Here is a 46065-nt window from a genome sequence, read left to right as displayed (position 1 = left end):
CTGTGAGCGCTTCCTGCGGCTATTTGTTCAACATTATTATCAATGCGTACCGGTTTATTCTTATTGATAAATGTGCCGTCTCCGAGCTGGCCGTCCTCATTCCAGCCCATTCCCCAAAGGGTTCCATCCTTCTTTATAAAAAGGCTGTGAAAAACACCGGCTGTAACCTTTATTACATCGGATGCAATTTTTACGGGTTTATTTCTGCTTGTATTTGTGCCATCGCCAAGCTGACCATATTTATTGTATCCCATGGCCCAGAGGGTGCCGTCGCTTTTTATAAACAGGCTGTGGGCATTGCCGGAAGCCACCTGTGCTACATCGGAAGCCACCTCCATCGGTGTGCTTCGTGTATCTGTTGTACCGTCGCCAAGCTGACCATTATTGTTATAGCCCACACTCCATAACGTTCCATCTTTTTTAATATAAAGGGTGTGATACAGGCCTGCATCTATCCCGGTGGGCAAAGCTTTAAGCATGTTTTGATCAACAGGCTGTATTTTTGAACCGGTATTTTTGCCTGATTCCGCGGCAAGTGCTGTAATATCAACCGGGAGCAAAGAGAAAATCAAAAGGATTAATATTAAAGCAGCATGTCTCCTCAAAAGAAATCTTACGATACATTGTCTGTCTATCATTCCGTTGTTCCTCTTAATGTTTTCTACGGGTTTAACATAAATTGCCTTCTACCTGATTCTGACCGCTGATCTCTTAAAGCTGTAAGCCCCATCCGGAATTTGACTCTTTCCGGATGGACACTATTTAAGTATAAAAGGGATCTCCACTGAATGACGACCCCGTATTTTAATACCCTGTTTTATTCCTGGGACCCAGAGGGGCATGATCTTAACTAGCCTCATTGCCTCTAAATCGCACAGCCTGTGAAGGCTTTCCAGTATGGTGACATCATATATCCTGCCGTTTTCATCGATCATAAACCCGACAATAACTGTGCCCTCTATCCCCATTCTCTTTGCTGCAACCGGGTATCTGAGATTCTGCGCGATCCAGTCATATAATGATCCGCTTCCGCCCGGGAATCCTGGATTGACATCAAATTCAGATTCAACAGGGCTGTCTGTTCCAATACCCTCTGAATTTTCTGTATCATCCGCGTATTCAGAGCTTTCCACAGGGTCATCAACTTCCTTTATCTCATCCTCCTTTTCTATTATTTCCGGTTCTACGATCTCTTCCTTTACTACCTCCGGCTCCACATATTTTTCAATCTCCGGCTGTTTAACCGCAACCTTTTTGGGCGGCGCATATGCCTTTTCAATGGATGGGGGTTCCGTCAGTTCATTGTAATTTATAATCTTGATTTCCCTTGTCCTGTGCACCTGCTTTTTATTAATACTTGAGTAATTTAAAATTACCATAAAGATCAGGAATAGCAGGATTACTGTCAGCGCAGCGATGGTAAGATACCGGTTGTAAATGCCTCTTAAAACATAGGCCCCGTAACTTTTATTCCTCTGCTCAAAGACGATTTCATCCCAGTTTTTTTGCTCGGATTCCATTTTATATCTCTGCCCCGCCCGCATATTTGCTCAGGATATTTTTATCCTCTTCTTCAATCTCAACAAGCGCATATCTTTTTATATCCGTAATCTCAAGTTCATCAAGTACATTAACCAGGTTTTCATATGTTGATTTTTCTCCGGGTTTGATAAGCACAACCATTTTATCAATAACCCTGTTTTGCTCAAGAAGCATCATCCTCAGACCTTCATGGGAATAATCGGTCTCCTGCACAGATGGTTCAGTAAGGCCAATGTACCAGTATATCCTGTTTGATCCACCCAGCACTAAACTTAGTACATGTTTTTCATTGATCTTTGGCTGAACAGAATCTGCATCTCTTTTTTCGGGTATTTTTATTTCCATGACCTGGGGCTTGTTGAATGTAGTGGTAAGCATAAAAAATGTCAGCAGCAGAAAGGCAAGGTCCACCAGGGGTGTCATATCAACCCCTGGCCTCACTTTTCTATTCTTCCTTAATATCCCGTCGCTGCTTTTTTGTCCTGTTTTGAATTCACCCAAAATAATTTCCTTTTTGACTTAATCTGTTTTGCTTTTCGTATCTGTTATTAGTGAAAAGGTGTTTACATCTATATCCTTAAGCGTATCCATTATCTGTTTTATAACAGGATAGGGGGTAAGCCTGTCACCCTTAATCACTACACTGGCCACGGGGTTTGATAATCTTGCATATGATATCCAATCACCCAGTTCATTATGATCTTTGCCTGCAGGTATGCCTGTCATGATAATTCCTTTACGTTCTGAATCAGACAGCCTGAGATACTCTTTTAAACCGAAAACAGGGATGCCAATCCCGGGCAGATTTGAAAAGGCATCAATCTCATCTGCTGTAAGTCCCAGGCCCCATCCGCTGTTTATTACCTGCCCCAGCGCCTTCAGGTTTCTCTTCCCATCTATCTTGATATAGATAATACCCTCTTTTGAAACCATGATGTAGATCAGATTTGCTTCAGGGAGTTTGGCCATGGCGGTAGAGGCAGGCACGGTAATCTGAACAGGATCAGGGGGTGCAAACTGGGTTATGATCATGAAAAAAGCGACAAGAAGAAACCCCATATCAACCATAGGGGTCATATCGATTCCAGGCCTGCCTTTTCTGATCTTTTTTATTGCCATGTGGAACCCCGGTTATTCAACACTGCTGTTGAAGGTGCGGACAATCATCTGCCCGGCCTCGGCTGTATGGTACATTATATGATCTATCCGTGTAGTGACATAACTGTAGAAGATTATGGCCAGCATGGAGGTGATCATGCCCAGTGCCGTGCTCATTAATGCCTCTGATATGCCTGTTGCAAGACCAAGGGCATCGGGTGCGCCTGAATGGGCAAGTGCGGCAAAGGCCTTGACCATACCTATAACAGTCCCAAGAAGCCCGGTGAGGGTTGAAAGTGAGGCAATGGTAGAAAGTATAATGATATTTTTTTCAAGCATGGGGAGTTCCATATCAGCCGCATCTTCAAGCTCTTTCTGGAGAGAAAGGTTTTTTTTGTCAAAGTCGAGTTCTTTGCGGTTTTCAAGTTCCTGAAATTTATCAAGCCCTGCCCTTAATACACTTGCTATTGACCCCTGCTGCAGGTCACACTCTTTTTTTGCAGCATCAATATCATGGGCGGATATAAGCCTCTTCACCCTCGCTACAAATTGTGCAGGGTTCCCATTCCCCCTGGCCTTTTTAAGGGTCCATATCCTCTCAATCAAAAAGGTCAGCACCACCATAAAATAGGTTATAATGACTGGCACTGTGTCTCCGCCTTTATACATCATCCCCAGTATATCACCTGAAAGGGGGTGATTTAACGGGTTATTATCCACAAAATGGGAAGGGTCACCAAGGATATATTTATAGACTATAATGCCAACGACAAGCTCAACAGGGATCACAATTGTCGCAAAAAATGTGCTGGTTTTTTGAAAAGAGGGCATTGATTTTTCCAGTGTATTTAGAAGTCCCATTTTGATTGTCTCTCCTTCTCCATGTTATTTGATTAATTTCTGTTATCACCTGCGATTGAAAGTAAATAAATGTTCTTCTCCATCAATTGAAACGCTGATCTTAAAATCCCCTTTTATCCCACGAGGAATTTCATTTGTTCGGCAGGATATTAATGCGGCTATACTTTCACGGGGCATTATGGTCTTTTGGTTTAAAATGAGGTCGGGTAAAGTTTCTCTCAGTGTTTTCAATTTTCTAGAAGTTTCCTTTAACGTCAAATATCGAGACATAGAATAGCCATTAGGAACATTAGCAAAAATGACATTAAAAAGACCACTATCCGCGTAAATATAATCATTATCCCGAGTGAAATAAACCATATCATTTATCATTCTTTTCTGGTATTTATACAAAACATCGTTCATGAATTCCCTTGCAGACAGCACATCCAGTTTTTTAACCGTCCGCTTTTTATCATGCCCTTCAAATATCATGGAGATGTTTTCATTGCCTATTGTTATTGGCTCCTCTCCGCCATTTTCAACGATAACATTAAATATGGCGTTGTCATTCATATAGGATAATTTCTTATAGGGTGCGATTGAAACCATGTGCCATTTTTCCGAGACTACCGCGCCATAGGGGTCTGTCTTCTGATCCGGCAATGCAACGGCAGTTAATTCCATCTTATGGGTTGTGGCACATCCATGTAAAAACAATATTGACAATATCAGTAAAAACATAAAATTGATTTTCATAATTAACCCCTGTTATTCCTTCGCCCCAACACTCTCAAGAACACCTGATGCCTCTTTCCATCTGTTTCTTTCAGCCAGCATAAGTGCTGAATACTCTTTTCCTCCTATAGCCACCATGAGATTTGTATCAGACCCCCATTCACAGAGAAGCCTTACTATCTCAGTGTGTCCATTCTGGGATGCAATCATAAGTGCGGTTGACCCGTCAGATGCCCTTATATCTGTGATTGCTCCGTTTTCAACAAGGGCTTTTACAACATCGGTGTGTCCGTTCTGGGATGCCATCCACAATGCTGTCCTGTTGTCACCTCTTCTTGCAACACCTATTTCAGCATTTTTTCTTACAAGCATCCTTACAATATCTGCGTTCCCCTCCTGGGCCGCTATCCAGAGGGCCGTCACCCCTTCTCTTGTCTTCTGGTTAACCTCTGCTCCTTTAAGTATGAGTAGTTCTGCTATGTCCCTTAACCCGACCTCAGACGCTATCATTAATACAGAGGCATCATTGTCCCTGTTTATAATGTTTACCTGCGCGCCATTTTCAATAAGGAGTCTCGCAACAGGGCTGTGTCTTCTTGTAACTGCCATCCAGAGGGCGGTTGTGCCATTTCGCGCCTTCTCATTTATCCTTGCCCCATTTTCCAGAAGAAATTTCACCAGTTCAAAATCACCCATGTTCGCCGCAATCATAAGGGGTGTTGTTCCGTCGCGAAGCCTTGCATTCACATCAGCGCCATATTCTATGAACAGTTTTATTATTTCGGTATGCCTGTTTTCCAGAGCCAGTATAAATGCGGTTATACCGTGGATTGTTTTTTGATTTATTCTTGCGCCTCTTTCCAGAAGAACCCTGACAATATCTGTCATGCCCTGCTTTGTTGCGACTATCAGGGCCGATTCACGCAATATATTGCCTACCCCCTCCACCCTAGCGCCTTTTTCAAGAAGGAGCCTTGCCGAATCCGAATGGCCGTTTTCCAGTGCAATCCAGAAGGGTGTTTTTGTGTCAGTGGAGCGTGGCGGGATAAAATCAACGTTTGCACCGTTCTCTATAAGGAGCCTGACAACATCTGCATAACCCTTTTCTGATGCAAGAAAAAGGGCGGTTTTTTTATCTGTTTTTGTATAAACATCCACATTGGCGCCTTTTTCAATAAGAAGCCTTACCACCTCAGGGTGCCCGTTTTTTGATGCTATCCAGAGGGGGGTTGTCAAATCGAAGCTGGTTTCATTCACTTCAGCACCATTTAAAATTAGGATCTCCGCAATATCCCTGTGACCCTTTTCTGATGCGGCATAGAGAGGGGTTGTACCTTTGCCGGTTATGTTTATGACATTGACTCTTGCGCCCTTTTCAATAAGAAGCTCAACCACATCCCTGTGTCCCATCCGCGAGGCTATCCAGAGTGGCGAACCTCCTTTTTCAGTTCTTAAAGAGTCATCAATTAATTCATCTACAATTATCCCAGCTTCCGGAGCTGATTTTATTATTTTATCCCCATGCATAGTTAAAAACCGACCCGTGCTTTTTCTCTGGCGCTTCAGCCTTTCATCCTCCCTGTCATCTTCATTCTCTTTTTCAGGCACCAGATCATCAATATCCTTTGACACCTTTGCGTTTACACGGGCCCCTTTATCAATAAGCAGCCTCGCGACATCAGTATGACCGTTCCGTGACGCGGCCCAGAGGGCCGTTATATTGCTGTCTCCATACTTTGTGTTGACATTGACTCCATAATCAATAAGACTTGCTGCCACATCAGTATACCCGCTCCATGCCGCCCACATAAGGGCTGCTTTCCTGTCTATATTTCCCTGATCAACATTCACGCTCTTTTCCAGAAAGATCTTTCTGAACAGGGCATCGTCCTTCATAAAATCCGGCATGGCCTCCTCTTCATTCTTTTCAGCCTCTGCATGAGAACTGCTTATAGTATCCCGCTTGCGGGCTTTCTCAGGGGGCTGATAGAGCGGCATGTCCCTGAAGGTAAAACCGGTCATCTGTAAGACCTCGCGGGCTAGCCTGTTTTCTATCTGTTTTAGTGTCTTAAAGTCCGTGGTTGTACTGTCTCCAAGCTGGCCCAGGTAGTTTGACCCTGCTGCCCATAGTGTGCCGTTTTTTTTCACAAAAAGGCTGTGTGCGCCGCCTGCCGCTATTCTAACCGCCTCCTCTGAAACCTGAACCGGATGGGAAATCCGACTGCCTTTATCACTTCCCAACTGATACGAGTAATTAGCGCCCATGCCCCATACGCTGTTATCTTTCTTGATAAACAGGCTGTGGCTCATCCCCCCGGAAACATCAATAACCCCATTTGCGATCCTTGCAGGCATTCCGATATTATCAATATTCTTAACACCAAGCTGTCCATATTTGTTGTTTCCCATAACCCATAGACCGCCGTCTTTACCCACGAACAGGCTGAAGGTGCCTCCTGCCGAAATCCTCGCAACATCCCCTGTAATAGGAAACGGCGAAGGGTTGATCTTATCCCTTCTCGCACCAAGCCTGCCTTCCGCATTAAGGCCCATACCCCATAAGCTGTCATCATTTTTTAAAAACAGGGTGTGGACAACGCCTGCTGAGACCTGCTTCACATCCGTAGCAACCATTATTGGTCTGTTTCTAGTAAACCTGGAGCCATCACCCAGTTGTCCATCTTCATTTCTGCCCATTGCCCAGAGTGTGTTGTCATTTTTTATAAAAAGGCTGTGAAAGGCGCCCGCTGCTATTTGAGAAACACCTTCCGCAACAAGAACAGGCCTTAACCTTGTTTCGCTGGTTCCATCACCCAGTTGTCCATACCTGTTATTACCCATGGCCCACAAGGTGCCATCCTGCTTTAAAAACAGGCTGTGGACATTACCTGCTGCTGCCTGTTTTACATCACCGGCAATATACACCGGTGTGCTGCGTGAATCCGTGGCGCCATCGCCGAGCTGACCGTTATTATTGTATCCAACAGCCCAGAGTGTGCCATCGGTTTTAATATACAGGCTGTGATAAAGACCGGCAGCCAGTGATATTGAGGCGATCTTTGTTGTTGTATCTTTCGCTTTAACACTGGTTTCCTGCCTGATTTCCGCGCCAGCTTCAACTGTTTCAGCGAATATTTGACAAAAAGGTGTAGTTACAGAGCAAAGGTTATAAAGAATCATGGCAAGCAGAGAGATCCTGAGTATTTGAACTATAAGTGTCCTCATATTATTTCCCATAATTAAGTTTCATGTTGTCCTTACAACAGACTTATTGTCAGGAAACCTCACCTGGGAGGTTGCCAGTGAAAACATTTTTACACTTTTTTTGCCATTCCTGCGAACAGGCTGTTTCATAATCCCTAAATCACTAAAGATATACATATCGTTAATGAGTTTTTAGTAGGGTCGGGATTTACTCCCGACCGATATTTTTGTAGAGACAAGGTATGCCTTGTCTATTTTCGTGCAAAAGTAAATCCATGTTCTTCACCGTCAATTGAAACCTTAATCTTGAGATCCCCTGTTACAGGTTCAAAACACATAGTTAATACAAAAGATAATTAAGGCTTTGCTTTATTCTACATACAATCGGGTTAAACGATGCCGCCCGGGTTGGTACTATGGGGATATAATCAAGCGGCACAATGGTTATGCACTATAATATGGATATATTTTATTAGCAAAAAATATTTTAAGGCATAACCAAAGCATATTTACCCCTGTAAAGTACAGGGGGATCCCCCAGGATTTAATATTACTTTAATGCAGAAAACTATATCTGTATACATCATAAAATATACAGGTTAATTACAGTAGAAAACTGCACTTTATATTAGCCGGGCTGCATTTTATCTTACCTTGCTTCTTTAATATGACCCCCGTGTTATTTCCGCCCATGAACTATCACAATTGCTACATTCAGTATGGCTGCTTCTATCTACACGATGCCCTAATGTCTCCCTTAAGTACATTAAAGCTCTGGATTCCACTTGTGCATTATGTATGGATAGATTCAACTTCTCGGCCATAATCCTATCGTTTTTATATTCAACCATATTGCCCATCATGGAATATAGATCAGATCTATAATTATATGCTGCATAGTAATCAGGGTTTATTTCCAGCGCCTTATTATAGTCATTAATTGCCTGCCTGTATTCGCGTTTACTGTAATATGCATTGCCGCGAAGCAGGTAAACCCCTGGTTCTCTGTTATCCAGTTCAATCGTCTTTGAAAAGTCGTTAATAGCATTGCTGAAGCTGCTTCTCTGATAATAGGCAATGCCCCTGTTTACGTATGCCAATGAGAATTCGGAGTTTATTTTAATAGCCCTGGAATAATCGGAAATGGCCTTCGATACGATTGTCTTGAGTAATAGGCATTGCCCCGGTTAATGTACGCACTGATCTTTTCAGGAGCTCTCTTTATAGCCACATTATAGTCCTTTATAGCCTGTTCATGTTCTCCCATATTCGCATATGCCAGCCCACGGTTATTGTAGGCTGTAACATCATCAGGGTTTATCTCTATCGCCTTCGTGTAATCATTTATTGCCTCTCCATATGCCTTTTATCCATATGGAGATTACCGCGAAGAAAATACAGCCCAGCATCATCATTTTTCGCCGCACTACTACGGGCATGAATCCCGGCAATGCCAAATACAAGAACAAGAGATATTGAAGAGCCTATTACCTTAAGATGCAGTTTTGTCCCCATGGCAATACTCCTTTTTTTTGAAAGAATCTTCTCTACACTTTTTCTTAAATTAAAATGGCTGCCAGCCAAATCAACAGCAGTTGGATAACTGCTGATCAAACACACCTTTTTTGTAAGATAGCAGTATTTTGATCTGGAGGCAGTAAAATGCTGTTTTTTGTGTGATGCTCATTAATAAATGGAAGAGTTGCCTGAGACCATGAAATGCCTTTCATATAAAATCCAATGGAGATCACGAGTGTCAAGCCAAGCGCAATCATTGTAGGGCTGCATACGAGACTGCGCACAGGGGCAGAGCTTCTGGATAATACCTTAAGGACTGTAAGCCCGATAAGAGAAATCAGGATTGATTGACCTGCCAGGGTGATCAGCAGGCCTGCCATATCATTGTTCAGCATAAAAGAGGGAATATGCATTTACTCACTCCTTATATTTATCGATAAGTTCCTGTAACTGTCTTAGCTCATCCGGTGTAACAGTAGAATGATTAAAAAAGGCTTTTACCATTTCAACACAGGAGCCCCCAAAAATCCGATCTCCAATATCGAAAACAAGGGCGCCAGCAGCGTGGCTGCGCGGTTTTGTCGGTTTGTAGAAAAATTTGTTTCCTTCCTGCCTCTTTGCCAGTTAATAAGTGTGTGCTTCTTGGTCTATGTGTGGATCTGAAACAGGAATATTTAAAGAGTGCTGCATGGTCAATTAAGTATCAGGGCGGAATATCACTGTCTGATTAATAGAGGCAAAAATCATTATAGATTTTTTGTTTCAAAAATTTATGGAGATAAATACTTTAAAAAGAGGCAAAGATATTAAAGAGGAGGTTACCGCCTTTATATTCAGGGCCGCCTATGTTTATACTGCTGTTGTTTCTGAGCTTGATTACTGTCTGTATAATCCGGCTCCCGCCCCTTAATATCTCTATGTCAAGAACAGCCCTGTCCCCCTCAATACCCATAGAGGAGATATTCATGGTGACCTGCTCAGGGAGCGAAACAACCCCTTTGCTGTTCAATGAAAGAGAAAGCCCCTTTTCACCTAAAAACTTATAGGAAGAGTACCTGAAAAGGGATTGCAGCTCACGCACAATATCATTAAGACCAGGGTCTACAGAATTGCCTTTCTCTGACGCCAGTATGGTCTTTACAGTAATCCTGATATTGGTGCCCGACCATGCAGGTGAAGAAGGCAGTAACAGGAGTGAAATAACAAAGAATAAGAAGGTTATAAGCAGAGGAGCCCGATATTTAGTTTTCATTTTATCCATTTTCATTAACCCATAAGATGGTTTGTCTTGTTTCAGGTGTCACAACTATCGTTAAAGAACCTGTCCCTGAAAGGGATGATATTATAGCGCTTGGTCCGGCAGGTGCAGGGTTGTTAAGAAATATCAATGATGCCAGTGCAATAGACAAAGCGACTCCTGCAGGTATAAAGGTCCTTCTTGAAAGAACCAGTTCCTTGAAACCCTGTAACCAGTTGCCCTTCTGCCTGATCCTGCTGATAACCCCTTCTACAATCTCCTGACCTTGCAGCGAAGCTTCAGCGTTTATAAAAGAATTCAGGCCCGAACCGATCTTGCTGTAAATATCAAGCCGTTTCCTGCATGATTCACAGGAATCAATGTGTTTCTCCACTGTAATAAGATCATCCCCGTGGAGCTCATTATCCATGAACCGGCTTATTATTTCGGTGCCGCATATTATTTCATTGTTGGCCTTCACTTTCAACACCTTTAAGAGATTCCCTTAATTTTTCACGCGCATAAAATATCCTTGAACTTACAGTCCCCTTGTTGATCCCCATGAGCTCGCCTATCTCATCATAGGATAACCCTTCAACCTCCTTTAAGATCAGGATCGTCCTCGCCTTTTCAGGAAGACTCTCAAGTGCCTTTTTTACCATCCCGGAGAGCTGCCTGTTGTCCAGGCTCTCTTCAGGGTCGGGCCTGTCCGAGACCAGATCAGGGGCGTTTCCCTCCTCCTGATCAATGGACTGATGCTGCCACCTGAAACGCCTTTTCCATTTCCTTACCCAGTTAAGGCTCTCATTTATCGTAATACGCCTCAACCAGGTATAAAGGGATGATTCGCCCTTGAATCTTTCTATTCCAGTATAGGCCTTAAGAAAAACATCCTGAATAATATCAGCGCTTTCCTCTGCATCAAGGGTTATCCCGTAGGCGACATTCCTAAGTTTCGCCTGATACTGGGAGACAAGCATTCCATAGGCCTTTTCATCCCGGTTTTTAAGGTCCAATACCAGCCTATCTTCATCTGAATCGGCCATATTTGATCTATTAGACACCGCTTATAGCGAAAAAATTCAATAATTTATAATTAAGATCTATAATCCGCATTTATTGACACATAATCATGGGTCAGGTCGCATGTGGTTATCCAGTCGTTAGACACCCCCACATTCAACTCAACAGTAAGAAAAATCTCAGGATTTTTCATAATAACAGCAGCCTCTTTTTCTCTTTCAACACCCTGCCCCAGGCCACCCTTTACTATTTTTATATCATCAATGAGGATATCAACCATATTTTCCTTCATCTCTATACCTGACCTCCCAAGTGCGGCCATGATCCTGCCCCAGTTAGGATCTTCTCCGTAAAATGCAGTCTTTACAAGGCTTGAATTGGCTATTGTACTTGCAGCATTCTTTGCATCTTGAGGAGAGGCTGCCCCTTTGACACTTATGTGTATCACCTTGGTTGCCCCCTCGCCATCTTTCACGATCATCTTTGCAAGGTCATACATTATATGGGTCAACCCCTTTTTAAACTCGTTAAAGGATGCCTCATCAGGCTCTTCATTGCCGGCTAGCCCGTTTGCCATTACAAAAACAGTATCGTTTGTGCTGGTATCACCGTCAACGGTTATCTTATTAAAAGAATCATTTACCCCCTGAGCAAGTGCCTTTTTTAAAAGCGGTCTGCTGATGTTTATGTCAGTCATGATAAAACAGAGCATGGTTGCCATGTTGGGCATTATCATGCCTGCACCCTTGGCTAACCCCATAATATGGTATTCCACGCCCTTAACCTTTGCGCTGAATGTGCTGACCTTGGGAAATGAGTCTGTCGTCATAATGGCCTTTACCACGCCATTTATCCCCTCAGGGTTAAGGTTTTTTACCAGTTCTGGTATGGCCTTTTCTATCTTTTTCATGTCCAACTGGGCGCCTATCACACCGGTTGAAGCTATCAAGACCTCATCAGGTGATATGCCAAGGCGCTCTGCAACCAAAAATGTGGTCTCCTTTGCATTCTTGAGCCCCTCTTCCCCGGTGCAGGCATTTGCATTCCCTGAATTTACAATAATCGCCCTGGCACTGCCATTTGCTATATTCTCCATGCTAACGATAACAGGCGCCGCCTTGACCCTGTTTGTTGTGAAGACAGCGGCTGAGGCCGCTGGTGCTTCGGAATATATCAGCGCAATATCATGTGCGTTGTTCTTTTTCAGGCCACAGGCAGTATAAGCAGCCTTAAACCCTTTTATACTGGTATTGGTTTCCATCTCTAAATAACCCCGGATACTTTGTTAATCCTGCATCTTTTGCAACTGTTACTACAGTTACTCATTAATCCCGCAGCACTTTTTGTATTTTTTGCCGCTGCCACAGGGGCATGGATCATTTCTCCCTATTTTCTGGCTCTCTCTTTTTATCGGTTCCGTCCTGACCGCTGCATCACCATGGCTTAGCTGCATAGCCCTCCTCTTCTGGCGCGGAAGCTCTTCAGGCCTCTCCTTTATGAGCTGTATCCTTGAAAAGGTCATTAGCGCCTCTTCGCTTATCCTTGCATCAAGCCCCTGGAACAGCTCAAAGGCATCTTTTTTGTACTCCTTTAAAGGATCCTGCTGTGCGTATCCCCTTAAGCCGATCCCCTCTTTGAGGTGATCCATGTCCTGGAGATGCCTGAGCCACTCTTTATCCAGTATCTGGAGCATTATAATCCTCTGGACTGACTGGAGCTGGTCAATTTTTATGCCTGCCATCCTGGCCTCATGGGCATCCTTAACCTGTTTCATGATCAGCCCTGTAAGGGATTGTGGAGTGAGTGCATCAAACTCTTCTTTACCAATATCATCAACACTGATCCTTGGCCGCACACCAAAAAACCTTATAGCGCCCTCTATCAGGCCCTGGATATTCCAGTCTTCAGGATAGGCTTTAGGATCGCTATGTTCAGCTACCAAGGTTTCTATCTTTCCTTCAATCATATCATTAATAAGTTCATCAATGCCTTCTCCCTTTAATATGTTGCGTCTCTGGGAGTAGATTATCTCTCTGTGTTTATTCATCACATCATCATATTCAAGGAGATGTTTTCTCATATCAAAATTATGGGCCTCAACCTTTTTCTGTGCATTCTCTATGGCCCTTGATATCAGGTTTGCTTCTATTGGTTCTCCCTCTTCCATGCCGAGTCGCTCCATGATGGAAGAAATTCTGTCAGAGCCGAATATCCTTAAAAGATCATCCTCAAGTGAAAGATAGAATCTTGAAGAGCCCGGGTCTCCCTGGCGGCCTGCGCGGCCTCTCAACTGGTTATCAATGCGCCTGCTCTCGTGCCTTTCGGTTCCTAGGATATGAAGCCCACCGAGCTCCTTGACCCCTTCCCCAAGCACTATATCTGTTCCACGCCCGGCCATATTGGTCGATATGGTAACAGTCTTATACTGTCCGGCCTTGGCGATAATTTCCGCCTCTTTCTGGTGATGCTTGGCATTCAGAACTTCATGGGGTACGCCCGCTCTTTTAAGCATTTTTGAGAGAACCTCGGATTTTTCTATGGAGATTGTACCCACCAGCACGGGCTGACCTTTTTCGTATAGCTCTTTGATTTCCTCGACAACCGCATTATATTTCTCACGTTCGGTCTTGTATATGACATCAGGAAAATCCTTGCGGATCATCCCCTTATTGGTCGGGATAACCATAACACCCAGTTTATAGATGTTATGAAATTCACCGGCCTCGGTATCAGCTGTGCCTGTCATACCTGCCAGCTTTTCATACATCCTGAAAAAATTCTGAAAGGTAATCGTGGCAAGGGTCTGGTTTTCTTCTGCAACCTTTACGCCCTCCTTGGCCTCAACCGCCTGGTGCAGACCGTCACTCCACCTTCTGCCCGGCATCATACGGCCTGTAAACTCATCAACGATGACCACCTCATCATCCTTTATCACATACTGGACATCCTTTTCGAAAAGCCAGTATGCCTTGATAAGCTGCTGGGTGGCGTGCAGAAGCTCCGATGTACGCATGAAATTCGCTTCAAGCTCCCTGAGCCTTTCCGCCTTCTCCAGGTCAGACAGCTCTTTATTTTCACGGACATTGTAACTTTCTTCCTCTATATCAGGGAGAGAAAAATCCCCTGCCCCGCTTTCAGAAAGGTACTTGATCCCCTTTTCTGTTAATTCCACAGAATTGCCACGCTCGTCTATGATGCAGTAAAGCTCTTTGTCCAGCTCTGGGAGTATCTTCTGACTCCTCATGGCGCTCTCTTCATTATCGATGCGCTTACCAAGGGAATGGTTTTTTGCAAGGAGATCAAGAAATCCAGGATTTTTAGGGTCACCCCTCTTTACCCTCAGAAGTATCTGGATGGTTTCTTCATCCGCATCGCCCTTATTCAGCCTCTCCTTCGCATCACTCAGCATTGTCCTTATCACAGCGCTCTGTTTTCTTTTTAGACTGATGACCAGGGGCTTGGCCTCCATGTATATCTTGTTTTCACTATGTTCCACAGGGCCGCTTATGATAAGGGGTGTCCTCGCCTCATCAATAAGGATACTGTCAACCTCATCCACAATAGCGTAATAATAATCACGCTGGACAAGGTCATTCATATCAAATTTCATGTTATCCCTGAGGTAATCAAATCCGAATTCATTGTTCGTACCGTATGTGATGTCACATGCGTAGGCATCTTTTCTCTCCTTATCTGTCATCCCGTGAACAATTACTCCGATAGAAAGGCCCAGCATCCCGTATATGCCACCCATCCATTCAGCGTCGCGCTTTGCAAGGTAATCATTCACTGTTATCAGATGAACCCCTCTTCCGGTAAGGGCATTCAGATATAGAGGCAGGGTTGCTGCAAGGGTTTTTCCTTCACCTGTCTTCATCTCGGATATGCACCCCTCATGGAGAACAATACCGCCTATGAGCTGTACATCATAATGACGCATGTTCAGCACCCTCACGGATGCCTCCCTTACAGCAGCAAATGCCTCAGGTAAAATCTCTTCGAGGGTTGCTCCATTTTTCAGCCTATCTTTGAATTCGCCGGTCTTTTCCCTGAGCTGCTCATCTGTAAGAGATTTAAAAAAAGGTTCATGCGAATTTATGCTCTCCACGATCGGTTGTATTCTTTTAAGCTCCCGATCATTTTTACTGCCAAATATCTTCTTTATTAGGTCACCAATCATATTCTATATACCAGTATTTTTTGAAAAATATCCTTTCCTGTTCGCTGAAGTTACTTTACTACCACAATAAATGAAAACAATAAATCTTAATATTTATTAATTTGAATAGCCAGGTCTGTGAAAAAAATAATAAGGACTATATTCACACAGATGCAAACAAAACAGGAGGAGCCTTTATTTAATTGGCAAATAAAGATCTACTTTTTTAGAGGTTTTCCCACTGAAAGAATTAAGTAAATGCCTGGGTAAAAATCTTACTTAATTCAATTCAGAATATAGCGGGTTGGATCTACCGGTACCCCCTCAAGGAACACCTCATAATGGAGATGTGGGCCGGTCGAACGGCCTGTGCTACCCATGTTAGCGATGGTATCACCGCGTTTTACCGCCTGTCCTTTTTTGACCAGTATCTTTGAGAGATGGGCATACCTTGTTTTCAGGCCATATCCGTGATTTACAGTTAACAGATTCCCGTAACCATAGCTCTTTTCAATGCCAGTGACAATGCCATCAGCAGGGGCAATTATGGGCGAACCGCTTTTTGCCGAGATATCCAGACCATTGTGAAATTCCTTCTCATTTGTAAATGGTGAAACCCGGTAACCAAACTTTGAACTTACCCATCCCTTTGCAGGCCATATGGATGGGGTGCAGGAAAACATGGATTTCCGGTTATCAAGAAAACTGTATAGCTCCGTCTTTTCCTGTGTCTGGACAGCAATTTCAGTATCCAGATTATCCAGTGACTGGTGCATCAGCCTAACAAGTTTCTGATGTGCCTTTTCAATAGAATATTCAGCATTCATCAGACTTGGGTCAGAACCGCCAACACCCAGGAATGGGGTGCTGTCATCACCTGGTTCAATGTTCACCATTATCTTGAGCTTGTTATCAAACTTTTTGAGTTCAACCATCTTGGTATTGATCTTATCTATTTTATTTGCAAGAGAGGCAAGCTGGGCCTTCTGTTGCCTGTTTTCTTCAAGCAGTTGTGCATTGAGTGGTATCTGAGACCTTATCCTGCAGTAGTCATTGGAGGCCCACCCAATAAATGAGAGGGCCGATAAGACAAGGATAACGGCTAATCCAATAAACATCTTCGGAATCTTTATCTGTTTGACGGAATTAACACCATCCGGAAGAATTACTATTGTTACCTTTTTGAAAGCCACAATACTTTTTCCTTTTTTACAACTTTATTGATTGAGTCAGCGAAGATACAACTTTTGATTAATTATCAACAGAAGTCGGGCTTAGTTAACACAAAGCCCAGAAGATTGTCAACCTTAATATTTTCATATCAGATTCAACTCTCTTCAGAGGCCAAAAACAGCTCTTTGATCCTAACAGCCATTGTTTTTGTTATTCCTCTCACCTTTGCAAGTTCATCTTCGCTTGCCTGTTTTATTGCCTCCAGGCTTCCAAACTGCTTTAAAAGCAGGTTCCTCTTTGATGGCCCTATGCCCGGTATCCGGTCAAGGGCGGATTTTACAGTCTCCTTCTTTCTCAGTTTTCGATGAAAGCCCACAGCCCTCCTGTGAACCTCATCCCTTATCCCCATGATCATCAGTAGCACCGGATGATCAGCGTTCAGCCGCAGAGGATTTTTTCTACCAGAAAGATAGAGCTTGTCGCCAGTAACGCCCTGCTCCCTCTCCTTTGCAACAGCGACCAGTGCAGGCTGTTCTATCTCTTTCGGCAGCCCTGCCAGAACACGGCTAACTGCCATCAGATGCCCCTTTCCGCCATCAATAACAAAGAGGTCAGGGAGATCACCATGTGAAAGGCGCCTTTTAACCATCTCTGACATCATCTCATAATCATCTATGCCCTTCACATCTCTGATCCTGAAATTCCTGTACCCCTTTCTATGCGGCCTGGCATCTACAAATGCAACAATCGTACCAACCGCCTGGTTTCCCTGCATATTGGATATATCCATTGCCTCTATCCTGTATGGTGTCTTCTTAAGATTCAAGGCTGTTTTTGCCATCTCAAGGATATCAGCAGGGCTTCTGTTTTCCGTTCTATTCAGAATACTTACCGCATTTTTAACGGCCAGGTTTGTCATGCCGATCCTTTTGCCACGGACAGGGCAGTGTATAGTTATTCTTTTACCTGCCAGGGAGGAAAGCCATTCGGAAATGGCTCCTGATTCATCAACCGGATGGGAAATAAGTATATTTTTTGGCACATAACCGTCTTCAGTATAATACTGTTTCAGAAATGCCTCGATCACCTCAGAGGGTAAAACTCCCTGGTTTTCAAACCTGAAATCCCTATTTCCGGTGATAATCCCTTTTCTTGAAAAGAATATGACTACCTGTGATACTCCGTTTTCCTGTGCAACCCCTATTATATCCTGGTCTTCACCCCTGGTTGATGAGACATTCTGGGTCTCAATAGTCTTTGAAACCGCCTTTATCTGATCCCTTACCCTTGCTGCATCCTCATATTTTTCTTCTGCTGCATATTTTTTCATATCGGTTTCAAGCTGCTTTATCAGTTCCCGACTCCTCCCCTCAAGGAAAAGCCTGACATTTTTCACAATTGCAGCATATTCATCTTTTGAAATATCGCTGGTACATGGTGCAAGGCATCTGCCCAGCTGATAATTGAGGCAGGGCCTTGTCCTTGCTGCCATAAAATTCATAGAGCATTTTCTTAGTCTGAAAATCCTGTTTATGAGCCTTGTGGTATCCCTGAGTGCCCCTGATGAAGAATATGGCCCGAAATAAACTGCCCCGTCGTTTTTGAGCTTCCTTACAAACTCCAGCCTGGGGTATGGTTCATCTGTGGGGATCTTCAGGTATGGATACTGTTTATCATCCCTCAGAACAATATTGTACCTGGGTATATGTTTTTTAATAAGGGAACTTTCAAGTAAAAATGCCTCATTTTCGGAGGAGGTTAGTATGAATTCCAGATACCTTGCTTTTGATACCATCATGACAGTCTTTGGTGTCATATCAGCTGGGGAGTTAAAATAGGAAGATACCCTGTTCTTGAGGTTTTTGGCCTTTCCTACATATATAACCCTTTCAGCACTGTCCCTGAATATGTAGACACCCGGGTCGTTCGGAAATTCCTTTTTGAAAGCTCCTGATTTTAAATCAAACCTGTTCTGTTCAGATGGGATCATATATATACCGGCAATATTTGTTATCCTTTTCTTGAACAATATAAAGATAGGTGATAGATAATACAAGAAACTTGTATGATGACCAGAAATAATAACAACAGCGAACTTCCATGAAGCCATCCATTTACCCCAGACTTGTTAATGACCCCTTTTCTGATCCCGGGCTCTATATCCCCTTTTTATATGAAAAAAGGGCAATTATGTTTGACCTTGGTGAGATTATTCCCCTCACCCCGAGGGATGTACTAAAAATAACCCATGTATTTGTCTCTCACACCCACATGGACCATTTCACTGGCTTTGACAGACTTCTGCGAATCTTTCTGGGCAGGGACAGCGAATTACATCTTTTCGGGCCGCCCGGTTTTTTCAGACATGTGGAGGGAAAACTTAACGGGTATGTATGGAATCTAGTACAAGAATATGAATATAACCTTATCTTAAATGCAACAGAAGTCCATGAAGACATGGCAATATCTAAAAGATATTTATGCCGTGAAGGATTCAGACCGGGAGAGACAGTGACATGGGAAATAATTGATGGGATACTATATAAAATACCGGGTTTCCAGGTAAGGGGGGCACTGCTTGACCACAGGATACCATGCTTGGGCCTTACATTAGAGGAAAGTTTTCATGTAAATATTAATAGCGAAAAACTAAAAAATTTTGGTCTTGATACAGGCCCGTGGCTTACTGCTTTTAAAAAAGAGATATATACAGGCAGTCCAAAAAATGGGGATTTTTTTGTACCAAAAGAGGAGCATGGAAAGATAGTTGATATGAGAAGGTTCACACTTGGCAGCCTGGCAGAAAAGATAGCAACCATAACCCCGGGCCATAAGATCACCTATATTACCGATGTGATCGGGAGCAATGACAACATTGTAAAGATTATGGACCTCGCAAGGGGCGCTGATCACCTGTTCATTGAAGCGGCCTTTTCAGAACAGGATAACAAGACAGCAAAAGAAAAATATCATCTTACCGCAGCTGAGGCTGGCCGCATAGCAAGGGCGGCAGAGGTTAAGAAATTTACACTTTTTCACTTTTCACCAAGATACAGCCACATGGAAGCAGATCTTTACAAAGAGGCTATGGCGGCATATCAAGGCAGATAAACCTCCGACCGGTTATTTTTTCTTATATACGTTCAGACCGATCTTTACATCATCTTTATCAGGTATAGCAACATTCCCCTCAGTTGAGGCAATAATAATGGTCTTTCCTGAAGAAGAGGGCCCGAACTCCTTTGTAATATCCACCTTTAGTGTCAGGATATTTCCTTCAAGATTCATCTCAACATTTTTCATTTTATCTCCTCCTTGCTGGGTATTTTTATTAATAATGAAAAAAGGTTGAGACCGAACTGGCTCAACCTCTCTACATTTACCTGTAATCAGGTTATGCTATTCATACCTTCCTGTGGTGCATGCTATCATATGTGCTATCGGCCTGGTCACATTCCTGATAGTTAGCGGGCCATGTTTCACACCCGGCGGTATAAAGGCTGTAAAGCTCTCTTTAATGATATGCGTTTCACCATCTATTGTAAATTCTATCTCTGCGCCAAGGTCCATGATGTTTTCATAATTCAAACCATAAAAACACATCAGTTCGCCAAAATCATGGGAATGTTCTTCCTTGAAATTAGGGTTATCGCCCTTGTAGTTCTTATCAAACCCCGGGAGTATCCACATCATCTCATTGTAAAAGGTTGCACCCTTGACCGTATCCGCATCCACATGGGTCATCCTCTTTACATATTTAGGGTCTGTCGGCACCCTGTAGGATGGGAGCTTAAGGTCTTTCTTGTCATCAAATATAAAATACTTTTCATATTTTCGTTCTGCCATGTTTTATCTCACTTTCTATTAACAGGTTATCTGGTTCAAGTTAATGCTTCAGCCTGTATTATAGGTAATTCTCGCCCGGCCCCATGGTAAAATGGAAAAGGGGCTTGGTCATATTATGCATCTTTATGGGGCAGTGAACTATATTTGCCGGGACATATACAACAAAGGATTTGTCAAAGAGATATTTTTCATCCTCTATCCATATCTCCACCTGGCAACCAAGGTCTTTAGGGTTGTTCATATCGGTCCCGTAATATGAAAGCAGCTCAGGAAAGGTGTGTGCATGAGGCGGAATACCATGCTTGTCTTCCTCACCCGGCTTTGGCGGGGTTATTACACGGCCGGTCATGGATGGAGGCCAGAACCAGACTGCCTCAGCATAAAAGGCGCCGGGGATTACGTTGGAGTCCATCCAGACCATATGTTCCATCATACGCCTCATGCCATCTTCAAGCGGGCCACGACCCATAATTGCTTTTTCCCAGGCCCTTTCTTCAGGGAGCTGGAACTTGTCATAGAATTCAGTGACGATATACTTACCGTACTTTCCCATTCAAAAATTCTCCTTTATAAATAAGAACTTATTTTTGCTATGAAGTATAAAGTGTAAGGGAAAAGGTGTCAAGTTGATTAACTGAGGCCAATAATTCCAGCATTATGCTATGAAAGGGCTATGTATGCTGCTATATCCAATTATCTTATACTGTGATGGAGGGAAAAAGACAGATCAGCCTCTTGAGTTAATCCACGCAAAATGGCATAACCTCATTTATGATAAATCAACAGATACAAACAGGAGAATATGACGATGGATGAAGATCTGAAGAAAAAGACACAGGAGACAGCTGCAAAACTTTTCAGTAAGGGGATTAAGATGGATCCTCCGTATAAACTCTGGAAGGAATTTGATCGTGATCTCGCTAATGACCTCTCTTTACATATCACAGGCAATATCTATTCACGGACTGTCCTGACCCTTGCCGAAAGGCAGATGGCTGCATGCGCCATGCTTGCTGCATTAAGGGCCACTGATGAACTTAAGCTCCATATTAACGGGGCGCTTAATGTGGGTTGCAACCCTGAAAAACTGGCAGAGGTCTTTTTTCAGCTCTCGACATATGCAGGCATGCCCACTGTTAATGAGGCGCTTAACGCATATAAGGAGGTGCTTGTTGAGCGGGGCGAATGGCCAATAAAAAAATAATTTGACCTTTTAAAAGGTTATCATTATAGTTTTTGAGGTTTAATTATTAGAGATTTAGCTTAATGCTTAACATTAAACTAAACTCAAGGATGTTTTTGCCGGATGCATAATAAAAGAAGCAATCCGGCACTTACTTACTACCGGGTAAACCCGGGCTAAGAACAGCTCAAAGGAGGTATTAAGGAATTGGCAAAAGGAAAGGTAAAATGGTTTAACAACAAAAAAGGTTTTGGTTTTATAGAGCAGGAGGAAGGTTCTGATCTTTTTGTGCATTTCTCTTCAATCAAGACAGATGGGTACAGGAGTCTTGAAGAGGGAGAAGCTGTAACTTTTGATGTTGAAGATGGTGAAAAAGGTCCCAAGGCTGTTAATGTAAACCGGGTTTAGTCTTCAAATAAAAAATACAAAGGGCATCGGGGTTAAAACCTGATGCCCTTTTCTTATGTTATTTTTTTATCTGGCTCTGTCTGTACTGATAATATGCATCCCTGTATGCAACATATGGGTCTAGGGCGGATTTTTTGAGGTCTTCATAATCCCCTATCCTAAAGGATGTTTTATTAACTGTTTCAAATGCCTTGATTGAGAGATCATACTTGGTTTTCAGATCAAGATAATTCATAGGTTCAAGAAATGCATCACCAGCAGAGCCGATTGTATCGGTAAGGCTTGATGGACCCAATACAGGAAGGTTAAGGAAGAACCCGTGACCTATCCCGTATGAGCCAAGGGTCTGGCCCAGATCTTCATCATACTCGGGCATCTCAAACTGGGTGGTTGCCCTGTCCATGAAACCAGCAACCCCTAATGTGGAGTTAATCATGAACCTCCCGAATTCATATCCTGCACCTTCAAACTTACCCTGTAAAACACAGCTAACAAATCTTACAGGGAAGGAGATGTTGTTGAAAAAATTTTTCACCCCTCTTCTTGCAGGCTCAGGCACTACTGCGCTGTAACCCTTTGCTGCCGGTTTAAGCACCCAGAAATAGAGCTTGTCATTAAAATGAAAAAAGACCCTGTTTAAAGGCTCAAGCGGGTCAGCAATAGATTCATGGGGCTCATCCAGGTCATCCATCATCTCATCATCTAAGTATGTATCATCTTCTGAGCTGGATATGGATGCATCAGCCTGTGCGAGAAGGATTGAATGATCTATATTATCTGCAATTGACCTTTCAGCAGTATCTGAACCAGCGCTGATGCCGCCTGATAGAATCATTGATATGATAACACCGGATATAAAAGTTGATAGCTTTTTCATAATCTAAACTCCTTTGCCGGGCGTTCTAAATTTAAGATTGTTCATCCACTTTTGTTTTTAGTCTTTTTAACAGCTCATCATATCCTGATTTAATTAAGATAGTGCTGAACTGGCTCCTGTAGTTGCTTACGAGGCTTATTCCCTCTACATATACATCATATATAAACCACTTGTCGTCAGGCTTTATCACCCGGTATTCGATTGCCGCATCCTTCCCGCTGCTCAGGGTAATTTTGGCGCCGATAGTACCGTATTTTCCATCTATCTTTTCATTAAGAAAGATCATCTTTTCACCGGAGTAATGCCTGGTTTTATCCATGTATGTGCGCTCTAATAGCTGGCCGAAATAAAAAATAAACTCCTTTTTTTGGGGCTGGCTCAGTGTGCCCCAATGCCTGCCAAGCGCACGCTGCGAAAATGCGGACCAGTCAAAGACCTCATCCACGGTTTCCCGTATCATCTTTGCCCTTTTTTCAGCCATATCCGGCACATCAAGATCATGGTTTGAAACGATCTCTATAAGTTTGTCAGTTGCGGCCTTAATGCGGTCTGTAGCCTCTCCGGCCTTTATGGTCAGGCTGAAAAACAGCAATATAAAAATGGCAGTCAAATACCTGATAAATCTATTCTTCATGATTCCTCCTGAATGTAATCATGGGTGTCTTTTTACTATACCTTACCAAATACATAGTTTGAGATCAATTCTTCGATATCAACTGCCGGCATTGTTTCCCGGATGCGCTCGCCTGATTCAAGTGTGATCTCTGAGCCGCCCGGTGTGATGGAGAGGTATTTTTCTCCGATAAGCCCCCTGGTCTTTATGGCTGCAATAGCATCTTCCTGTATCTTAACTGACTTTGGCAGTGTTATGATAATCTTCGCTTCATAGCTTTCCATTGTGATGGATTTGACCCTGCCAATCTGTATGCCGGCTATTATAACTGATGAGCCGGTCTTTAAACCTCCGGCATCATTAAAAATCGCATAGAGTTCATAGCCGTCACTGCGGAAAAGTTCCTTTTTAGCAAGCTTTACAGACATAAAAGCAAGGCAGAGAAGCCCTGCCAGAACAAATATCCCTACTATCAATTCAAGATCAAATTTTTTCATTTTATTCCCCTGATCTATTTTTATTAACAATATATTTTAAAGAGATCGGCCCCTGTCATAGGTGTTACCTGAAGCTTATGGGACCTTCTGTATCTCCTGATAAAAACTGTCTTACCAGCGAATTTTTTGAAGAGAGCATCTCTTCAGGGCGCCCCATCTCGATAATCACACCTTCATGAAGCATCGCTACCTTGTTGACTATCTTGAAGACACGCGATAATTCATGCGTGATAATAATGCCTGTAAACCGCATTCGATTATGCATCTCTTCAATAAGATTAAGGATTGCATGCCCTATAATAGGGTCAAGCCCTGTTGTTGGCTCATCAAAGATCATTATTTCAGGCTCCCATACCAGTTCACGTGCAAGCGCTGCCCTCTTCTGCATGCCCCCGCTCAACTGGGAAGGGTATTTGTTTTCCGCACCGCTTAACCCTACCTGATCAATAACATTAAGCACCTTCTTTTCAATGACCGCCCTGTCAAGCCGCCCCTTTTCCTTCAGGGGGAATGCAACATTGTCAAACACTGTCATTGATTCAAACAGGGCTCCTCCCTGAAACAGAAACCCGATCCGGCTCCTGAGATCAGCAAGCGCCTTTTTACTGAGCTTATTAACTTCAAGCCCGTCAACTATCACCTCACCCTTATCCGGGGTTAAAAGGCCGACAACATGTTTTAAGATCACGCTTTTACCATAACCGCTCATGCCGATCAGAACGAGTATCTCTCCCTTTTTAACCTTAAATGAAATACCTTTAAGGACATCATGGCCATTAAAGGACTTGTGTATGTTATTCAGTTCAATCACTTTTCACCTTAAAATAGAAAGGCGGTCATAAAATAATCCCACACAAGGATCATGACTGCCGCAAGCACCACCGCCCCTGTTGTTGATTTGCTGACCCCCTCTGCTCCAAACCCTGAGGAGCCTGTGTAATAGCCCATATAGCATGAAACCCATGATATAATAATGCCAAAACTCATGGATTTATATATCCCTTCCATCAGATGATCCACCGTTGCATAGGTGTTTATCTCTCCGAAAAAGGTTGCATATTCGAGACCGAGTATCTTTACCCCCACAAGATACCCGCCCAGGATTCCTATCGCATCAAACATGCCTGTTAACAGCGGCAGAGATATAAATGCTGCAATCATGCTTGGCGCAACCAGATAGCGGAATGGATTAAGCCCCATCATCTCTATGGCATCTATCTGATTGGTGATGCGCATGATGCCGATTTCAGCGGTCAAGGCTGAACCCGCCCTTGCTGTAACCATTATACCGGTAAAAACCGGCGCCATCTCCTTCATTATAGAAATTGCAACCATAGGGCCAAGGAATGCCTCTGAACCCAGACGGCTTAATGTATGAAACCCCTGAAGCGAAATGACCATCCCTGTAAATAAACCTATCAGGAGCACAACAAGTGTAGACTCTGCGCCGATGAACCTTATCTGCTTAAGGATACGATCTGTCTTAAAAGGTGGCGTGATCGAAAAATAGAGGGAATACCCGAGAAAGTTAAATAACCTCCCTATCCTTGATAATATGCCTATCGATTCCCCGCCGATATACCTTACAACATCCATATAAGTCCTGTAATAAATAAATTTTCGTCTTTTACCCCTTATCCATAAATGCATCAACCCTGAAAAGAAGAGATTCTGTATCTATCTCTGCCTCTGCACCCATTGGAAGAGGTCGGTTTTTACTGCCGTGCCCTGCTGGAAATCCCCTGTAAACAGGGATTTCGTATGAAAAGGTCTCCAGTAAAAGGGTGTCTATACTGTCTGGCTCCCCGCAGTCCTGAAAATTTCCGGAAATTATTCCCTTTACCCCCCTGAGTAACCCTGAAAGACTCAACTGTGTAAGCATCCTGTCGATCCTGTACAGGGGTTCACCCCTCTCTTCAATAAAAAAGATTGAACCTTCAAAGGAGGGAATATAGGGCGTACCGATCAGGGCACAGACCATGCTAAGGTTTCCCCCCAGCAGTATGCCCCTTGCCTTACCTTCCTTGAGTACATTGTCTTTCGAAAGCCTGATATCCATACCCCCATCTGCAGACATCTGCTTTAAAAGCGTCTTGAGATACCTTTTACTCCCTGTAATACCTCTTAACATGGGGCCATGCCATACAATCATACCGGTCATCTTATATATGGACAAGATAAGGGCGGTTATATCACTGTAACCTGCAACCGGTTTTGGATACTTCCTGATGATATCAAAATCTATATTGTTAAGAAGTCTGGTGGTTCCATAACCGCCACGGGCACACAGAACAGCCTTTACATCACTGTCAAGGAACATATCATGCAGGTCAGTTAACCGGTCCTGGTCTGTTCCTGCAAGGTAACCATTTTTATCATACAGGTGGCTCCCTTTGATTACCCTGTATCCCGCCTCTTCTAATATCCGGACAGCAGGAGAAATCTCATCATCGGTAACAGGGCTTGCCGGTGCGATTATCCCGATTGCATCGCCCTTTTTAAGATTTCTAAGTAAAGGGGTCAAGAGTTTCTCTCATAGAGGAGTTTCAGCCCCTCAAGCGTGAGATTTTCATCAATAAGATCAATTGTTGCAGACTCCTTTGCAATAAGAGGGGCAACACCGCCTGTGGCAATAACCTTTACCTCATGACCCATCTCTTTTTTAAGACGGGTGACAAGCCCGTCAACAAGGCCCGCATATCCATATATGATCCCCACATTCATGGCGCTTATAGTGTTCTTTGCAATCACATTTTTTGGGGCAGAATAGGTCTCTATCCGCGGGAGCCTTGATGTCCTGGAAAAGAGCGCCTCACCGGATACAATAAGGCCGGGGGATATAGCTCCGCCAATCCATTCACCCTCTGCTGTTATACAGTCAAATGTGGTTGCTGTGCCGAAGTCTACAATTATGAGTCCGCATCTGTATTTTTCATATGCGGAAACAGAATTTACTATCCTGTCTGCGCCAACCTCTTTGGGATTGTCATATCTTATGGGCATGCCGGTCTTAAGCCCGTGCCCTACTACCACAGGTTTGATATTGAAATATTTTTTAGAGAGCCCTTCCAGTGTAAGTATAAGGGGTGGAACAACAGAGGCGATAATTATACCACTCACCCGATCCATTTTTATGTTTGAGGTCTTAAAAAGGCTGCATATCAGGATACCCAGTTCATCAGATGTAGCGTCCTTTTCTGTCCTGACGCGCCACTGCCCGATCATACTATCCTGATCAAAAACCCCCATCACAATATTGGTATTTCCTACATCAATGCAAAGAAGCATGGGAATATTTCACTCACTAATAAATGTTAATTCATTATCTGATTTATCATGATACGGGCTCAAGGCTCAGGGCGCATGGCCCAAGGGTTTCAATCAAAGATCAGGCGGAAACAGTGTTTCCAGCCATTATAGCATCAATAATCTTTACCGTTTCTTTTGCCATTTTTACATTATGCACCCTCACAATATGGGCTCCGTTAAGAATACCGGCTGCCACTGTAGCCATTGTTCCTGTATCCCTCTCTACAGGGGTTTTATCAAGTATTTTCCCTATGAATGCCTTTCTGGATGAACCTAAGAGCAGGGGTAATCCAATATCTGCAAGCTTCTTTAACTCCCTTATAACCATAAGGTTGTGGTCAAAACTCTTTCCAAAACCTATACCCGGGTCAAGGATGATCATCTCTTTTTCGATCCCTGTTTTAACAGCATGATCTACAGCCTCATTAAAAAATGAGGTGATTTCACCCATCAGGTCATTATACAGAGGGTTATCCTGCATATTACCGGGTGTCCCCTTCATGTGCATGAGTATCACGGGCACCCCTGCCTCTTTAACCACAGGGGCCATTTCCGGGTCAAACCTCAGTGCGCTTATGTCATTTATTATTGAGGCCCCTGCCCTGACAGCCGATTCTGCCACCTTTGCCTTGTAGGTATCTATGCTTATGGGTATGTTTATTATCCTGCTCAACTCTTCAATAACCGGTATAACCCTTTCAAGTTCCTGTTCCAGGGTGACCTTTTCAGCGTATGGTCTTGTTGACTCCCCTCCAATATCAATTATATCTGCGCCGTCTGCTACCAGGTCAAGCGCCTGCTTAATGGCCTGTTCCCTTAAAAAATAATGGCCCCCATCTGAAAAGGAGTCAGGAGTAACATTAAGCACCCCCATTATCAGGCTCTTTCTGCCCAGCTCAAGGGAGTGTTTTCCCCAGCTCAGGCAGAACTCATTTCTTGTTATATGGCCCAACTATTGCTTTTCAGCCTCAAATTGAAAGTTTTCAGGTTCAATACCCATGATCTCATCGATGTCCTTTGAGTCAAGAGTCTCTTTTTCAAGAAGGGCAGTGGCGATTTTATGGAGTACCTCTATATTGTCCTGGATAAGCTTAGTAGTGTTACTGTATGCCTCCATTACAATATCCTTAACCTCCTGGTCAATCCGCTGTGCTGTAAGTTCACTGTAATCCCTGTGCTGGGATATCTCCCTGCCCAGGAATATCTGCTCTTCCTTTTTGCCATAGGTGAGAGGCCCAAGGCTGTCACTCATTCCATATTCACACACTATCTTTCTGGCTATATCGGTTGCCCGTTCTATATCATTACTGGCACCGGTCGTTTTCATTTTGAGCACAAGCTCCTCTGCAATACGGCCACCCATAAGACTTTTTATGAAATTAATCAGATAATCCTTTGGCTGGAGATGCTTTTCATCAACAGGCAGGTGCTGTGTTACACCGAGTGCCCTTCCATGGGGTATGATGGATACCTTATGGACTGGGTCGGTATTTGGAAGGAGTTTGCCAACAAGTGTGTGGCCCGCCTCATGATAGGCTATGATCTTCTTCTCCTCATCGCTTATGATCATGCTCCTTCGTTCTGTGCCCATGAGCACCTTGTCCTTGGCGTTTTCAAAGTCCACCATTTCAACTTTGTCTTTGCCTCGCCTTGCTCCCATGAGGGCCGCTTCATTTACCATATTTTCAATATCTGCCCCTGTGAAGCCTGGTGTACCCCTTGCAAGCACCTTGATATCAACATTGTCTGCCAGTATTGTTTTTTTGGTATGCACCTTGAGTATACCCTCACGGCCCCTGATATCAGGCGGGGGAACTACCACCTGACGGTCAAACCTGCCGGGCCTTAACAGCGCCGGATCAAGCACATCAGGTCTATTGGTTGCAGAGATAAGGATAACACCTTCATTTGATTCAAAACCATCCATCTCAACAAGCAGCTGGTTAAGGGTCTGTTCCCTTTCATCATGCCCGCCCCCGAGGCCTGCGCCCCTGTGACGGCCAACCGCATCTATTTCATCTATAAAGATAATGCAGGGGGCATTCTTTTTACCCTGCATAAAGAGGTCTCTCACCCTTGAAGCACCCACGCCTACAAACATCTCGACAAAATCAGAACCGCTAATGCTGAAGAAGGGCACGCCTGCTTCACCTGCTATAGCACGCGCGAGCAGGGTCTTCCCGGTACCGGGGGAGCCAACAAGCAGAACGCCTTTAGGTATCCTCCCGCCAAGTCTTGTGAATTTTTTGGGTTCCCTTAAGAATTCTATAATCTCCTGGAGCTCTTCCTTTGCCTCATCTATGCCGGCAACATCCTCAAAGGTTACCTTTTCCTGTGAATCGTTCATGAGCCTGGCCCGGCTTTTTCCAAAAGAAAGGGCCTTGCCTCCACCAGACTGCATTTGTCTCATGAAGAATATCCATACGCCTATCAGGAGGAGCATTGGCGCCCATGACAGGATAATCTGAAACCAGGGAGAGTCTTCGGGCGGTTTTGCAGTTACCTTTACCCCCTTATCCATTAAAAGCCTTATAAGTTCAGGGTCATTCGGATTATATGTGCTGAATGTGCCTTGTGAAAATGTGCCTGTTATATTGTTGCCTTTTATCTCCACACTCTCAATGTTGCCATTTTCGACCATGCCGATAAACTCACTGTAGGGCACTATCCTGCTGGCCGTACTCTGTTTCTTTAACATCTGGAACATCATGAAGATCATGAGAAAAATTACCAGCCAGAGTGCAAGATTTTTATATATCTGGTTCAATTGTAAACCTCCTGTTGCTTTTTTTGGGGTGTAAGGCCGGGAATATGCATAGTCGCTCTGGTTATATCTCATCTTGAAGTCATTATTGCAGAGTATAGAAACAGATTATATGCAGTAAAAACTTAATCAATTTAAAATATAAATGGCTCAATAACCCTGATAATCTCCGTGCGTTACTCTTATCAGCCTTCTTATCTCTTTCAGCACGGTTTTTATATCACTATATTTTCAGTTTGTAAATTTAATATGCCCGGCTGATTGTTTTGTGTAAAATTATGCACTTTTTATACACTTACAACCTGTTTAACAATCTTTCTTGTGCTTATTTTCTTTTTGATATAAAGAATTTAATTGACCGGATATTATTTCATATGTTAACTGTAACATAATAATGAGAGCAGGAATTAAAATTGGAAACATTTGAAACTTTACTTGAAGGCTCTGCAAAGGCGCATGGGCACCTCTGCCCCGGTCAGGTTGTAGGGGTGCGTATGGCAATGCTCGGTTGCAGGCTTATAGGGTTGGATAACCCCCAGAGGATTGACCAGCTTAAAAAACTGATCGTTTTTGTTGAGATGGACAGGTGTACCGCCGATGCGGTTGCCTATGTAACAGGTGTAAAGCTTGGGAGGCGCTCCCTGAAATTTACCGATTACGGGATCATGGCAGCCACCTTTTTAAACCTTGAGACAAATGAGGCATACAGGATAATATCAACCGAAGAGAGCCGTAATCTCACCTCCGAGTATGCCCCTGAGATAGACAAGAAGGTTCCCCAACAGATTGCCGCATATAAACGCATGCCTGACAAGGTTCTCTTCAGGGTGCAGAAGGTAAGGATACCATGCATGGACAATGAAATGCCCGGACCGACAAAAAAGAAGGCGGTCTGTGTAAAGTGCGGCCAGGTGGTTCGTGATGGTAAAGAGATCATGAAAGAGGGCAAGCCATATTGCAGGCCATGCTCTTCAGGTGCATATTTTACGGATCCGGTGGATATAAATATTGATGAGGTATGAAGAAGGGCGCAAGGTAAAAGCTTTTCCCTGTGCCTTGAGCCTTGCGTCGGTTAGTTATTAACTGATCATTATCTTTCTTGACATGATTCTCCATATAAATAATTATCTCCCCCATGAAATTTATAGCTGATCTTCACATACATTCCCGGTTTTCCCGCGCCACCTCAAGCGCACTTACCCCTGAATCCCTTTCTTTATGGGGGCAGAAAAAGGGGATAAGGGTTATTGGCACTGGTGATTTTACACACCCTGAGTGGGTGAAGGAGCTTAAGGAAAAGCTTGAGGAGGTTGACTCTGGACTTTACAGGCTCAAACCCGCCTGTTCAAAACAGATAGAGGGCCAGGTGCCTTCCTCCTGTTCTTCAGAACCCCTGTTTATCCTCTCTGGTGAGATAAGCACAATATATAAAAAGGATGGCAAGACCAGAAAGATACATCACCTCATCCTCATGCCTGATTTTGCGTCGGTTGAAAAATTCAACAGTGCCCTTGAACAAGTAGGAAATATCAGGTCTGACGGCAGGCCAATCCTGGGGCTTGACTCAAAGATACTCCTGACGATGATGCTTGAGGCAAGTGACAGGGGTTTTTTTATACCTGCACACATATGGACACCATGGTTTTCTCTGTTCGGCTCAAAATCAGGGTTTGATGCCATAGAGGAGTGTTTTGAAGATTTAACGCCCCATATACATGCCCTAGAGACAGGGCTATCATCTGACCCACCCATGAACCGGCTTTTATCTGTGCTTGATAAATATACCCTTGTCTCCAATTCAGATGCCCATTCACCTTCAAAGCTTGGAAGAGAGGCAAATCTCTTTAACTCAAACCTCGACTATGACAGCATGATAAAGGCCATGAAGGAAAAAAATGGGTTTGAAGGCACAATAGAGTTTTACCCTGAAGAGGGAAAGTATCATATGGATGGCCACAGGAAGTGCAATGTGATGCTTCTCCCCCATGATACAATCAAAAACAATGGGATCTGCCCTGTATGTGGTAAACCTGTTACAGTGGGTGTCTTCCATCGTGTTAACGAACTGGCAGACCGTGAAACACCCTTGCTCACAAAACCTTTTTACAGCCTTATACCCCTTAATGAAATATTGTCGGAGATACTGGATAGCGGCCCTGATACTAAAACAGTTGTAACTGCCTATGAAAAGCTTCTTAATGACCTCGGCCCTGAGCTTGATATCCTGCTCAACCGGGGTATAGAGGATATTGAAGCGGCGGGAGGGGTTCTTCTTGCAAGGGCCATTTCCCGGATGCGTAATGGAGAGGTGATAAGGCATGAAGGGTATGACGGCGAATATGGTGTAATCCGACTGTTCAAGGATTCTGAAAAGCTCGAACTCATGGGGCAGAAGAGGCTCTTTGCGGTTACCGGCACAGAGAGTGAAAATAGACAGAAACAGGCAGTTTTAAAAGGGCTGAAGGCAAAAAAAAAAGGGCTGAAACAGGAGGAGCTAAAAAGGTGCGATGATCCCCTGCTTTACCCGCTAAATGAGGTTCAGCAGGAGGCTGTATTACATACTGGCACCCATCTCATAATAAATGCAGGGCCAGGAACCGGTAAAACATTAACCATTACCCATAAAATAGTTAAAGAGACAGAACAGAGTAATATTGATCCATCACAGGTGCTTGCCCTCACCTTTACAAATAAGGCAGCATCAGAGATGAAGGAGAGGGTGGATGAGCTTATGCCTGGCATGATAAAAAGGGGTATGAGCATCACCACCTTCCATGGTTTTTGTTTGAATGTGTTAAGGGAGGATGGAAGCTCTGTAGGTATCATCCCCGGTTTTTCTATTTGTACAGAGTCAGACTCTGCGCTGTTAGCTGATGAGGCAGCTAAAGAGACTGGTACTGGCAGGGAGATTCTCAAAAAATTTAAAAAGACGGTTTCAGAACTTAAATTTTTACACGCCACAGGTAAAACGCCTGACCCCGCGTTTTTGGATATCATCCCCCTGTTTGATAAATACAGGGAAAAACTCAAATTCTATAACATGCTCGATTTTGATGACCTAGAGGCAGAGACCCTGAGGCTCTTCAGGCTGCATCCTGAAACATGCATGAAATATGCAGGCAGGTATAAGCGTATCTTTGTTGATGAATACCAGGACACAAACCTGTTACAGTCTCTTATACTGAGGCAGATTGTTTGGGATGGCCTGAACCTTATATGTGCAATAGGAGACCCTGACCAGTCCATATATGGTTTCAGGGGTGCTGATATCAATAACTTTCACAGGTTTACTGCTGATTTCCCAAACCCCCGTGAGATAACGCTCACAAAAAATTACAGGTCTAAGGAAACAATACTTGAGGCGGCCTCACACATTCTGGATAAGGAGGTGCCGCTTATCGGTGCAAGGGGAAAGGGAGATCATATCCGCATAGCTGAATGCAGCACCGCTAATGAAGAGGCGGAGATGGTGGTGGAGAGAATTGAAAAGCTGCTTGGCGGCACAAGCCTGTTTTCACTGGATAGCGGCAGGGTAGAGTCCCATGAGACAGGGGATGAGGAGTTAAGTTTTGGTGACATAGCAGTGCTATACCGGGTCAATTCACAGGGTGATGCTATCGCAGAGGCATTATCAAGGGCAGGCATCCCGTTTGTCAGATCGGGTGAAAGGCCATTTACAGAGCTATTCCCAGTTGATGTAATCATGGCATACATCAGGTCAAGGGTCTCGCCTGATAACCTCTTTTACAGGGAGAGATACCTCTGTAAGGTCAGGGAGTATAACCTCACGCCGGACAGTTCAAAAGAGACATTATCAAAAGAAAATGGCGTTTCCGGGTTAATAGATGAGGCTGTTTCTATCCATAACCTTGACCTTTCAACAGAAGAGGTGAAAAGGGGTGTAGAAAGATTAAGGGAGGCGGTATCAGGGATATCCGGGGCTCTTGCAGCAGATATGCTCTTACTTGAAAGGGGCATAGACAACAGCGCTATCAGGGGTGACAGGGTGGCTGTCATGACCATCCATGCTGCAAAGGGGCTCGAATGGCCTGTGGTGTTTATAACAGGGTGTGAGGAGCAGATCATTCCGCTCAAGATATATGGCGATTGTAATGAAGAAGAGGAGAAGAGGCTCTTTTATGTTGGTATCACAAGGGCAAAAAACAGGCTCATACTATCTCATACGAAGATGAGAAAGATTAATAACAGGTTTGTCTGTATGGAGCGGTCACCATTTATTGATTTGATCCCAGCAAAGAATATAAAGCCCCTTGAACGGGGGAAATTTAAACCTAAAAAACAGGAAAGGCAGTTGTCATTGTTTTGAAATTGATCATCTTTAAACTGACTTATTGATGATCAGGGTTCGAGTGAAAAGAAAAAAATAGTCGTCATTCCCCGACTTGATCGGGGAATCCAGGTTTTTAAAACGATGGATTACACATACCTTTTTAAAAAATGCGAATTGTGTCCCAGAAAATGCGGGAGAGATCGAACCTTACCCGGTTCTGAAAAAAAAACATTCTGCAGACAAAATAGTCAACTCCGTGTGGCCCATATCGGCCCTCACTTTGGTGAGGAGCCACCCATATCAGGAACCCTTGGTTCAGGCACCATTTTTTTCAGCGGGTGTTCCCTGAGGTGCACATTCTGTCAGAACCACCAGATATCCCTTGATGGTTCAGGAGATATAATGACGCAGGAAGAATTCTACATAAAGACAAAGGCGATGATAGATGAGTGCAGGGTGCATAATATCAATTTTGTTACACCTGACCATTTTTTCCCATATACATTCAGGCTTGTTGAGCAATTAAGGGAGAATAGGTACAACCTGCCGATCCTGTATAACACGTCAGGGTATCAATCAATCGCGCTATTAAAATTGGCAGAAGAGTTTGCAGATATCTATATGCCTGATTATAAATATTCAGTCCCGGAGATTGCCAAAAGAAATTCCAGATGTATCGACTATCCTCAAACGGCCCTTGATGCAATAGCAGAGATGATAAGGCAGAAGGGTTTTCTTGATTCGTCATCGGAAAATAATGATGTTGCCTCAAAGGGTGTGCTGGTGAGGCACCTGATACTCCCTGGGAAGATAGAAAATTCCATACATGCACTTGATTCGCTATTCCTGGAATTCGGGCAGTCACTGCCCCTCAGTCTTATGTCACAGTATCACCCTGTATTAAGGCATGATGACCCTGATATGAACCGGTTTCTCTCTGTTGATGAGTTTGATGCAGTCTACTCCCATGCCCTTGAACTGGGATTCAAGAATATGTTTGTACAGTTCCCGTCAGGGTATAACAGCATGCCAGAAGAACAATCGGAATTTTTACCTGACTTTAATGATGAATCACCTTTTAAAGGAAATAGGGGCAGGTAATACATTCTATATTTGTTCTTGGTGCCAGGTTTAGAGGCTTATTCCCCAGAGATTTACAGAGCACCTGTAGGGGCAACCCTTACTCTTATATTATTACCCATTTTTATTCCTCGTTTTTTCGTTTTTGAAACAGGTTGCGGATAGCAGCACTATTCTTTGGATGGGACAATAGATATAGAGAACAATAGCCAATTTGCATTAAAATAGTATTTTCATCTACTCCTTAAAAATTAAAGGCTTGTATTTTTCCATTTTGTTAAAGATAATATATTTAATTCGATTCTTTTAATTAAAATGTAACATTTTATGAATATCTTTTCGACTGTGATTGATAATGAAAACAATGTAAATACAGACAATACATGATCAACTTTGAATGGGATATTGATAAAGCAAAAAAGAATCTTAAAAAGCATCATGTTGCTTTCAGTGAAGCTGTAACTATTTTTAATAGTGAATTACATATAAGTATATATGATCCAGACCATTCGGAGCAGGAAGACAGATATCTAACTATCGGGATTTCTTCCTCGGGTCGGTTTTTAATAGTTGCACATATGGATAGAGGCGAAAACACACGCATCATAAGCGCACGGGAACTCACCCGAAAGGAGCGTATAGAGTATGAAAAAGAAATCAAAAGACGAAACCGTTGATGAACTTCGTACAGAATATGATCTTTCTACACTTTTAAAGGAGGGTGTAAAAGGTAAGTATTTTAAGCGTTATCAGAAAGGGACAAACCTTGTTTTATTAGAACCCGAGATTGCAAAGGCATTTCCCACTGAAGAAGCGGTTAATGAGGCATTAAGGCTTGTGATTCAGTTAAGACAGATCCCTGAGGGAAGAAATTTATGAACGGCAGATGAACCCGGTTTTGCATAACTGTCAATGTCAACCATTTTCCCGACATCGGCAAAATGGTCCTGCGCTTTTAAGCCAGCGTTTTCACACGCAGTCTTGACCTTTTAAATTGCGTTAAGTTACAACAACATCAAAAAGGCTTTGTCTGAACCTGTTCTCATCTTCATTGTTATAGAAAGGAACACCAACAAGTCTGTACCTTTGTGTCTTGCTTTGTGTTTTAAATTCAAGGGTCTTATCTTTAAATTTTTCTGTAATCTCCTTAAGAAAATCCTGCTTCCATTTATCATGCTCTTTAAGGTGTTTTCCTTTAGGCTCGATAAATATCTGGTAGGTCAGGAGGTTACCATTTTTCTCACGCAAAAAAAGCACAAAATCCGGCTCAAAGGCCTGTCCATCAGAAAAGCTGTATATCTTGAAATGCCTTTCATTCCTCAAAAGGTATATCCCATCATACTTCTCTTTAAGTGCAACCATCTGCCTTTCAAGCATCCTGACAAATGCTTTTTCTTCGCTGGTGCCATAGTTGGCATTGAACACATACCAATCCTTATCCATTACAAACTGTTCATCGCCATCTGCGCGTTCGCTTCCTTCGGACAGCTTGAGTGTCGTATTTGTAAAAACAGCAGAAACCTGGCTTACCTTAAACTCTTCTGTGCCTATGTAATCGGTTGCATTCTTTTTCAGTTCAGCCTCAATTTGCTCAAGCAACCCTGTTAACCCATCAAGCTGCGCCCGGTTTGACAGGCTGAATAAATCCTGTGAAAGGCCCTGAAACGTAATTTCCAGCCCTCCCAGGTAATCATTCGAGTCTATAAACTGCTGCATGGATAAAACATGCGGAAAATATTTTTTTATATTATTAAAAGTAAAAAACCGGTTCCTCGCAATGGCATTTCTAACAACATGTTTCGGCATATTTTTTACCTTTAGATCCTGCCTGCCTGTCTCAGCAACCTTTTTGGAATTGCCATTTCCTGTAAGAAGGGCATCTGTCAAACCCCTGCCGCTTGCAAGTGTGTATTCAAAGTTTTTCTTTTTAATGCCCATATCATTTAACGAGCGTATATTTACATAATCGTTTCCGATGCGTTCATTAAGATAGATGAGGCCGTTTTTATAAAAATCGGTCTGTTTGAAACCCTCTTTCAATTCCAGGGATTTAACTATCTCCCTTTCGTCCATCATGCCTTCCTCGATCAAGGCTGTTCTAAGTTCTGAAATATAGCGCGAATCGCTTACACTGTGATAGTGAAGCTCTTCAAGCACCCTCATTTCGTGTTCAAGGTTTTTGTCATATTTACGTTGATACCGGCTGTTGCTCTCCCCTGAAACAAAAGGAAAATACCTGGCGCCGCGCCCTATAAGCTGGGCCTCGGCAATGGTGGTTTTACCGGGCATGTTTCCCTTTGAATCTCTTGCAGTATAACACCTGACAATATCAAAGAGGTTTAATACGTCCCAACCTTCATTAAGTTTTTGAACCGCAAATATGGCCCTTATCCGGTTATCCCTGTCCTCAAGTGAATTTAATAGAATCTGCTGATTTTCCTTTTCGGTTTCCTCATTCACTGAAATGCATCGGCTTTTATCAAACTCTTTTCTTAACCTTTCAGTAAGCTGGTTGTCTGTAATTTTATATTCATTAAAAAATCGAAACGCCTTTTTTACCAGAGGAATATCCGATTTTTCCCTTATACGTTTAATATCCTTTTCAGATAGCTTTTCTATCAGGCTGTGGAAATTAGCCTTGTTCTCCAGCGACTGCGCAATGGTTTTCTGTGCCTTGAACAGGATCACAGGTTTCAGGTTAATCCGGTTTTTGGCTGCAACCTCCTGTTTATACTGGTTCAGGATAAGCGCCTGAATGATCCGGTCATTCTCCTCAAAATCTGCCTGGATAATATACACGTCCTTTGAATAACCATCATTGCGGAACTGTCGCAGGTCATAGCGGTAAAGTACCTTGCTCCTGTATTTGTCATTAATAAAGCTATTGCTGTAATCCAGTGTAGCTGTAAACTCCAAAAGCAGGTTATCTTCGTCCTGATTAAAAATCCGCTCTACAGTGTTCTCCCAGTTCACTTCTACAATGTCTTTCTGTGCTCTGGTTCTTACATTCATATGGTGGGCTTCATCCGATAAAAGGACTATCTTTTTATTTTTAAAGTCTTCATAGGTAAGGCTGTTTTCCTTTTCAGTGGTCAGGTCAGAATGCAGCTTCTGAATGGTCGTAAAACATATATTGATATCGTTCTCGTTCACCCCTTCAAAATTGGCAACCGGAGTTACTGTAATCCGGCTGTTATCAATCCGGATATTTTCGGAAAAAAGAAATTTGGATGAAACAGGGTTTAAGAAATTATCCTTCGTCTTTTCGATGATGTTGGTGGAGTTGACAAAGAACAGGAAATTCCGGTAGCCCTTTGCATAAAGGTAAAGGATAAGCCCGGCCATTATAAGCGTCTTGCCGCTCCCGGTCGCCATGTTGAACAGGAAATGGAGAGGCCACTCCTTGCCGGGAAATTCATTGTCAAAGCAGTGAAAGAAGCGGGCAAACGCCTCTTCCTGATATGGCCGGAGCTCAAATTCCGGGTTCAGGTTGTCTTTGAGATAATCGGGGATTTCCTTTTTGAGGAAACCCATTTTAGAGACAGCATCAAGTTCCTCATATAAAAACTTGTCAGCCATTACCTGCTTTCCCCATAAAATGACTGATTCAGTTTTTTATCTTCATCACTCACATTGAAATCTGCGTCATCTATCTCCGAGAGATTAACATAGAGTTGATTCTTGTTAAGCAGTTCAGCCAGCAGCTTTTTCTGTTTTTCCAGGCCTTGCCCTGAGCCTGTCGAAGGGCCTTCTTCAGATTTGCCTATTTCAATAAAGTCATTCACAGCCTCTTCAGGCATTTCAGGGTTTACATACCAGTTAAGGAAAGAATTTTCCGCAATATCTTTCCAGAGCGCTACAAGTTCTTTTGTTGTTTTGGCAGCCTGAATCTTGTCCATATAAGCCTCGTTATATTTCATCAGTTCGCAATAGATAAAATCACCGCCACCCTGCCAGTTGACCTCTTTAGATATGCCGCCCTGGTCACATTCTAACTCTTCAAACATCTTGCCGACACGTTTACTTTTTTTACCTATGACTTTTTTCAGCCGCTCAATCGCGACGGTATCAATATAATCCATCTGCTCGACTGTAATCCATTGGCGGTTCATTTTGTGGGCAACAGCAGCGGTGGTTGCAGAACCGGCACAAAAATCAATTACAATATCTTTTTGTTGTGAACCTATATGAAGTATTTTTTGAAGAAGACGTTCAGGTTTCGGGGTACTAAAAAACTTTTCACCTCCAAATGAAATTATTTCTTGCTTGGCTTCTTGATTATGCCCCACTTCCTGATGAAGCCAAATTGTTGTGGGGGTAACACCCTCTTTTACTTCAGACAAAAATTTCTTTACTCTTGGGACATTTTTACCTGTTTCCCCAAACCATATGCGGTTATCATCAATTAATTTCTGAACATTTTCTCTTGATGTAAACCAACATCTTCCTTTTGTCGGGGTTTTTTCCACACCAGCGGGTGTTGTAATAGGGAAATCATATTCAGGAGTATATGACTTTACTGTCATATCACTTGATACCCATGGCCCTCTTGGGTCACCATCAGGGTTTGAATATGTTCCATTTAACTCTTCGGACCTTGCTATTTGATTAAGGACAAATTGCTCCTTTTGTTTGGCAAAAACCAAAATATGGTCATGCATATCAGAAAACCAACGTGCATCATTCTGAGGAGAGAACTTCTTTTGCCAAATCACATTTGCTACAAAATTTTCCTTTCCAAAAATCTCATCACACAGCACCTTAAGATAATGTGCCTCATCATCATCTATATTTATCCAGATTGAGCCATCATTTGAAAGCAACTCCCTTGCAACCTCCAGCCGGTTCTTCATGAATGTTAGCCAGCTTGAATGATTGAAATTATCATTGTACCCGAAAGAATCATTGCCTGTGTTGTATGGCGGATCAATAATAATCAGCTTCACCTTTCCTCTGAACTGTTTTATAAGCGTGTATAGTGCAAGCAGGTTGTTTCCCTTAATAATCAGATTTTCTCGGATGGTTCCGCTTTCATCCCGTTTGATTTCTGTGACCTTTTGCTCTCCATCAACAGTGTATCGTTTCCAGTTGGTCAGAACCTTTGGGTCAAAAAGCCGGTCAATCTCATCCTGGGCAAGTATTTCATTAAAGAATATCTCTTTGCGCTTTTCTTCTTCCTTAGTTTGTCCGCCTTCTAGTACACAATCCTTATATGGCCATACAAGAGAAACCTCTCCGCGTTCCCGCAGGAATTTGCCATCTATATTAAGGCCAATTTTATTTCTGAAACGGGTATAGGAATTGGCAAGAAAATTTTTATCGGAAATATATTCGATAAAGGTGTTTATGTTGAAAATCCAGTGTCCTTCAATCTCATCAAAAAACTTGCTCTTGATTTCCGGCTTACTCAACAGCAGCTTCACCAGCTCTCTGTCAATCTTCCAAGCCCGATCAATCACTGCCGCCTTTATCAATTCCCCTTCATCATCCACAAACCGGGAATCTGTTTTTAGCCGTTCAATCAATTTTTCATTAAAACTCTTTGCCATTTTAATACCCTGCATCCATTGATTTTATAAAATTATTATCGCCACTATTCTATATCTTATTTAGCTGGTGTTTTATTATCCTGCTGACCAGATCAATAACGAAAGGTGCACACAACGCAACTTCTTTTGAACGATCAATGATTCCGCCATGAAAAAGATGATTTCTGATGTCACCTATTACAATAGTCACCAATTCGAGGATAGTATCAGATGATGCGGATTCATCAAGTGCTTTTCTGAGCTCTTTTACTTTATTGATGTTTCCTTTTGCATCCAATAATTCTATTTGCGAAAGCTTTTCGATAATTGTAGCTTGCTTGGATACTAAATCCTCTCGTTCTTCACGATCTGGCACACCCTTCTCTATCAAGCCTCTTATTCCTTTTGGCATACTTTTGATTTCACCTGTCAACCAACTGTATAGCATGTTAAACGTGACCCATGCGTTGATGAATTTATCAATGTTGCTTTCTGATCTGATTGCTCTTGAAAACCACGAAACTACAAGTATCAGTTCAGGATCTCCTTTCTTCTGCATTTTTTGGTACTTATCCCATAAACCCGGGATCTTATTGTAATCCCTGAGTTTACCAATACACCCTAGACACATCCTCAGGTTGGAATATGCAGTCCGGGGTTGTCTGGCTTTTTCGATTTCATCCTTATTGATAAGATTAGGTATGCTTACTTCTAATGAAACCTTCGTAAGTTCAGTTAAAGCAAACACATTAACTAATTCTCTTTCGATACGTGCTACTACCTGGCTTTCTGCAAGTGCCTCACTGGATGATATACGAACTTTCCCACTTGTGTAGGCTTTATCTTCACTCAATGGAGGGGCTGGAGAAGAATAGCTTATTGATTCGCTGGTAACAGGTTCAGGTGTAACCAATCTATGGATAGTAAACTGACATTCCCATATTTCATCTATCATAAGTTGCTACAACTCCGAGAATGTAGAAGGTTGGGTTAAGCGAAGCAACCCAACAATATTCCTATTTTTCAAATAATGCCGCTTTCTATTCAAAAGTGGTTGTTTACCTTTTCAGCAAATTATTAAAAGGGTTTTGGGCTAAAAAACCAACCTTCTTTACATCACTATTTACTGTTTCTGAATAATCTCTTTCAAATCCGGTTCAAGCAAATCCCACAGGTGAGGGTGACTCTCTACCAGACGTGCGATATCTCCAAGGTCCTTGAGTCTCTTGCTTTGCCTTTTTTCTTCATCCCGCCACGCTTTGATTTTACCTCTCAATGTATCTTCTAGAGAAGCAACCCGCATAAGAATTCCGTGTATATCAGCGGGGACGGCGCGGCTTGGAAAATCTTTGTAGAAGTCTTCTGTACTCAACTGAATGCTGACTTTTGAATGGCCCCTAAAATTAATTGACCATACAAATCGTTCCGATTTGAATCCGGCTTCCTCGAGAATTTTCATTGTACGATCTACTGATTCTGAAGCGACAACCAGATCAACATCTTGCGTAACCATGGCTTCCACAGCCCAATGGTTGACAGCAATACCGCTAATCGCGCACCATGCGAGATCTGCCCGCTCCAGGCAGTCGACCAAACGCATGACATCGTCTGTTCCGCCTGCTGTTTGCCAATCATAAAACTGTTTTGGTGTCATGTTATTTTCCTCGGTAATGATTTCCCTTGACGAACATTGATACACCGACTTTTGCAATCTCTTAAATGTTATCCAAAAAGATGAGTCGGATATTTATATAAATACTGAATTAATTCAGATATTTTAGTATTGAAGTATTGGAATAATAGCTGGTTGATTTTGAATAATCAATCATAAATTACTCTGAAAAAGGCAAAGCGTATGGCGCAGAGCGTATAGGGTTTAGACGCAAAAACAAAAAGCACTGGATACCACGATTTGGGTCGCGGTATGACAGGATTGGGTGGTCATTTAAAAAAGACTTCTCTGCCTCCTGTCTGCCTCCGATAGCTGGCCTTTCTTGGCTGCGAGTACCTTCTCTTGCACATCTCTTTCACAACCGGATAAAAGGTTCTCTAAATCAGCCTCGACCTTTAAAGTGATAAACCGTTTAGCTGGCGCAGCATAAACTACTACATTCTTTTGATGCCGCAACAGGCGCGCTACATTCGCAATGGTTCCTGCGCTCTTTCCATCCCAGATCATTAGCCCAACAGAAGCCTCATGGGCCATCTGTTCATCCTTTGCGGCATAGTAATTGAAATCTCTTCTGGTTTGACTGGTGGCTACAGCTCGAACCGGCCACTTGCCTATATTATTACGACATTTTCCTCCCGAACAGAACACCTCGACAGCCTCGTAGCTGCAACTTTGCAGGTACTTCTGTACAGTTTTATCCACACCGTTTGCATCACCGATAAGCACGGGGAACCCTTGTTCAATAATCCGATCAATCCGCTTTCTGACCTCAATGTTCAGTTGCGATATTCGACGAGATCCGCCGATAAATACCTTTGTCATGATCTACTCCTGGTTCGAGTAAGGGCCAGGGCATATACCTCTTCTGCGACTCCTTCATCATAAAGCATTGAGGTAACCGCATTCATTGTAGCTCCTGAACGGTACAAGTCATCGAATAAGAGAATCTTCTGTTCCTTAATGCCTGATTTATCGACCTTATAGGAACCATTAAGGAGGCGTATCCTTTCATCATAATTATACACATTCTTAAGTTCGGGAGTTTCAATTACTCGCTTTATAATATTCAGGTCAACAGGAATGCCTATTGACATGCCAAGCCTTTCGGCAATTATTTGTACAGGCTGATCAGCTCGCGTTCGTGAGGGTGGAACAGGAATGAGAATGGTCACACCCGGATTCCATTCGCTAACAAATCTTGCAACGATTTCAACAAGTTCATTAATAACACTCTTGTCCGAGCGGTATTTGAGACGATATAGCAGTTCACCGATCTCACTTCTTTTAGTGTCATATATCGCATGGCCGTATTCATCTACACCAAGATATGTGCTGCTAAGTGTATGGTAATCCAGCGCATACCCTGCGCGCCATCGACCGGGAATTTGCATTGGTCTAATGTTAACCATCGATGATCTCCAAGGAATTGTCAAACAATAGGTACATCCATTCCGGCCATCTTTCCATTTTGAATGAGATCAAAAAAGTTGAGGCCGGTATTTCCAAAAAAAATATAACCAAGTAGTTACTTATTGAAGCATCTGAATAATAACTGGTTGGTTTTTAATAATCAATAATAAATTACCCTGGAAAAGGCAAGGAGCATGGTGCAGAGGGTATGTGAAAAATCAAAGAAAATGGATACTCTGATCCAGCAGTCACAAAAGTTATTGTCTGACAAGCAAGTTGGAGAATGACGAGAGGAAGGAAATAAGCCCGTCCAATGTGAAATAGAAGCATATCTGGTTTCATAGGATAAGTCGTAATCCAATTTTCTAGGTTTCGGCATTACATGTTGAGGTTCGAGGAATCATTGTATGTGATAGATACCAGTCTTATATTTTTTAAGGCATATGCCTTTAAAATGTGTATCATGCACATGATATTGTGCATTTCTCCCAAAAATATGATCTCCGAAAAAACTTATCACTATCGTTCTAATAAAATTAAAAAAGCTATAAGCCTTTCTATTACTGGATATCCTTTGCTTATATCTTTCGTAGGCACATATTTTTTGTATCTGGCATGATGTTTGTAAAGGGTATTCCCAGATTACTAAAAAAGGGGTGAGGATGTGAGGAAAACAGATAAAGTAAAAATTGAAGACATTATCCTGGATAACAGCATTTATCCAAGAAGCAGTATTGACCATAAAAGGGTCTCCATGTTTGAAGAAAACATGCGGGATGGGTTTGTGTTTGATCCCATTCAAGTTCAGGCGCACCCGGATTTACCAGGTAAATATCGCATACTGGATGGAGCGCACCGTTTTCAGGCCTATAAGGGTATCGGGCAAAAAGAGATTCCAGCTGAGATTATAAAACTCAATGGAACAGATCCCCTGCTTTATGCAGCCCAAAAGGCAATTGGCCCAAGACAGCTTAATGATGAAGAGGCAAAGGATACTGCAAGAAGGGCATACCAGAATAATCCGAAACTGAGTCCGGAAGAGATCGGAAAAGCAATAGGCAGGGCACGAAGAACAGTAGATTTGTATATAGCGGATTTAAAGGCTGCTGTTCAGATGGACATTGATCTGAAGATATTCAGGATGAACAAGCTTGGTATTCCACAGGAAAGGATATCATATCGTTTAAATTTACCTCAGCAGACTGTTTCCCGCTATTTACCCAAAATGGCAACATTGCCAAAATGGGTAAATAACGACATTAAGAAAGGGTTCACCATCTCACAGGTTGCAGAAAAGCACGGCTGGCCTGAATCTCTGGTTTGGGCAATCAGATTAGACTGCAAAGATGACCTCGGTAAATGTCATGAATTACAGTGGGGAATCAGGACATGGGATAACTGGTATTTTACCGACTGTGACAAAAGATTCGGTGATGAATGGCCCGGAAGAATCCCTGCCCAGCTTGTAGCCCACATACTATATTTCTTCTCAAAAGAGAATGACCTTGTCTTTGACCCCATGGCAGGTGGCGGGGTGGTAGCGGACACATGCCTTGCATTCAACCGGAAATGCTGGAGCTTTGATATGGTTGATAGGATAGATGAAAGACCCGAAATAGAACCCTACTTCTGGGATACCAAAAATTTAAAATGGCCTATTAGCGGTAAGACAAAACCTGACCTTATTATCTTTGACCCGCCTTATTTCAGTAAAAAGGTAAAAGAGTATGAAGAAGAGAGCATATCTAACCTTTCCAGAGAACAGTATCTTGGTTTCCTTGAAAGGTTTTTTAAACTGGCTTGCGAGAACAGTAAAAAAGAAACAAGGTTTGCTATGGTAAATGCAGACTGGAGAGATTTTCAAAGCACCCCTGCAATGGATGAAATCAGAAAGAATGCAATAATGATAGATGATTATTTGAATGCGTTTAAAAATGGCGGATGGGAGATGACACATTTCATACAGGCCCCCATGTCATCCGAGAGATTTCAGGCCAATGTGGTGGCAGCAATGCAGAAAAAGCGGATTCTGGGTGTTACGAACAGGTACGTTGT

At 42.9% G+C, this 46065-nt stretch carries 46 protein-coding genes; 9 read left to right on the top strand and 37 right to left on the bottom strand.

Annotated elements, in window-relative coordinates; genetic code table 11:
- From GX654_19455 to uvrC, 19 genes are all read right to left on the bottom strand, one after another.
- On the bottom strand, positions 1–638 hold a 638-nt coding region (locus tag GX654_19455; GenBank protein NLD39043.1), incomplete at its 3' end, for a hypothetical protein.
- Between the two features lie 120 nt (positions 639–758).
- Positions 759–1520 carry a TonB family protein gene (locus GX654_19450; protein ID NLD39042.1) on the bottom strand — a complete coding sequence of 254 codons (762 nt, stop codon included), beginning with the start codon at positions 1518–1520 and terminating at the stop codon, positions 759–761.
- 1 nt (position 1521) lies between these two features.
- Positions 1522–1965, bottom strand: a complete 444-nt coding sequence (locus GX654_19445) for a biopolymer transporter ExbD (protein NLD39041.1) — start codon at positions 1963–1965, stop codon at positions 1522–1524.
- 96 nt (positions 1966–2061) lie between these two features.
- Positions 2062–2661 carry a biopolymer transporter ExbD gene (locus tag GX654_19440; protein NLD39040.1) on the bottom strand — a complete coding sequence of 200 codons (600 nt, stop codon included), beginning with the start codon at positions 2659–2661 and terminating at the stop codon, positions 2062–2064.
- A 12-nt stretch (positions 2662–2673) separates the two neighbouring features.
- Positions 2674–3501: a MotA/TolQ/ExbB proton channel family protein gene (locus GX654_19435; protein NLD39039.1), complete on the bottom strand. Its 828-nt coding sequence runs from the start codon at positions 3499–3501 to the stop codon at positions 2674–2676.
- Positions 3502–3546: 45 nt separating this feature from the next.
- Positions 3547–4239 (bottom strand): hypothetical protein, encoded by a 693-nt coding sequence (locus GX654_19430; protein NLD39038.1) that lies wholly within the window; start codon positions 4237–4239, stop codon positions 3547–3549.
- A 12-nt stretch (positions 4240–4251) separates the two neighbouring features.
- The gene (locus GX654_19425) at positions 4252–7455 is read right to left on the bottom strand and encodes a hypothetical protein (protein ID NLD39037.1); all 3204 of its coding nucleotides are present in this window, start codon (positions 7453–7455) and stop codon (positions 4252–4254) included.
- Between the two features lie 629 nt (positions 7456–8084).
- Complete coding sequence (locus tag GX654_19420) at positions 8085–8522, bottom strand: tetratricopeptide repeat protein (GenBank protein NLD39036.1); 438 nt, start codon at positions 8520–8522, stop codon at positions 8085–8087.
- Positions 8523–8536: 14 nt separating this feature from the next.
- The gene (locus GX654_19415) at positions 8537–8770 is read right to left on the bottom strand and encodes a tetratricopeptide repeat protein (protein ID NLD39035.1); all 234 of its coding nucleotides are present in this window, start codon (positions 8768–8770) and stop codon (positions 8537–8539) included.
- A complete protein-coding gene (locus GX654_19410; protein NLD39034.1) occupies positions 8767–8937 on the bottom strand; it encodes a hypothetical protein in 171 nt (56 codons plus the stop codon). Before GX654_19410 ends, GX654_19415 begins: the two co-directional genes overlap by 4 nt.
- A gap of 95 nt (positions 8938–9032) precedes the next feature.
- On the bottom strand, positions 9033–9353 hold the full coding sequence (locus tag GX654_19405; protein ID NLD39033.1) for a hypothetical protein: 321 nt from the start codon (positions 9351–9353) through the stop codon (positions 9033–9035).
- Between the two features lie 4 nt (positions 9354–9357).
- Positions 9358–9564, bottom strand: a complete 207-nt coding sequence (locus tag GX654_19400) for a BlaI/MecI/CopY family transcriptional regulator (GenBank protein ID NLD39032.1) — start codon at positions 9562–9564, stop codon at positions 9358–9360.
- A 163-nt stretch (positions 9565–9727) separates the two neighbouring features.
- Positions 9728–10192 (bottom strand): hypothetical protein, encoded by a 465-nt coding sequence (locus GX654_19395; protein NLD39031.1) that lies wholly within the window; start codon positions 10190–10192, stop codon positions 9728–9730.
- A 1-nt stretch (position 10193) separates the two neighbouring features.
- A complete protein-coding gene (locus GX654_19390) occupies positions 10194–10658 on the bottom strand; it encodes a zf-HC2 domain-containing protein (GenBank protein ID NLD39030.1) in 465 nt (154 codons plus the stop codon).
- Positions 10642–11223 (bottom strand): sigma-70 family RNA polymerase sigma factor, encoded by a 582-nt coding sequence (locus GX654_19385; GenBank protein NLD39029.1) that lies wholly within the window; start codon positions 11221–11223, stop codon positions 10642–10644. The genes GX654_19390 and GX654_19385 overlap by 17 nt, the downstream gene beginning before the upstream one ends.
- A 50-nt stretch (positions 11224–11273) precedes the next feature.
- On the bottom strand, positions 11274–12461 hold the full coding sequence (argJ, locus tag GX654_19380; GenBank protein ID NLD39028.1) for a bifunctional glutamate N-acetyltransferase/amino-acid acetyltransferase ArgJ: 1188 nt from the start codon (positions 12459–12461) through the stop codon (positions 11274–11276).
- A 57-nt stretch (positions 12462–12518) separates the two neighbouring features.
- A complete protein-coding gene (secA, locus tag GX654_19375) occupies positions 12519–15380 on the bottom strand; it encodes a preprotein translocase subunit SecA (protein NLD39027.1) in 2862 nt (953 codons plus the stop codon).
- A 263-nt stretch (positions 15381–15643) separates the two neighbouring features.
- Positions 15644–16552 carry a M23 family metallopeptidase gene (locus tag GX654_19370; GenBank protein NLD39026.1) on the bottom strand — a complete coding sequence of 303 codons (909 nt, stop codon included), beginning with the start codon at positions 16550–16552 and terminating at the stop codon, positions 15644–15646.
- A 134-nt stretch (positions 16553–16686) separates the two neighbouring features.
- Complete coding sequence (uvrC, locus tag GX654_19365) at positions 16687–18522, bottom strand: excinuclease ABC subunit UvrC (protein NLD39025.1); 1836 nt, start codon at positions 18520–18522, stop codon at positions 16687–16689.
- Between the two features lie 110 nt (positions 18523–18632).
- On the opposite strand from uvrC, the gene GX654_19360 reads away from it, so the two are divergent.
- Entirely contained in the window at positions 18633–19643 is a 1011-nt protein-coding gene (locus GX654_19360) for a ribonuclease Z (protein ID NLD39024.1), read from the top strand.
- 12 nt (positions 19644–19655) lie between these two features.
- On the opposite strand, the gene GX654_19355 is transcribed toward GX654_19360, so the two are convergent.
- From GX654_19355 to GX654_19345, 3 genes are all read right to left on the bottom strand, one after another.
- Positions 19656–19835, bottom strand: a complete 180-nt coding sequence (locus GX654_19355) for a hypothetical protein (GenBank protein ID NLD39023.1) — start codon at positions 19833–19835, stop codon at positions 19656–19658.
- Between the two features lie 96 nt (positions 19836–19931).
- On the bottom strand, positions 19932–20378 hold the full coding sequence (locus tag GX654_19350) for a hypothetical protein (protein NLD39022.1): 447 nt from the start codon (positions 20376–20378) through the stop codon (positions 19932–19934).
- Positions 20379–20436: 58 nt separating this feature from the next.
- The gene (locus GX654_19345) at positions 20437–20931 is read right to left on the bottom strand and encodes a hypothetical protein (protein ID NLD39021.1); all 495 of its coding nucleotides are present in this window, start codon (positions 20929–20931) and stop codon (positions 20437–20439) included.
- Positions 20932–21180: 249 nt separating this feature from the next.
- Here GX654_19345 and GX654_19340 point away from each other — a divergent pair, with 249 nt between their 5' ends.
- Complete coding sequence (locus tag GX654_19340; GenBank protein NLD39020.1) at positions 21181–21582, top strand: 4-carboxymuconolactone decarboxylase; 402 nt, start codon at positions 21181–21183, stop codon at positions 21580–21582.
- Positions 21583–21768: 186 nt separating this feature from the next.
- On the top strand, positions 21769–21969 hold the full coding sequence (locus GX654_19335) for a cold shock domain-containing protein (GenBank protein ID NLD39019.1): 201 nt from the start codon (positions 21769–21771) through the stop codon (positions 21967–21969).
- A 58-nt stretch (positions 21970–22027) separates the two neighbouring features.
- Here the strand turns inward: GX654_19335 and GX654_19330 are convergent, their stop codons facing one another.
- From GX654_19330 to GX654_19290, 9 genes are all read right to left on the bottom strand, one after another.
- Entirely contained in the window at positions 22028–22804 is a 777-nt protein-coding gene (locus tag GX654_19330; protein NLD39018.1) for a VacJ family lipoprotein, read from the bottom strand.
- Positions 22805–22877: 73 nt separating this feature from the next.
- The gene (locus GX654_19325; GenBank protein ID NLD39017.1) at positions 22878–23480 is read right to left on the bottom strand and encodes an ABC transporter substrate-binding protein; all 603 of its coding nucleotides are present in this window, start codon (positions 23478–23480) and stop codon (positions 22878–22880) included.
- A gap of 35 nt (positions 23481–23515) precedes the next feature.
- Positions 23516–23956: an outer membrane lipid asymmetry maintenance protein MlaD gene (gene mlaD / locus GX654_19320; protein ID NLD39016.1), complete on the bottom strand. Its 441-nt coding sequence runs from the start codon at positions 23954–23956 to the stop codon at positions 23516–23518.
- Positions 23957–24020: 64 nt separating this feature from the next.
- On the bottom strand, positions 24021–24767 hold the full coding sequence (locus GX654_19315) for an ATP-binding cassette domain-containing protein (protein ID NLD39015.1): 747 nt from the start codon (positions 24765–24767) through the stop codon (positions 24021–24023).
- A gap of 8 nt (positions 24768–24775) precedes the next feature.
- Complete coding sequence (locus GX654_19310; protein ID NLD39014.1) at positions 24776–25552, bottom strand: ABC transporter permease; 777 nt, start codon at positions 25550–25552, stop codon at positions 24776–24778.
- A gap of 31 nt (positions 25553–25583) precedes the next feature.
- Positions 25584–26480 carry an LD-carboxypeptidase gene (locus GX654_19305; protein ID NLD39013.1) on the bottom strand — a complete coding sequence of 299 codons (897 nt, stop codon included), beginning with the start codon at positions 26478–26480 and terminating at the stop codon, positions 25584–25586.
- Complete coding sequence (locus tag GX654_19300) at positions 26477–27244, bottom strand: type III pantothenate kinase (GenBank protein ID NLD39012.1); 768 nt, start codon at positions 27242–27244, stop codon at positions 26477–26479. Before GX654_19300 ends, GX654_19305 begins: the two co-directional genes overlap by 4 nt.
- 100 nt (positions 27245–27344) lie before the next feature.
- The gene (folP, locus tag GX654_19295) at positions 27345–28208 is read right to left on the bottom strand and encodes a dihydropteroate synthase (protein NLD39011.1); all 864 of its coding nucleotides are present in this window, start codon (positions 28206–28208) and stop codon (positions 27345–27347) included.
- Positions 28209–28217: 9 nt separating this feature from the next.
- Positions 28218–30032 (bottom strand): ATP-dependent metallopeptidase FtsH/Yme1/Tma family protein, encoded by a 1815-nt coding sequence (locus GX654_19290; GenBank protein NLD39010.1) that lies wholly within the window; start codon positions 30030–30032, stop codon positions 28218–28220.
- A 410-nt stretch (positions 30033–30442) separates the two neighbouring features.
- Between GX654_19290 and GX654_19285 the strand changes: the two genes are divergently transcribed.
- The 5 genes from GX654_19285 (at position 30443) to GX654_19265 (ending at position 36279) form a co-directional block, all read left to right on the top strand.
- On the top strand, positions 30443–31051 hold the full coding sequence (locus GX654_19285; protein NLD39009.1) for a formylmethanofuran dehydrogenase: 609 nt from the start codon (positions 30443–30445) through the stop codon (positions 31049–31051).
- Positions 31052–31164: 113 nt separating this feature from the next.
- Positions 31165–34356 carry a UvrD-helicase domain-containing protein gene (locus tag GX654_19280; GenBank protein NLD39008.1) on the top strand — a complete coding sequence of 1064 codons (3192 nt, stop codon included), beginning with the start codon at positions 31165–31167 and terminating at the stop codon, positions 34354–34356.
- A gap of 105 nt (positions 34357–34461) precedes the next feature.
- A complete protein-coding gene (locus GX654_19275) occupies positions 34462–35421 on the top strand; it encodes a radical SAM protein (protein ID NLD39007.1) in 960 nt (319 codons plus the stop codon).
- Between the two features lie 365 nt (positions 35422–35786).
- Positions 35787–36077 (top strand): BrnT family toxin, encoded by a 291-nt coding sequence (locus GX654_19270; GenBank protein NLD39006.1) that lies wholly within the window; start codon positions 35787–35789, stop codon positions 36075–36077.
- Positions 36046–36279, top strand: coding sequence for a hypothetical protein (locus GX654_19265; GenBank protein ID NLD39005.1), 234 nt, complete (start codon positions 36046–36048; stop codon positions 36277–36279). Before GX654_19270 ends, GX654_19265 begins: the two co-directional genes overlap by 32 nt.
- 120 nt (positions 36280–36399) lie before the next feature.
- On the opposite strand, the gene GX654_19260 is transcribed toward GX654_19265, so the two are convergent.
- From GX654_19260 to GX654_19235, 6 genes are all read right to left on the bottom strand, one after another.
- Complete coding sequence (locus GX654_19260) at positions 36400–38979, bottom strand: DEAD/DEAH box helicase family protein (GenBank protein NLD39004.1); 2580 nt, start codon at positions 38977–38979, stop codon at positions 36400–36402.
- Positions 38979–40949: a site-specific DNA-methyltransferase gene (locus GX654_19255; protein ID NLD39003.1), complete on the bottom strand. Its 1971-nt coding sequence runs from the start codon at positions 40947–40949 to the stop codon at positions 38979–38981. Before GX654_19255 ends, GX654_19260 begins: the two co-directional genes overlap by 1 nt.
- Before the next feature lie 49 nt (positions 40950–40998).
- Positions 40999–41883, bottom strand: a complete 885-nt coding sequence (locus GX654_19250) for a hypothetical protein (GenBank protein ID NLD39002.1) — start codon at positions 41881–41883, stop codon at positions 40999–41001.
- A gap of 168 nt (positions 41884–42051) precedes the next feature.
- Positions 42052–42582 (bottom strand): nucleotidyltransferase family protein, encoded by a 531-nt coding sequence (locus tag GX654_19245; protein ID NLD39001.1) that lies wholly within the window; start codon positions 42580–42582, stop codon positions 42052–42054.
- Between the two features lie 291 nt (positions 42583–42873).
- Positions 42874–43422, bottom strand: a complete 549-nt coding sequence (locus tag GX654_19240; protein ID NLD39000.1) for a hypothetical protein — start codon at positions 43420–43422, stop codon at positions 42874–42876.
- On the bottom strand, positions 43419–44009 hold the full coding sequence (locus GX654_19235) for a ComF family protein (GenBank protein ID NLD38999.1): 591 nt from the start codon (positions 44007–44009) through the stop codon (positions 43419–43421). Before GX654_19235 ends, GX654_19240 begins: the two co-directional genes overlap by 4 nt.
- A gap of 665 nt (positions 44010–44674) precedes the next feature.
- Here GX654_19235 and GX654_19230 point away from each other — a divergent pair.
- On the top strand, positions 44675–46065 hold a 1391-nt coding region (locus tag GX654_19230), incomplete at its 3' end, for a ParB N-terminal domain-containing protein (GenBank protein NLD38998.1).

Source organism: Desulfatiglans sp., from assembly GCA_012513605.1.
Lineage (GTDB): Bacteria > Desulfobacterota > DSM-4660 > Desulfatiglandales > HGW-15 > JAAZBV01.
This window is presented reverse-complemented; position numbering and strand designations above follow the sequence as displayed.

Coding starts and splice junctions, on each gene's coding strand:
- GX654_19450 (NLD39042.1), bottom strand. CDS start 1,520: ATGGAATCCGAGCAAAAAAACTGGGATGAAATCGTCTTTGAGCAGAGG.
- GX654_19445 (NLD39041.1), bottom strand. CDS start 1,965: ATGACACCCCTGGTGGACCTTGCCTTTCTGCTGCTGACATTTTTTATG.
- GX654_19440 (NLD39040.1), bottom strand. CDS start 2,661: ATGGCAATAAAAAAGATCAGAAAAGGCAGGCCTGGAATCGATATGACC.
- GX654_19435 (NLD39039.1), bottom strand. CDS start 3,501: ATGGGACTTCTAAATACACTGGAAAAATCAATGCCCTCTTTTCAAAAA.
- GX654_19430 (NLD39038.1), bottom strand. CDS start 4,239: ATGAAAATCAATTTTATGTTTTTACTGATATTGTCAATATTGTTTTTA.
- GX654_19425 (NLD39037.1), bottom strand. CDS start 7,455: ATGGGAAATAATATGAGGACACTTATAGTTCAAATACTCAGGATCTCT.
- GX654_19410 (NLD39034.1), bottom strand. CDS start 8,937: ATGGGGACAAAACTGCATCTTAAGGTAATAGGCTCTTCAATATCTCTT.
- GX654_19405 (NLD39033.1), bottom strand. CDS start 9,353: ATGCATATTCCCTCTTTTATGCTGAACAATGATATGGCAGGCCTGCTG.
- GX654_19395 (NLD39031.1), bottom strand. CDS start 10,192: ATGAAAACTAAATATCGGGCTCCTCTGCTTATAACCTTCTTATTCTTT.
- GX654_19385 (NLD39029.1), bottom strand. CDS start 11,223: ATGGCCGATTCAGATGAAGATAGGCTGGTATTGGACCTTAAAAACCGG.
- argJ (NLD39028.1), bottom strand. CDS start 12,461: ATGGAAACCAATACCAGTATAAAAGGGTTTAAGGCTGCTTATACTGCC.
- secA (NLD39027.1), bottom strand. CDS start 15,380: ATGATTGGTGACCTAATAAAGAAGATATTTGGCAGTAAAAATGATCGG.
- uvrC (NLD39025.1), bottom strand. CDS start 18,522: ATGATCCCATCTGAACAGAACAGGTTTGATTTAAAATCAGGAGCTTTC.
- GX654_19360 (NLD39024.1), top strand. CDS start 18,633: ATGAAGCCATCCATTTACCCCAGACTTGTTAATGACCCCTTTTCTGAT.
- GX654_19355 (NLD39023.1), bottom strand. CDS start 19,835: ATGAAAAATGTTGAGATGAATCTTGAAGGAAATATCCTGACACTAAAG.
- GX654_19350 (NLD39022.1), bottom strand. CDS start 20,378: ATGGCAGAACGAAAATATGAAAAGTATTTTATATTTGATGACAAGAAA.
- GX654_19345 (NLD39021.1), bottom strand. CDS start 20,931: ATGGGAAAGTACGGTAAGTATATCGTCACTGAATTCTATGACAAGTTC.
- GX654_19340 (NLD39020.1), top strand. CDS start 21,181: ATGACGATGGATGAAGATCTGAAGAAAAAGACACAGGAGACAGCTGCA.
- GX654_19330 (NLD39018.1), bottom strand. CDS start 22,804: ATGATTCTATCAGGCGGCATCAGCGCTGGTTCAGATACTGCTGAAAGG.
- GX654_19325 (NLD39017.1), bottom strand. CDS start 23,480: ATGAAGAATAGATTTATCAGGTATTTGACTGCCATTTTTATATTGCTG.
- mlaD (NLD39016.1), bottom strand. CDS start 23,956: ATGAAAAAATTTGATCTTGAATTGATAGTAGGGATATTTGTTCTGGCA.
- GX654_19310 (NLD39014.1), bottom strand. CDS start 25,552: ATGGATGTTGTAAGGTATATCGGCGGGGAATCGATAGGCATATTATCA.
- GX654_19300 (NLD39012.1), bottom strand. CDS start 27,244: ATGCTTCTTTGCATTGATGTAGGAAATACCAATATTGTGATGGGGGTT.
- GX654_19280 (NLD39008.1), top strand. CDS start 31,165: ATGAAATTTATAGCTGATCTTCACATACATTCCCGGTTTTCCCGCGCC.
- GX654_19275 (NLD39007.1), top strand. CDS start 34,462: ATGGATTACACATACCTTTTTAAAAAATGCGAATTGTGTCCCAGAAAA.
- GX654_19265 (NLD39005.1), top strand. CDS start 36,046: ATGAAAAAGAAATCAAAAGACGAAACCGTTGATGAACTTCGTACAGAA.
- GX654_19260 (NLD39004.1), bottom strand. CDS start 38,979: ATGGCTGACAAGTTTTTATATGAGGAACTTGATGCTGTCTCTAAAATG.
- GX654_19255 (NLD39003.1), bottom strand. CDS start 40,949: ATGGCAAAGAGTTTTAATGAAAAATTGATTGAACGGCTAAAAACAGAT.
- GX654_19250 (NLD39002.1), bottom strand. CDS start 41,883: ATGATAGATGAAATATGGGAATGTCAGTTTACTATCCATAGATTGGTT.
- GX654_19245 (NLD39001.1), bottom strand. CDS start 42,582: ATGACACCAAAACAGTTTTATGATTGGCAAACAGCAGGCGGAACAGAC.
- GX654_19240 (NLD39000.1), bottom strand. CDS start 43,422: ATGACAAAGGTATTTATCGGCGGATCTCGTCGAATATCGCAACTGAAC.
- GX654_19235 (NLD38999.1), bottom strand. CDS start 44,009: ATGGTTAACATTAGACCAATGCAAATTCCCGGTCGATGGCGCGCAGGG.